At 62.0% G+C, this 42,281-nt stretch carries 40 protein-coding genes, 1 tRNA gene, 1 other RNA gene and 1 pseudogene; 25 read left to right on the forward strand and 18 right to left on the reverse strand.

The annotated features are described in order from the left end of the window. The first annotated feature begins 18 nt into the window (after positions 1-18). From ABUH87_RS16330 to ABUH87_RS16340, 3 genes and pseudogenes are all read left to right on the forward strand, one after another. Positions 19-95 (forward strand) — tRNA-Met (locus ABUH87_RS16330). Positions 96-326: 231 nt separating this feature from the next. After that, positions 327-686: pseudogene (locus ABUH87_RS16335) on the forward strand (integrase core domain-containing protein); the annotation flags it as partial. A gap of 1,051 nt (positions 687-1,737) precedes the next feature. Continuing rightward, positions 1,738-2,988 (forward strand): mechanosensitive ion channel family protein, encoded by a 1,251-nt coding sequence (locus ABUH87_RS16340; protein WP_367775186.1) that lies wholly within the window; start codon positions 1,738-1,740, stop codon positions 2,986-2,988. Between the two features lie 434 nt (positions 2,989-3,422). On the opposite strand, the gene ABUH87_RS16345 is transcribed toward ABUH87_RS16340, so the two are convergent. After that, positions 3,423-3,971, reverse strand: coding sequence for a hypothetical protein (locus ABUH87_RS16345; RefSeq protein WP_367775187.1), 549 nt, complete (start codon positions 3,969-3,971; stop codon positions 3,423-3,425). A 203-nt stretch (positions 3,972-4,174) separates the two neighbouring features. Here ABUH87_RS16345 and ABUH87_RS16350 point away from each other — a divergent pair, with 203 nt between their 5' ends. Together ABUH87_RS16350 and ABUH87_RS16355 are read left to right on the forward strand one after the other, a co-directional pair. Further along, positions 4,175-4,549, forward strand: a complete 375-nt coding sequence (locus ABUH87_RS16350; protein WP_367775188.1) for a hypothetical protein — start codon at positions 4,175-4,177, stop codon at positions 4,547-4,549. Positions 4,550-4,553: 4 nt separating this feature from the next. After that, a complete protein-coding gene (locus ABUH87_RS16355) occupies positions 4,554-5,918 on the forward strand; it encodes a L,D-transpeptidase family protein (RefSeq protein WP_367775189.1) in 1,365 nt (454 codons plus the stop codon). 468 nt (positions 5,919-6,386) lie between these two features. On the opposite strand, the gene ABUH87_RS16365 is transcribed toward ABUH87_RS16355, so the two are convergent. Together ABUH87_RS16365 and ABUH87_RS16370 are read right to left on the reverse strand one after the other, a co-directional pair. After that, positions 6,387-7,169, reverse strand: coding sequence for an enoyl-CoA hydratase-related protein (locus tag ABUH87_RS16365; RefSeq protein WP_367775190.1), 783 nt, complete (start codon positions 7,167-7,169; stop codon positions 6,387-6,389). A gap of 14 nt (positions 7,170-7,183) precedes the next feature. After that, positions 7,184-8,164, reverse strand: coding sequence for an NAD(P)H-dependent flavin oxidoreductase (locus tag ABUH87_RS16370; protein ID WP_367775224.1), 981 nt, complete (start codon positions 8,162-8,164; stop codon positions 7,184-7,186). A 209-nt stretch (positions 8,165-8,373) separates the two neighbouring features. Between ABUH87_RS16370 and ABUH87_RS16375 the strand changes: the two genes are divergently transcribed. Together ABUH87_RS16375 and ABUH87_RS16380 are read left to right on the forward strand one after the other, a co-directional pair. After that, positions 8,374-9,261, forward strand: coding sequence for a M48 family metalloprotease (locus tag ABUH87_RS16375; RefSeq protein WP_367775191.1), 888 nt, complete (start codon positions 8,374-8,376; stop codon positions 9,259-9,261). Positions 9,262-9,393: 132 nt separating this feature from the next. Then, positions 9,394-10,848: an aromatic ring-hydroxylating oxygenase subunit alpha gene (locus ABUH87_RS16380; RefSeq protein ID WP_367775192.1), complete on the forward strand. Its 1,455-nt coding sequence runs from the start codon at positions 9,394-9,396 to the stop codon at positions 10,846-10,848. Positions 10,849-10,961: 113 nt separating this feature from the next. Here ABUH87_RS16380 and ABUH87_RS16385 read toward each other — a convergent pair whose 3' ends face one another. Together ABUH87_RS16385 and ABUH87_RS16390 are read right to left on the reverse strand one after the other, a co-directional pair. Further along, positions 10,962-11,756: a LysR family transcriptional regulator gene (locus tag ABUH87_RS16385; protein ID WP_367775193.1), complete on the reverse strand. Its 795-nt coding sequence runs from the start codon at positions 11,754-11,756 to the stop codon at positions 10,962-10,964. 67 nt (positions 11,757-11,823) lie between these two features. Further along, positions 11,824-13,065, reverse strand: coding sequence for a CaiB/BaiF CoA transferase family protein (locus ABUH87_RS16390; protein WP_367775194.1), 1,242 nt, complete (start codon positions 13,063-13,065; stop codon positions 11,824-11,826). Positions 13,066-13,246: 181 nt separating this feature from the next. Between ABUH87_RS16390 and ABUH87_RS16395 the strand changes: the two genes are divergently transcribed. From ABUH87_RS16395 to ABUH87_RS16415, 5 genes are all read left to right on the forward strand, one after another. Beyond that, the gene (locus ABUH87_RS16395) at positions 13,247-13,633 is read left to right on the forward strand and encodes a VOC family protein (RefSeq protein ID WP_367775195.1); all 387 of its coding nucleotides are present in this window, start codon (positions 13,247-13,249) and stop codon (positions 13,631-13,633) included. A gap of 16 nt (positions 13,634-13,649) precedes the next feature. After that, positions 13,650-14,438, forward strand: a complete 789-nt coding sequence (locus ABUH87_RS16400) for an SDR family NAD(P)-dependent oxidoreductase (protein WP_367775196.1) — start codon at positions 13,650-13,652, stop codon at positions 14,436-14,438. A 253-nt stretch (positions 14,439-14,691) separates the two neighbouring features. Further along, entirely contained in the window at positions 14,692-15,129 is a 438-nt protein-coding gene (locus ABUH87_RS16405) for a hypothetical protein (protein WP_367775197.1), read from the forward strand. A 424-nt stretch (positions 15,130-15,553) separates the two neighbouring features. Further along, positions 15,554-15,991, forward strand: coding sequence for a hypothetical protein (locus ABUH87_RS16410; protein WP_367775198.1), 438 nt, complete (start codon positions 15,554-15,556; stop codon positions 15,989-15,991). Between the two features lie 222 nt (positions 15,992-16,213). Next, positions 16,214-17,431 (forward strand): MFS transporter, encoded by a 1,218-nt coding sequence (locus tag ABUH87_RS16415; protein ID WP_367775199.1) that lies wholly within the window; start codon positions 16,214-16,216, stop codon positions 17,429-17,431. 40 nt (positions 17,432-17,471) lie between these two features. Here the strand turns inward: ABUH87_RS16415 and ABUH87_RS16420 are convergent, their stop codons facing one another. The 4 genes from ABUH87_RS16420 to ABUH87_RS16435 form a co-directional block, all read right to left on the reverse strand. Then, positions 17,472-18,641 (reverse strand): thiolase family protein, encoded by a 1,170-nt coding sequence (locus tag ABUH87_RS16420; RefSeq protein WP_367775200.1) that lies wholly within the window; start codon positions 18,639-18,641, stop codon positions 17,472-17,474. Continuing rightward, complete coding sequence (locus ABUH87_RS16425; RefSeq protein ID WP_367775201.1) at positions 18,641-19,045, reverse strand: Zn-ribbon domain-containing OB-fold protein; 405 nt, start codon at positions 19,043-19,045, stop codon at positions 18,641-18,643. Before ABUH87_RS16425 ends, ABUH87_RS16420 begins: the two co-directional genes overlap by 1 nt. 137 nt (positions 19,046-19,182) lie before the next feature. Then, positions 19,183-19,977, reverse strand: coding sequence for an alpha/beta fold hydrolase (locus ABUH87_RS16430; protein ID WP_367775202.1), 795 nt, complete (start codon positions 19,975-19,977; stop codon positions 19,183-19,185). A 29-nt stretch (positions 19,978-20,006) separates the two neighbouring features. After that, positions 20,007-20,501: a flavin reductase family protein gene (locus tag ABUH87_RS16435; RefSeq protein WP_367775203.1), complete on the reverse strand. Its 495-nt coding sequence runs from the start codon at positions 20,499-20,501 to the stop codon at positions 20,007-20,009. A gap of 327 nt (positions 20,502-20,828) precedes the next feature. Between ABUH87_RS16435 and ABUH87_RS16440 the strand changes: the two genes are divergently transcribed. The 6 genes from ABUH87_RS16440 (at position 20,829) to mmsB (ending at position 26,788) form a co-directional block, all read left to right on the forward strand. After that, positions 20,829-22,253, forward strand: a complete 1,425-nt coding sequence (locus tag ABUH87_RS16440) for an aldehyde dehydrogenase family protein (RefSeq protein ID WP_367775204.1) — start codon at positions 20,829-20,831, stop codon at positions 22,251-22,253. Positions 22,254-22,318: 65 nt separating this feature from the next. Next, positions 22,319-22,840 carry a hypothetical protein gene (locus ABUH87_RS16445; RefSeq protein ID WP_367775205.1) on the forward strand — a complete coding sequence of 174 codons (522 nt, stop codon included), beginning with the start codon at positions 22,319-22,321 and terminating at the stop codon, positions 22,838-22,840. A gap of 23 nt (positions 22,841-22,863) precedes the next feature. Beyond that, on the forward strand, positions 22,864-24,009 hold the full coding sequence (locus ABUH87_RS16450; RefSeq protein WP_367775206.1) for an acyl-CoA dehydrogenase family protein: 1,146 nt from the start codon (positions 22,864-22,866) through the stop codon (positions 24,007-24,009). A 17-nt stretch (positions 24,010-24,026) separates the two neighbouring features. Then, complete coding sequence (locus ABUH87_RS16455) at positions 24,027-25,070, forward strand: enoyl-CoA hydratase/isomerase family protein (RefSeq protein WP_367775207.1); 1,044 nt, start codon at positions 24,027-24,029, stop codon at positions 25,068-25,070. After that, positions 25,067-25,861 (forward strand): enoyl-CoA hydratase-related protein, encoded by a 795-nt coding sequence (locus tag ABUH87_RS16460; protein ID WP_367775208.1) that lies wholly within the window; start codon positions 25,067-25,069, stop codon positions 25,859-25,861. Before ABUH87_RS16455 ends, ABUH87_RS16460 begins: the two co-directional genes overlap by 4 nt. Before the next feature lie 57 nt (positions 25,862-25,918). Continuing rightward, positions 25,919-26,788 carry a 3-hydroxyisobutyrate dehydrogenase gene (gene mmsB, locus ABUH87_RS16465; RefSeq protein ID WP_367775209.1) on the forward strand — a complete coding sequence of 290 codons (870 nt, stop codon included), beginning with the start codon at positions 25,919-25,921 and terminating at the stop codon, positions 26,786-26,788. A gap of 243 nt (positions 26,789-27,031) precedes the next feature. Here the strand turns inward: mmsB and ABUH87_RS16470 are convergent, their stop codons facing one another. Genes ABUH87_RS16470 through ABUH87_RS16485 form a run of 4 tightly spaced genes read right to left on the reverse strand, consistent with a single transcriptional unit; the run spans position 27,032 to position 29,709 of the window. Next, complete coding sequence (locus ABUH87_RS16470; RefSeq protein WP_367775210.1) at positions 27,032-27,574, reverse strand: NUDIX hydrolase; 543 nt, start codon at positions 27,572-27,574, stop codon at positions 27,032-27,034. Further along, entirely contained in the window at positions 27,571-28,254 is a 684-nt protein-coding gene (locus ABUH87_RS16475; protein WP_367775211.1) for a TPM domain-containing protein, read from the reverse strand. The genes ABUH87_RS16470 and ABUH87_RS16475 overlap by 4 nt, the downstream gene beginning before the upstream one ends. Positions 28,255-28,256: 2 nt before the next feature. Next, on the reverse strand, positions 28,257-29,063 hold the full coding sequence (locus ABUH87_RS16480) for a TPM domain-containing protein (RefSeq protein WP_367775212.1): 807 nt from the start codon (positions 29,061-29,063) through the stop codon (positions 28,257-28,259). Positions 29,064-29,088: 25 nt separating this feature from the next. After that, positions 29,089-29,709: a LemA family protein gene (locus tag ABUH87_RS16485; RefSeq protein WP_367775213.1), complete on the reverse strand. Its 621-nt coding sequence runs from the start codon at positions 29,707-29,709 to the stop codon at positions 29,089-29,091. 156 nt (positions 29,710-29,865) lie between these two features. Between ABUH87_RS16485 and mscL the strand changes: the two genes are divergently transcribed. Both mscL and ssrA read left to right on the forward strand, forming a co-directional pair. Next, positions 29,866-30,345 carry a large conductance mechanosensitive channel protein MscL gene (mscL, locus tag ABUH87_RS16490; protein WP_367775214.1) on the forward strand — a complete coding sequence of 160 codons (480 nt, stop codon included), beginning with the start codon at positions 29,866-29,868 and terminating at the stop codon, positions 30,343-30,345. 40 nt (positions 30,346-30,385) lie between these two features. Beyond that, positions 30,386-30,730: a transfer-messenger RNA gene (ssrA, locus tag ABUH87_RS16495) on the forward strand. A gap of 118 nt (positions 30,731-30,848) precedes the next feature. Here the strand turns inward: ssrA and ABUH87_RS16500 are convergent. Beyond that, positions 30,849-31,136 carry a hypothetical protein gene (locus ABUH87_RS16500; RefSeq protein WP_367775215.1) on the reverse strand — a complete coding sequence of 96 codons (288 nt, stop codon included), beginning with the start codon at positions 31,134-31,136 and terminating at the stop codon, positions 30,849-30,851. 256 nt (positions 31,137-31,392) lie between these two features. Here ABUH87_RS16500 and ABUH87_RS16505 point away from each other — a divergent pair, with 256 nt between their 5' ends. Beyond that, positions 31,393-33,507: a malate synthase G gene (locus ABUH87_RS16505; RefSeq protein WP_367775216.1), complete on the forward strand. Its 2,115-nt coding sequence runs from the start codon at positions 31,393-31,395 to the stop codon at positions 33,505-33,507. Positions 33,508-33,543: 36 nt separating this feature from the next. Here the strand turns inward: ABUH87_RS16505 and rsmA are convergent, their stop codons facing one another. The 4 genes from rsmA to ABUH87_RS16525 form a co-directional block, all read right to left on the reverse strand. Then, the gene (rsmA, locus tag ABUH87_RS16510; RefSeq protein ID WP_367775217.1) at positions 33,544-34,368 is read right to left on the reverse strand and encodes a 16S rRNA (adenine(1518)-N(6)/adenine(1519)-N(6))-dimethyltransferase RsmA; all 825 of its coding nucleotides are present in this window, start codon (positions 34,366-34,368) and stop codon (positions 33,544-33,546) included. Beyond that, a complete protein-coding gene (gene pdxA / locus ABUH87_RS16515; protein ID WP_367775218.1) occupies positions 34,365-35,372 on the reverse strand; it encodes a 4-hydroxythreonine-4-phosphate dehydrogenase PdxA in 1,008 nt (335 codons plus the stop codon). The genes rsmA and pdxA overlap by 4 nt, the downstream gene beginning before the upstream one ends. Positions 35,373-35,379: 7 nt before the next feature. Then, a complete protein-coding gene (locus ABUH87_RS16520) occupies positions 35,380-36,714 on the reverse strand; it encodes a peptidylprolyl isomerase (RefSeq protein ID WP_419956717.1) in 1,335 nt (444 codons plus the stop codon). A 196-nt stretch (positions 36,715-36,910) separates the two neighbouring features. After that, positions 36,911-39,208, reverse strand: coding sequence for an LPS-assembly protein LptD (locus tag ABUH87_RS16525; protein WP_367775219.1), 2,298 nt, complete (start codon positions 39,206-39,208; stop codon positions 36,911-36,913). Positions 39,209-39,322: 114 nt separating this feature from the next. Here ABUH87_RS16525 and ABUH87_RS16530 point away from each other — a divergent pair, with 114 nt between their 5' ends. The 4 genes from ABUH87_RS16530 (at position 39,323) to ABUH87_RS16545 (ending at position 42,092) form a co-directional block, all read left to right on the forward strand. Continuing rightward, the gene (locus tag ABUH87_RS16530; RefSeq protein ID WP_367775220.1) at positions 39,323-40,786 is read left to right on the forward strand and encodes a leucyl aminopeptidase; all 1,464 of its coding nucleotides are present in this window, start codon (positions 39,323-39,325) and stop codon (positions 40,784-40,786) included. 15 nt (positions 40,787-40,801) lie between these two features. Beyond that, positions 40,802-41,239 carry a DNA polymerase III subunit chi gene (locus tag ABUH87_RS16535; RefSeq protein WP_367775221.1) on the forward strand — a complete coding sequence of 146 codons (438 nt, stop codon included), beginning with the start codon at positions 40,802-40,804 and terminating at the stop codon, positions 41,237-41,239. 79 nt (positions 41,240-41,318) lie between these two features. After that, positions 41,319-41,741 carry a nucleoside-diphosphate kinase gene (ndk, locus tag ABUH87_RS16540; protein WP_367775222.1) on the forward strand — a complete coding sequence of 141 codons (423 nt, stop codon included), beginning with the start codon at positions 41,319-41,321 and terminating at the stop codon, positions 41,739-41,741. Between the two features lie 105 nt (positions 41,742-41,846). Then, entirely contained in the window at positions 41,847-42,092 is a 246-nt protein-coding gene (locus tag ABUH87_RS16545) for a hypothetical protein (protein WP_367775223.1), read from the forward strand. The last annotated feature ends 189 nt before the right edge of the window (positions 42,093-42,281 follow it).

Raw genomic sequence — 42,281 nt, forward strand, 5'->3', positions numbered from 1 at the left:
CACAACGCCCACAGGTGACGCGGGGTGGAGCAGCCCGGTAGCTCGTCAGGCTCATAACCTGAAGGTCGTAGGTTCAAATCCTACCCCCGCAACCATCACACACAATCCCACAACCGCTCGGGGCAACCCAGAGTGGCTTTTTTGTGCATATTTTCTGCAGCTTAGCCGCGATTTGCGGAGCTCCAGATCGTCTCTAGGCGGCCCGCCAAATGCCAAGACGTCGATTTGCATCAAGGGGTATTTTGTGGGGTGTCGACCTCAAGGCGTAGGGTCGTCCGCGAGCTCACCGATCTGATCGCCAAGCGCGGCAAGCCGAGCATACATCGCCTCCTCGAAAGCCGATGCAGAACGGCTACGTCGAAAGCATTAACGGTCGGATGCGCGATTAGCTGCTCAACGAAACGTTGTTCCTCAACCTGGACCATGCCCGCGTGGTGATCGCCGCCTGAGCCGACGATTACAACGAGGAGCACTCGGCCTTTGGATACCAGACCCCAGCGATCTTCGCCGCTGAACTGGATAAGCAATGGCCTGCTTCGCTAGGGCTTGGGGCCTCCGTTGCGTCAATGATGATCGAAACGCAATCCATCGCGAGCCCAGCAATTCTCGGCCTGATGAAGGGCGAGCCTCCCACCATTTCCCCCCTGGACCTCTCCGGCAGCCTTTCCGCCTCGGCTAGTCGATGATCGCCGCTCTGGCCTACTCAATCGTTCCGACCGTCATTCACGGACGCCTGAAGCAACCGATGACGGAAATGGCGGGCCTTGCAGGTGTTCTGGGAATCGGCTTCGGTCGTTGTTGAGCTGACAGCTTTGCTGCACTGGTGATTCCACGGCAAAAATCCTCTGCGCGCGTTCCCGCCAATGAGGCAGATCCGGTTCCGTGTTCCATGCCTCCCGCCCGCTCTTGCCGCTCTTCGGCCTCCTCACGAGCCTTCTGTACCTACACGGCACCGGCCCGCCGTGACGGACTGCTACTCGGTCCTTGAGGAACCGTACTGCTGGCGTCGACGTGAGATAGACCTTGCCTTATCTCGGGATCCCGTGGGCTTCGGAACTGCGCAGCGTATTAATCTGTTTGTTTCGAGAACTCGCAGCGTAGCCCCGGGGCGGGGGGGGGCACGCAATCGGAAATCGTTCGCTGTTCTGGATGGCTCTCGTCGTCTTGATGACGGCAATACTGCTGATGGGCCTGCTGAAGCGTGAGCGGCAGGGCCCCGGTCGGATAGGGTGGGATTCGTTCCTCGTACTGGTGCTCTGGCTGTCGGCTGCCAGTTTGCAAGTATGGTTGGGCTGAGTTGAAGCGCGGGCCGTCGAGGCAAAGTCTCCTCAGAGCGGGTGCTAGTCTGCCCGGTTTTGTCGCCCCTGAGCACATCGGCCGCCTGCCTTCGCCTCTCCCGCGAACACCGGCGAACATCCCGGGGCGTCCACAGTTCGGCTCTATCTCTTCGCATGACCGGCCCCTCTGGTGCTTTGGGAGCTTGAGGGAACGGAGGCCAGCGTGGTGCCTTATTGAGTTCGTGGAGACAAGCCGATGCTCAACCTGAGGGAGACATAGCCGTGACAGAGCAGCAGAGCGGCTCGTCGGGATGTTTGTTGGCAGGCCAATGATCGCTTCGACTGGCACTCGGAACCGAGTTTGCTGCATTTGCGCGAACACGCACCTTCGCGGCAGAAACGAGCCAAGGGCGCTTGCGGTCCCTGGGTTCGAGCACTTCGCGCAAACCAGGTGAAAGCATTGGGTTCTTTCGTGAAGTGGATGGCGCTTGCTCTGGCACTCGTCGTGGCGCCCGCGGCGGCTCAATCCGATCTGGCAACCGTTCGGATTGACGGCCGCGCTGTGTTTCAGGTCGGACCCGGCGCTGAAGAGGGGGACGCCTCCGCGCGAGCGCGACGAGTGGAAGAACGTCTTTCGCCGCTGCTCGGTAATCTGAATGCGCTCGCGCCAGCTACTCCGAGACGAACGGCGAGCGGATGGAGCGTGACGGTTTCGGGAATACCCGTGGTCAATGTCACACCGCGTGACGCCGAGGATGCGTTCACGACGCAACCGGCCTTGGCCCGGCAGTGGGCATCAGCGCTTGACGGCGCCCTGGCGCGCGCCCGCGAGCACCGGCTCGGCTGGGGCGGGCGATTCATTGCGGAGACGCGCGGCTCTGGCGAGGCGGCGATAGGCCGGCTGGCGGAGTCGGTGGGCCGGATCATCCCCAGAGTTCTTGCAGCATCAATCGTCATTGCTGCCTTCTGGCTGCTCGCCCGCGGGGTTCGGGCTCTTCTAAGGCTCGTGTTTCGTAAGACCGTCGAAGATATCACGGTGGAAAGCCTGGTGAAGCAGTTCACCTACTATGCCATCATCACGCTCGGCTTCTTCGTCGCCGTCGATGCGCTGGGCTTCGATCCGACGACTGTCGCAGCTGGCCTCGGGCTTTCCGGCATTGTCCTGGGCTTCGCACTGAAAGACATACTTTCCAACTTCGTCTCCGGCCTGCTGCTGCTGACCTTGCGTCCGTTCCGCATCGGGGATCAGATCGTGGTGGGTGACCTGGAGGGTAGCGTGGAGAAGATCGAACTCAGGGCTACCCGCCTGCGGGCTTATGACGGGCGGGTGATGTTGGTGCCCAACGCCGAAGTGTTCACCTCCCGGATCGTCAACAATACGGCCGATCCGCTGCGGCGTGGTGCGGTTGAGCTATGGCTTGGGTATGGCACCAACGTGAAGGCGGCGCTGGAGGTGATCCGAACGGCGGCAACGCGAGCGTCTGGTGTACTGGACACGCCCGTTCCGGCGGTGCGCATCGACGATCTGGGGCAGGGTGATATTCGCGTGGAAGTGACGTTCTGGGCGGACAGTCAACGTTCGGACTACAAAAACACGGCAGCTGCCGTTCGCGCGGCCGTTCTGGAAGACCTTGTTTCCGCAGGCATCCCCCTTCCTGACCCTGCGGCACGCACGGTCAAGCTCGCAGAGCAGGATAAGGCAGGAGCTTGAAGCTGTGCGGAAGAAGAGGCGTGCGGGTTAGCCTTACGATCTGTCGAACAGCTCCGCAGCCGATGCTGCGGGCGCAAAATCGAGAGGTGAAACTTGAGCATCCCGGATCTCTCGACCTTCTTCGAGGCGCGCCTCGACAGCGAGCGCGATGTCGCTCGTGTGACTGGGTCTGGCTCAGCGGCGCAGATCGCAGTTCCCGGACTGCGCGATCAGCTTCTTGAGCGAACAACTCGGCGTGTCGGGCCAGTTTATCGCGCAATGCTCGTGAAAGCAGAGGGCTCGTGGAGAACCTCGTGTGAGTTCGGCACAATGGACGCAGACCAACAGGCGCCCAGATCTTCCGCGCCCGCTGCGTGAACAGGTGGGCTAATAGCGTGACCCGGCGGAGAGAGGCGCTGCCTCTCTCCAAGTCACGTCGTTCAGCAGGTGCTGACTTACAGGGTGGTAGTCCTGCTCGCGCTGCGCGACCAATGTCCGCGGTGTTCGTGAAGGATCTTTTCGACTTCCAGCCGATTTGCGCCGCTGTCCTCCAGGTCCACGCCCACCCAGTAGCCGCCACGCTGGATTCTCTCATCGAAATAGCGCGCGTCCTCTTCGTCGACGCCATACTTCATCAGTGCGCCGGTCAACCCACCGATGGCGCCGCCGACTACAGCGCTTGTCGCTGCGGCGCTGCCAAACAGGCCTAGCGCCTCGGCTACAGCACCTGCGGCAATAAACGGTCCTACGCCGGGAATGGCGAGTGCCGCTAACCCAGCGACAGCGCCGGCGCCGGCTCCAATTGCCATACCCTTGCCCGTTGCGCTCGCCTTTGTGTCGGTATGCTCATGCTTGTCGTTCCCATGCGCGTGCTCGAAGTCGCTGTCATGCCGGCTGATCACGGAGATCGACTTTTCTCTCACCCCGCGCGAGCGCAGTGCCTGTATAGCCTGTTCAGCTTCGTTCCTGGTGTCGAATATTGCAGATGCTACATTGCGCGTCATATCTGAACTCCTTCAGTTGGTATTCGGAATATACCGGATAATAGGCCCAATGTTTTGTCTGTCAGTTGAGTTCCCGTAATCGGGGTTATCTTGCATGTTCAGCATCTAACATGATGCATATCTCTGGATGTTCGAAATAATATCCCCGGAACACTGGCTTGGGCAGCCCGTTAACCTTGGGTACAGGAAAAGGAGATGTGACCATGAAACTTCGATTTACCGCTGTGGCAGCTTTGGCCACCCTGGCGGCGTGCGCAGATGATGCGACGCCTACTCAGGAGCAGCGTGCGGAGCAGCTCGAGGAGCGGGCAGACGCCGTGGAGCAAGCTGGCGATCAGCGCGCCGAGAGGATCGACGAGAGAACCGACGCTCGCGCCGAGGCTCTGAACGAACGAGCCGACGCGCTGGAAGAAGGTGAGGTTCCCGTCGGTCAAGCTGCAGGTGCGGTGTCGAACATGAACGCCCGCACAACTCCGGCTGGGGTTCAGTCGGGGCGTGACAACCCTGCCGGCGCGCTTCCTCCTGCGGCTACCGGCACGCCTCCTGCTAATGCCGCGGGTGCTGGCGAAAACGGCTGACGCCATGCCATCACAGGGGCGCTACAAGAAGGTGACAATGCGCCTTGGCGCCACCGTGATGCTTGCCGCTCTCTCGGGGCTGGCGGTCATCCCTGTGCGGCTGCTCCCGAGCGAAACCAGGGCCGCCGTGGGAACCGGCGGAGATGATGCGCAGGTCGCAGGCCCCGCACAAGTTGCGATCGCCAGATCCGAGCCCGGAAGCCCGCAGGCCGTGGTTGCCCCCGCGATCCAATATCTGGACCCCAGCCTGGCTCCAGATGGGGCTATCGGGCGCGCAACTGGCCGCTCGGACGCACAATCCGTGTTAAGTCACGAGGAGACGTCTGTTCACAACCCGATCTATGCGTCCATGCTCGCGGGCTTACGCGTCTACCGGGAGGTTTGGAGCCGTTTGCCTCAGCTTCAGGTACCCGCCACCGCAGCGCTGCATGCCGGGAGCAGTGGCCCTGCTGTAAATGTCCTGCGCCGCCGCCTCGGAGTGCAAGCTGCGGACAACACGCCCTTCAGCGTGGCGCTGGAAGAGAAGGTGCGCGCTTTCCAGCGCGTGCATGCTCTCCCACCCACCGGAGTGGCGGACGGAGCGACCATCGCTGCCCTCAACCGCGGAAGCGCGCACTACGAAGCTATCATCCTCGCCAATCTGGAGCGCGCGCGTTGGCTGCCGAGGGAAATGGGAGACAAGTTCGTGCTCGTGAACACCGCCGCCGCGCGGCTGATCGGCTACGAGCATGACGCTCCGGCGCTGGAGATGAAAGTGGCGCTGGGCAGCTCCAAGAGGCCAACGCCAGCTCTCGCGGATAAGATCGAAACGATCGTCCTTGATCCTAGCTGGTACGTCCCACCGCACCTCGTACAATCGATCATCGCCCCCAAAGTGCTTGAGAAAGGACTCGCCTACCTGAACGAGAACGGGTTCGTTGTCCTTTCCGACTGGTCAGACACTGCTGTGGAGGCCGACCCAAGCTCCGTAGACTGGCGAGCCGTCCGCGACGGCCGCGCCTATGCACGCGTTCGCCAGAAACCAGGTCCTGCCAACCCGATGGGAGACACAAAGTTCATGTTCCCCAACCGGCTCGGCATCTATCTGCACGACACCCCCAATCACGCCGTGTTTGCTAAAGAGGATCGCTACGTCAGCAACGGATGCGTGAGAGTAGAGAAAGCCGCCGAACTGGCGAGGTTCCTCGTTGGCGAGCCCATGCCAGCTGACGGTAGCGAGATGTCCCGTGAAATCGTGCTGAAAGGTCCTGTTCCCGTCATCACGGCACACTTCACCTTTTGGTGGGACGGCCACAACCCGACCTTTCACAAAGACGTTTACGGCAGAGATCACCCTCTGATCGCGAAGCTGGAGTTGTCTCGTCCATAACACGCGGGCGCCAGCATGAGCGAGCTGCCGTGAAGCGCAAAGCCATCGGCATGAAACGGGTGCTCACCGGCGGTGACCGTATTAGGGCCGCCTTGCGTGAGTAGAGTAGGATTCCCTGATCGCGGGTCGAACCCACGTTCTACCGCCTCAAGGACTTCCGGCGCATACTCAGCCGCTATGAGAGGCGCTCGCGGAAATTCCTTTCAGCCGTGAGCGGTCGCGGTCGCCTTCTGGCTCTTAAGGAGTCTGGGCCCCGAAGATCGTCTCGTTTGGAATCCAAGGCCATCTATTTGCCGAGGAGAAATCCACTTCACAGACAACCTTTTGACATACTCATTATCGGCTTTGTTGCCGCAGACGACTCTCGAAACAAATGCAGAGCGATGACAGCAACGAGCTCCTGCAGCCTAGAGGCTTCATAGCCGTCCAAGACCCTAATTTCCGCCGTTCTGGCTTGGAGCTGGCCGATCAGCGACCCTGGAAGCGCGGCTTTCGCTTTTCGACGAATGCGTTGACGCCTTCGAGGAAGTCCTCGGTGCGACCGGCATCGCGCTGACCTCGCCGCTCGGCGTTCAGAGCCGTTTCGTAGTCACAGTCCAGTGCATCCCAGGCCATGCGCTTGATCATTCCAATCGAACGCGGCCCGTTTGCCAATTGCTTGGCGAGCGTCATGGCTTCTTCGTCAAGCCGCTCGTCTGGTACGACTTTGGTGGCAAGACCCCACTCCAGCGCCGTCTGTGCGCCAATCTTCTCGCCAAGCAGCATCATGCGCATGGCGCGCACTCGGCCTACAGCCTTGGCGAGGAGCCATGTTGCCCCGCCATCGGGCACCAATCCGACGTGGGCGAACGCGCAGAAGAAAAAAGCATTTTCGCTCATCAGAACGATGTCGCCCGCCGCCGCAAGGCCTGCCCCGTAACCCGCTGCCGCGCCCCTGATGGCGGTAACGACGGGCTGCTCCATGCGCTTTATGGCCAACTGCACGGGATTGAATGCGCGGTCGAGTTGTCCGCCGACATCCCGGCGCGGATCGGCCAACATATCCTGGGCGGCAGCCAGGTTGGCTCCCGAACAGAACCCCTTGCCCTCGCCGGTGATGAGCACTGCGCGAGCCTCGTATGCGGCGCGGTCCAGTGCATCGACCAGTTCGTGGCCCATGGCCTCGGTAACGCCATTCATCGTCTTGGGGTCGTTGAGCGAGACCCGCGCGACACCGCCCTGAAGCGAGTAGAGGATGTGCTGGTAAGTCATGACAGCCACTCCTCTCAGACCAGCATGGTGCCGAGGCGCCCGCGCACGATGTCTTCGGCTTCACTGATGATGCGGTCGATCAGTTCCTGACAGGTCGGGATATCGTGGATCAATCCCTGGATCATGCCGGCCCAGAAGATACCCTTGTCCAGATCACCCGTCTGCAACAGCTCGCGCCCAACGGCTCCGGCTACGTAGGGGCGGATATCATCAAAGGTCGCGTCAGGACGCGACGATATCTCGACCACTTTGTCGGACACCGAATTCTTGCCAACCCGCGCTGTGTTCTTGAACTTGCGGAAGATCAGGTTCGTGCCACGCTCATCGTTCTCGATATACTTGAGCTTCACGTTCTCGTGAATTGGAGCTTCCTGGGTTGCGCAGAAGCGAGTGCCCATGTTGACGCCTTCTGCGCCCAACGCCAGCGCTGCGACGAAGCCTCGCGCATCGCCGATCCCGCCAGACGCCAGCATCGGGATCTTCACCTTGTCGGCTGCGGAGGGGATCAGGATCAGGCCGGGAATGTCGTCCTCGCCCGGATGGCCAGCACACTCGAAGCCGTCAATCGAGATGATATCGCAACCATTCCGCTCAGCCGAGAGCGCATGGCGGACTGCAGTGCACTTGTGGAGGATCTTGATGCCGCGGGGCTTCGCCATTTCCCAGATCTCACGAACCTGCTGTGTGCCAGCGGTCTCGATGATCTTCACTCCGCCATCGATCGCGGCCTGAGCATAGCCTTTGTAGTCTGGTGGCAGAATGGTCGGCAGCACGGTGATGTTTACCGCGAAGGGTTTGCTGGTCATTGAACGGCAGCGCTCGATCTCCTCGCGCAGTGCCTCTGGGCTCGGTTGAGTCAGCGCCGTCAAAGTGCCGAGGCCGCCGGCGTTGGAGACCGCACTGGCCAGTTCGGCGTAACCTACGCCCTGCATGCCGCCCTGGACGATCGGATGCTCGATCTCGAGCATCTCGGTGATGCGGGTCTTGAACGCCATCTTTGCCTCTTCCTCCCTCGCGACGCGGCTGGTGTAGTGCCGCGTCTGCAGCCTTTGTCGCCAGCGTGCTCCGGCTGCAAGTCCCAAGTCGCAGCCATGCTCATGGAATACGGTGCGCGGGGAGCGCGAGACAAGTCGCCTTGCACGTTGATATCAGGCGCCACACCCCCCAATTCAGCCTGGCGAAGAAAGAAGGAGTTTTCGGAAAGGTGAATGGACTCAAGACCACCATGCTACTTGCGGCGCTCACTGCGCTGTTCATGGGGCTTGGCTACCTGCTGGGTGGAACCGGTGGCGCGCTGATCGCGCTTGTCGTGGCCGGTGGCATGAACCTGTTCACTTACTGGAACGCCGACAGCATCGTGCTGAAGCTTCATGACGCGCATGAGTTGGATGCCCGCAGTGGTTCAGACCTCTACGCAATCGTTGCTGAGCTGGTCCGCCGCGCGGATATGCCCATGCCTCGCGTTTATCTGGTCAACAGCGACAATCCCAATGCTTTTGCCACCGGGCGCAACCCCGAAAACGCTGCCGTTGCCGCCACCACCGGCCTTCTGCGGATGTGGAACCGCGAAGAAGTGTCTGCCGTCATGGCGCACGAGCTTGGGCACGTGCGTAATCGGGACACGCTCGTGATGACCATGGTTGCAACGATCGCGGGTGCGATCTCGATGCTGGCCAACTTCGGCCTCTTCTTCGGAGGCTCGGGAGGCGAAGGTCGCCCGAACCCCGTGGCGGCAATTGCAGCGGTTTTCATGGCGCCTTTCGCGGCGATGATCGTGCAGATGGCAATTAGCCGCACCCGCGAGTTTGGTGCTGATCGAGCGGGGGCGGAGATTTGCGGCAATCCGCAAGCGCTCGCTTCCGCTCTGGCCAAGATTGCGGGGCCGGCGCAGCATGTTCCCAGCAATGCCGTCATCCGCAACCCGGCAGCCGCGCAGTTGTATATCGTGCCGACGAGCGTATCGGAGCTGTTTTCCACACATCCTGCGACAGAACGCCGGATTGCGGCGCTGCAGGCGATGACACCAGGAGGTCCTCCGGCGCGCCCCCTGACGCAAGGTGCTCGGCGCTCAGCGTTAGATCCCAATCGATGATGACGTTTGCGCTGCAATCAGGGCAGGGCGAACGTCGGGGCGATGATCCGCGCGTCCGGCCATTGCCTCACGCGGTCTGTGGTATACAGTCCGCAACCAGAACCATGACTCGCTAACAAAAGAGGTCCGGGAGTGCTCAAGACACCTGAAGGCGGCGTTCGGTCCGTACCGTTTCCTATTGAAGATCCCGAGCGGATTCCGGCGCAGCGCTATTACGATCAGGCGTTTTACGACGCTGAGGTTGAGCATCTGTGGCCGCATGTATGGCAGATGGCGTGCCGTGAAGAGCAGTTGCCCGAGGTGGGTGACTGGATCGAGTACGAGAACGTCGGCAAGTCTGTGATCGTGGTCCGCACGACCAGCGGGATCAAGGCGTTTCACAACGCGTGCCGCCACCGCGGCGTGCCGATCGCGGGCGGAACGACCGTCGGCTCCTCGCACGCGACTGCCCATGGCAACTGTGCCAAGAGCGGGTTTGTGTGTCCGTTCCACGGCTGGCGCTGGAACATGGATGGCGAGAACACGCTGGTCTACGGCAAGCACCTGTTCTCTGAGAAGCAGCTCAAGGCAGAGGACATCAACCTGATCCCCTGCCGCACCGAAGTGTGGGGCGGCTGCGTGTGGATCAACCACGATGACGATGCGCCGTCGGTGAAGGAGAGCCTGGGCCCCGTCGCCGACCGGCTCGAGGCGCACAACGTCCAGCACCTGAAGGCGGAATGGTGCTACGGCACGGTTCTGCCCGCCAACTGGAAGATCGCCATGGAAGCCTTCATGGAAGGCTACCATGTCATGCAGACGCACCCGCAGCTGCAGCATGCGGCGCCCATGATGTACGATTCCATGTACAAGATTGCGCGACCCGAGGGCGTAAGCGCTTCGGCTGGCGGACCGATGCTCGCGGATGCTGACAAGACTCTGGAAGAGAACATCGACATCCAGATCAAGTCGATGGAACTGTTGAGCGATGGCATGGCGGGCATGATCCACCAGAAGGAAGTGGACATCGCCAAGTCGCTACGAAATGCGACAGAGGGTCTCCCCGAAGACAAGAACATGGCCATCATGATGTGGTTGGGCATGGTCATGCACCAGGTAACAGAACAGCTGAAGGCGAAGGGTGAGCCGATCCCTGACCTGTGCAGCGTGGCGCAGACCGACCCCATCCATGCAGTTGAATTCCTGTTCCCGCACTACTTCCTGCTGCCTTACTTCAGCAGCATGTCGGCCTATCGTATCCGTCCTCTTGGTCCGGAGAGCTGTTTCTTCGAGATCTGGTCTCTGACCTTCTTCCCGGAAGGGCAGGAGCCTGAGCCAGTGATGGAGCCGATCGTGCTGCCATTCGACAGCGCGGACTTCCCGCCTATCCCGCGGCAGGACTATTCTAACATCCCGCTTCAGCAGAAGGGCCTGCATGCCAAGGGATTCGAGTTCATGCGCCTGTCGAAGAGTGTTGAGGGTCTGATCAGCAACTACCAGCGGATCATCGACGGCTACCTGGCCGGCGTCCCGCAGGAGAACCTGGCCAAGGCCAACCATCTGCTTGGCGGAAATTTCGACGGAAACATCGAGGAACTCGGTTTCTGACCGAGGTTCAGGGCGGCAAGCGCTTAGCCATCAGGCGGCGCTTGCTTAGCCTTTGCAGATGTAGTGGATTGAGCAGGGAGCAGCAGCTAGGCAAACTTGCCGCTGCATGACTGCTACGCGATGTCGTCCGTCAAAGCGGCGACGAGCGCACGCACCTTCTTCTGTCTCCATTGCGGTGTCGGGGCGACCAGCCAGTAACCGCGCCGGCACGGTTCTGGTGGTCCGAACTCGCGAGCAACACCGGCACGCTGCATCTCCTGTGCAAGAAGGAGAGGGACGCGCGCCTTTCCAAGCCCGGCCATCGCCGCCGACATGGCTTGACCCGCATCGCTCACCACGAGAGCCGGCGCTTGCTCTCCTTCTCCGCCCGGCGAGGGGTCGCCCGGCCATCCGATCCAGTCCCCCGTTCCGATCTGCACCCGCTCGGCCGTGCCAAGCGGCAAACCTTCGAGATCACCGGGGCCGTCCGTCCAGCGCACGGCAAGGTCAAGGTTAGCCTCGGTGAAATCGGTCATTTCACCATCCACAAGCGCAAACCGCACCTGTGGATTGTCTGCCCGAAATGCCGCCAGGCGCGGCGCAAGCCAAGCAGCGAAGAACTCGCGCGGTGCGGCGATCGTGTAGACGTGGCTGGATTGGCCCGCCTGCATCGCTTGCACGGCATCTTCGAAGTGCAGGAACCCGGTCCGAAGCGCTTCCAGTCCTGCACTCGCCTCGTCGGTAAGTTCCAGGCCCTTGCTGGTCCGGCGGAAGAGAACGACGCCGAGGACGTCTTCAAGCGCGCGGATCTGCTGCCCCACTGCTGCGGGCGTGACGGCCAGCTCGTCTGCCGCGCGGGTGAAGGACAGGTGGCGTGCGGCCGCGTCAAACACGCGCAAGGCGTTGAGGGGCAAGTGCGTGCGCTTCATGGCACCTCACTAGGGTTGCGCGACGACGTCGGCAATGGGGCGAGAACCTCGCCCCATTACGACGCGATCAGATAACCTTGGCTTCACGCAGCGCCTCGACGGCCGCTTCGTCATACCCCAGCTCGCCGAGGACTTCATGCGTATGCTCACCCAGCATCGGCGGGGCGCAGCGGATGGTGGCGGGGCTCTTCGACATCTGGGCCAGAGGGCTCTGGATCAGGTCCACGGTTCCGCTTTCCGCATGGGCGTGGGGGGTGGTGGCGCGAAGGTTGCGGTGCTGAACCTGGGGCTCGTTCCAGACGTCGGGCAACTCATTGTAGCGCGCAGCAGGAATGCCGGCGCCGTCGAGCTTCCCTTGCACATCGGAAACAGTGAACTGTCGGCTCCAGGCGTTGATGATCTCCATCAGTTCCGCGCGATTGGTCTTGCCGCGTTTCAGGTTCGTGTCGAACCGGGGATCGTCGTTGAGTTCGGGCTGCTCCATCAACACCGTCAGCCGGCGCCAGTGCTCGTCTGTGCCTGCCGTCAGATAGATGATGCCATCCGAGCAGTAGATGAGGTCGGCTGGGCCACCGCCGTTGCCACCGTTGCCGAGGCGTGGCGGCGCATTGCCGCTGATCAGGTAGTCCTGCATGATGTGGCTGACCATGGCGACCGAGCTGTCGAGCAGGGCAATGTCGATGTACTGCCCCTCGCCAGTGCGGTTGCGATACATCAGCGCGCCCAGGATCGCGAGCGCGGTATTGTGGCCGGTGACGAAGTCCACGAGGCTGGGTCCCGTCTTGAGCGGCCCGGCGCCCGGCTGCCCGTCCGGAATGCCAGTCACCGCCATCATGCCGCCGGTTGCCTGGAAGAGCCCATCATAACCCGGCAGAGCCGCCATCGGGCCGGTCTGACCGAATCCCGTCACGGAGCAGTAGATCAGCCGGGGGTTGATGGCCTTGAGCGTTTCGTAATCGAGGCCGAACCGCTTCAGATCGCCAACCTTGTAGTTCTCGATCAGAACGTCGGCGGTTTCGACCAGCTTGCGGATGATCTCCTGCCCCTCGGGCTTCGAATGGTTCAGCGTGATGGAGCGCTTGTTGCGATTGGAAACGGTGAAAAAGCTGGAGTGCCGGGTCTCGATGCCATCTTTTCCCGGTACCCATGAGAAGCCGTAACCGCGACCGTCGTCTCCCACGCCGGGGCGCTCGATCTTGATGACGTCGGCTCCCAGGTCTCCCAGGATCTGTGCGCCGACAGGGGCTGCAAACACGCGGCTCATGTCGATCACGCGGATGCCCGCCAGTGCGCTTTTGTCGGTGTTCATCGAATACCCCTCGCAGATGGTTCTGTCGTCTGACTCGGGCGCCTTCCTACTCGCCGCAAGGGAGTGGGTGAAGGGGGTAGCTACCCAACGCTGTTGTTCACTGCCTGCTCGACTGGGCACGGGTGCGCGTCTATCAGGCGCTCACGTCACAGGGCGCCGAGCCCGCAACCAGGAGAGAGACATGATCGGATACGTTCTTGTAGGCAGCAACGACCTGCCCAAGGCGCTCGAATTCTATGACAAGCTCTTGCCGACCATTGGCGCGGCTAAGGTCTTCGATCACCCCAGCGGCGGACGGGTTTATGGCGTATCGGCCGACAAGCCGATGTTCGGCGTGGTTGCGCCCGCGAACGGCGACGCAGCAACCTTCGGCAATGGCACCATGATCTCGTTCATCTGCGATACGCACGAGCAGATCCAGGCCCTGTACGACAAGGCTCTTGAACTGGGCGGCAGCAGCGAGGGCGAACCGGGCTGGCGCGGGCCCGAAGGAGGGTTTTACGGCTGCTACTTCCGCGACCTCGACGGAAACAAGCTGTGTGCATTTCGCACTGGCCCGGCTGTCTGATCAGGGAGGCAGAATTATGGATATGAAGGTTGCCATCATTACTGGCGCGGGCAGCGGAATCGGCCTGGCAACGGCCAAGCTCCTGCACGCAGACGGTTTCGCAATCGTCGGGGTCGGACGCAGCAAGGACAAGCTGGCCACTTTGGAAGCGGAAATCGGGAACCCGGATCATGTGCTGTCGATCAGCGCGGACGTGACGGATCCGGCTGCTCCCAAGAGGATCGTGCAGCAGGCGCTGGATCGTTTTGGCCGTATTGACGCGCTCGTCAACAACGCCGGTGTAGGCAGTCCGAAGCCACTCGACGAAACCGACGATGAGACGCTGGACTACTTCCTCGAGATCATGCTCACGGCGCCGTTCCGCCTTTGCCGTGATGTGATCCCACACCTCGGGCAGGGAGCGAGCGTGGTCAACGTGACTTCCACTTTCGCTCATATCGGAGGACGGCGTGGTGGCGCCTATTCCGCCGCAAAGGGTGGGCTGAAGTCGCTCACTGAGCACATGGCCTGTGAATACGGTCCGCGCGGCATCCGCTCGAACTGCGTAGCTCCCGGCGTGACGATGACGGACATGGTGGCACACCGCTTCGAGGACGAGACGTTCAAGCGCAGCAACGTCGAGACTACGCCGTATCCAAGATTGGCCCAGCCGGACGACATCGCGAATGTGATCGCGTTCCTCTGCCTGCCTGGCAGCGAGATGATCAACGGGCAATCGATTGTCGTCGATGGCGGCTGGACAGCGACAAAGTACCTCTCCCCGCGCGTCACCCGCACAAAATGGGTCGAGCCCGACGAGCAGTGAGGCAGCAGGAGCGGCGCATGCGCGGCTCGGCACCGGCTATGCAGGCGCCGCTCCTGGTCGTTACAGGGAAAGTCTCCGTTTTCTGAATACTTGGCTGTGTTTTCGTTCATCTTCCAGAAAGATGAGGTTGAGCCGTTTTGGGTGAGCGACGAGACTAAGAACCATAAGTACCTCCCGACACTTTACTCTTCGCAGCTGCCAAGGTGAGGCGGCGCAGACCGCGAGAAGATCGCGGACATTTTGGAGAGTATTTATGCGCAAGCTTTTGTTTGGTTCGATTGCTGCCCTTGGTCTCGTTGCCGCTCCGGCGATAGCGCAAGACGCGACGGGCACAGTGGGCGGCGGTGCTGCCGCTTCGACACCGGGAGGCTCGGTCGCAGGCGGCGCCACGGCTGGTGCACAGATGCGAGACCAAGATCGCAAGGATCGTGGCAAGCGTGATCGTCGTATGGACCGGACTGATCGACGTGCTGACACTACCAATTCGGCGAGTACACACGGTTCAGGCACGATCTACACAGACCGGAATCGCGCGACTGGCGGTGTGACGGCTGGCGGTAGCGCCACCGGAACTGGGGACCAGAGCACCTCGACCACAATCGACGCTTACGGTGCCACCGACTCGATGGGTTCGACCGGCGAAGTCTACGGCGACGCGACGGCGAACTCGACCACCCCGGCTCCAAACTGATTGGCGACGGTGACGGAAGCGGAGTTCAACCGCCTCCGTCTCGTCGATAGAGGCTCTGATGACAGCGCTACTTTTCGCTTTGGCAGTAGCGGCAAGCCCTCAAGGGGAGTGCCGCGAAATTCACTATCACGCGGACGGCACGCGCGAGGAGCGGTGGGTGTCCGCAGATGAGGCAGATGCGGTGAGTGCAAGCAGCGTCAGCAGCCGAGCTCATGAACAGGGCGGAGGAAGCGTCGGCGCACATAGCTCAGTCAGTGCGTCCTCAAGCGCCACCAGTAGTCGTTCTTCCGCAACCAGCAGCACCGAGCGCTCGGGTGAGAGCCGCTCGGTCAGCGTCGTTCGGGACGAGGAGGGCTGCAGGATAACGATTGATGAACGTCCTGCTCGATGATCCGACACTTGGGAGATAAAAATGAAGCCTTTGATGATCACTGCCTCGGCGGCTGCGCTGTGCTTTCCTGCACTGGCTCTCGCACAGAACGCGCCGGTGACGGGCACGGCCGCAGGTACTCCGGCCACCGGCGACGTGTCTGCCTCGACGACAGGCGCTGCGCAGGGCACGGATGACAGCGTTGGTGTATCGGGAACCGCTGACGCGCAAGCCGCGGATGGCGGCACGGCGCGCACTACCGGGAGTGCCCGATTCAACCAGAACATGGCGATGCAGCGGTCCACTGCTACGGCAAACGATGACGATGAGCGGGCGCGTTCCTCCAGTCGCAGCAAGGCAAGCCGGAATGGCGCGGACATGTCGCATTCCATGTCGATCTATAAAGAGCGTGGCGAGAAGCCGATGGTCTCACGTGAGCACGAGGTGACCACTCCCAAGGAGAAAGCCCTGGCTGCAGACCAGCAAAACTGATCGACCGTCTTTCAGCTCCATTGTGAATCCGGGGGCTTATCCGCAAGAGTGCAGGGCGCTCCCGCGGATGAGCCCCCGCCTCATTAAATTTGGCACTCGCTCAGTTTCGATATAGAGGCCTGCCGGCGCGCCACGGTCCGATGGCGTTAGATGGGGAGGAACGCTTTGGCAGTTTGGAGTGACGCGGCGCGAGCAGAGTTCGCCCAGCATTGGCGGATGATCATGGCCGCAGCGATCGGGTTTTCGTTCACCTCCGTCATCACAGCTGCCACTGGACTGTTCATCGAGCCTATCAGCCGCGAATTCGGCTGGAGCCGCGCCCTGGTGTCTTCGGGGGTGTCGATCACGGCAATTCTCACGTTCCTGGGCTCCCCGCTGTTCGGCACATTTATTGACAAGTGGGGCACGCGCCGGATGGCCATACCGGGGCTCGCCCTGATGGCCTTGGTGATCGCCTCCCTGAGTTTGCTGACTGGTTCTACCTGGCAGTGGTTCGCGGTCTGGACGGTGTATGGCCTTGCCGCCTTGGCGACGAAATCAACGGTCTGGACGGCTGCCGTAAACAGCACTTTTACTGCAGGTCGCGGGCTCGGTCTGGGTCTTGTCCTGTCGGGCAGCGCGTTGGCTCAGGCGGTTACGCCGCCGCTTGCGGATTTTCTGATCAAGAGCTTCGGCTGGCGTAACGCTTTCGTATGGCTTGGGCTCGGCTGGGGTACCATTGCAATCCTGCTGTGCCTGGCGTGGCTCCGCGACGGATACGACATAATTCGACGTGCGCGAGAGGCTGCGGGGGCGAACGGATCGGCAGCGCCGCTCATGGACGTTCCCGGCCTAACGGTCGCGCAGGCGTGGCGCGATCCTGACTTGTGGCGGATAGCCATCTCCACCTTCATCATCATGACTGCCACGATCGCCCTTGTGGTGCACCAGATACCGATCCTTGTCGAAGTGGGCGTCGATCGCACGACTGCCGCAGCGTACGCGGGACTTGCGGGTCTCGTCGGCATCGTCGGAAAGCTGGTAACGGGCGCATTGCTGGACCGCTACTCGGCTCGCTGGGTTGGCGGTCTGACTATCCTGGCGACGTCGACGACGTACGTGCTGCTGCTGTGGCCCGGGGCACCGACGCTTGCCATCGTGGCGGCCATGATGATCAACGGCTACGCGGGTGGCACGAAGCTGCAACTCGTCGGCTATCTTACCGCCGCCTACACCGGGATGCGAAAGTTCGGCACGATCTTCGGCGCGATGGCGAGCCTTATTGCGGCTGGTTCAGGTCTGGGACCCGTACTCGGCGGCTGGATACACGATAGATGGGGTACCTATGAGCCGCTCCTGTGGGGCGCTTTTGGCCTGACCCTGGTCAGTTCGCTGCTGCTGTTCGGACTGCGGGCCTACCCGGTCTGGAGCAAACCGGAAGGCGCTGCCGCACCGGCGTGACCGGCGCCGCTTCGGCGGCGCGCGGTCTCACCTGAGTTCGCTAGTCGCGCGCCAGAAGCAGCGCAGCGGCGAGGGGGCCCCCGCCTGAGGTTGCTACGGCAACCTTGGGGTCTCCGGGGATCTGGCGCTCTCCGCCTTGTTTGCGGAGTTGAGTCACAGCCTCATGCGCGAAACCGAAGCCGTGAAGGCGTCCGGCACCGAGCTGCCCGCCAGCCGTGTTCATCGGTAGCTCACCGTCCCGCGCGATGCGCGTGCCACCTTCGATGAATTTGTGGCCTTCGCCTTTTCCGACAAAGCCCAGTCCCTCAAGCCAGGTGATAGGCAGGAATGCGAAGCCGTCGTAGAACTGCACTGTGTCGACGTCATCGACCGTGTAGTCGGTGCGCTTCCACAGATCGGCGCCCGTCTCGTACGCGGCGGGCCATTCCACCTGGTCCCAGGAGTAGCGGTCTACCGATCCAGAGGTGGCCGCGATGCGGATGGGCGTCGCCTTCACTTCGTCCAGCGCGTCACCCGCCGAGACGATGACGACAGTGGAGGCATCGGAAAACCGGTCGCAATCGTACAGGCAGAGTGGCGACGAGATCATGCGAGCGTTCATGTACTTGTCGAGCGTCAGCTCTTCCTTGGTGATCGCCCGCGCCCGCGGATTGAGCATCGCGTTCTTCGATCCGTTGATCGCGATCTGGCCCAGTTGCTCTCGCGTCATGCCGTAGCGATGTACGTGGCGCGCTGCGTACTGCGCCGTCCAGCATGCTGCCGACGTGGCCCAAAAGGGGCTGGTCCATTGCGAAGGCCCCGTCACGGTATCTTGCTTCATGCCGGCCATGTACGTGCCGGGATCCGCCATTCCGCCAGCCTCGTAAACGGTGCGGAAGCACAGGACGTGACGGCAGATACCTTCCTTGACCGCCCAGGCTGCCATGGCGATTGCTGCGAGCTGCGCAGGCAATTCCATGCCTCCCAGCTGCCACTTGGACTTGATGCCAAGTGCCTCGATCACATCGTCGGTTCCTACCGGCGAGAACGCGAGATAGCCGTTGGCTTTGCCGGGATAGGAGAACACCGCGTCGATCTGATCGAACGTGAGGCCCGCGTCGGCGACCGCCTCCTTGGCAGCATCAACCGTCAATAACAGAGGGTGGCGCGGCAACCGCACGCCCACTTCGGACTGTCCGATACCGGTGATGTAGGCTTCGCGCTTCGCCATTATGCTACCTTCTCGAACAGGGGATAGAAGACGCCGTCCTGCTCTTCGAAGACGACACGGACCTTATCGTCGAACTGTACCTCATCGACAGGCGAACCGACGATGTTCGTGGTCAGGTAGACGCCCGGCACGCCATCCAGACGCACGCGCGCGATGACGTACGGCACTTCAAGGTCCTTGGCCCATGGCTGGTAGTTGATCGTCATCGTGTCGATCGCGCCCGTGCCGCCGACAGGCTCTGGGACCACATTCTCAGACTGGCAGTGGCGGCATAGAAGCTTTGGCGGATGCGTGTACTGACCGCAGTCGTGACAATGGACGATCAGCAGCTTTCCTTCCGCGCCGCCGGTCCAGAATGCGCGATTTTCCTGGTCAAGCTTGGGCTTGGGCCGTGGTGGATTCATGGCGATGTCTCTCCCTGACTTGGCGCGGACAGTCAGAGCAGGGCGGACCTCTCGTCAAGGCCTCTGCCACCGGTGCGGCAGATTGATCGTGCCAGCGGAGCTTGCCTCGGCCTGTTTCGGCCGCTGGATGCGAAGTCCTACCCGGAAGACGCGAGGAACGATGTGAGGTCGCGAGCGACCTGGCCGGGCTTCTCCAACGGCAGCATGTGCCCCGCATCCTGATAGTCAATCCTGCGCAGGTGAGCCACGGAGCCGGTAATCAGATCCGCCATCAGCTGGAAGTCCGGCAGGTCATGCGCGCCTGTCAGCAGGAGCGTGGGATGCGCAATCTCGTGCAGGTGTTCGACCATCGGAAGTTCATCGCGCTGATCATCGCGGATCCATTGCTCTCCCGGGAATGCTTCGATGGCGCGTCGTAGCTCGTCGCCATGACCTGTCAGGCGCGCGCTTTCGAAAAGGGGGTGTGCCCACCAGAGTCGGCGCGCGCCGTCCATATCCCCAGCGCGTGCCTTGCGGCCAATGGCTTTCCACAACTCGATCCATTCCGCGCTCCACGACCAGGCTGCGAGCATGGGGCTGACGAGTGCAACTCGCCTAACCCGGTCCGGAGCGCGGAGCGCCGCGCCCAACACCGTCGCTCCACCCAGCGAGACCCCGCACAGGTCTGCCCTCTCGACTATGAGCGCACGGAGCACCGCCAGGAGATCCTCGGCATGGGAGAAGGGCGCCCCTGCCTCTGCCGTAGACTCTCCGAATCCGCGCTGGTCATAGATGATGATCGGCCATTCGGGCGGCAGTGCCTCGATGACTGGCCGCCAGTCCTGGCGTGAGCCGCCGAACCCGTGAACGAGGACCAGCGGGTCCCGCATCGCGCCATGCCGCCGCTGCCCGACGATCCGGGCGTCCTGCGTTTCAATCGCGAAGGGTTCCAAGCTTAGTTCCAACAGGGAATATGCCTGGCTTACATCAGTTCGGCGAAGCCGCCGTAGCGGCCGCGATGGAACAGCATGGGATCCTCTTCGCGGGTGGTCTCGAGCCGCAGGACTTCACCCATCACGAACCAGTGATCGCCGGCCTCCGTTACAGAGTAGAGCCGGCACTCTATGCTGGCGATCGCGTTGGCGATGATCGGCAGCTTGTGTTCGGACAATGCATATTCCACGCCAACGAACTTCTGGTCTCCCTTCGCTCCCACAGCACGGCAGACATCTTGCTGATCGCTGCCCAGAACATTCACGCAGAAGTGCCCTGCTGCCTCGATCAAGGGCCAGGATGTCGATTTTCTGTCGGGAAAGAAGCCGACCAGGGGCGGATCGAGCGATACGGAGGTGAAGGTGCCAACGACCATCCCGGCAGGCCGGTCTTCCTCACCCATAGCGGTGATGACGCATACGCCGGTCGGATAGCTGCCAAGCACCTTGCGGAAATCTGCCGGATCGATCGTAGTCTGCGTCACTTATGGTTCCTCTTACGTGGGCTTGGTGTTCGATATTGCAGCATCTCATTCGCCATATCGACAGCGATGTTGCCCGGTAAGATGGCAGGAGCGGGCTCCATTGCCAATCCATTCGGTGTCTTGCGCATGAATGAAGCAGTCCGTCCCGCAACGCTGCGCGGTTGCGGGGCGGGCCATGTGTGTTCCAGCCGTGGCTTTAACTGCGCGGTTAAAAAGGGAGTTGCGAGCGGCGGCGGGAACGTGCAGTGAGCGGTAGACCATTGGACTGCGAGGGCTCCGCGCGACCGGTTTGCGCCGCCCCACACCAGCCTGGAAGGGATGACAAGCATGGCCACCGTAGAAAAGACCGCCGATACTTCTGTCGCCGACGAGGTCGCCGAGCTGATTGCACGCTCGCGCAAGGCGCAGGCGCAGATCGAGAACGCTACGCAGGAGCAGGTTGATCGCTGGATCCGCGGGATGGTCTATGCAGTGGCCAAGCCCGGCATGGACGAAGAGATCGCGCGTGAGACTGTGGAGGAAACGCAGCTCGGCAACTACGAAGGCAAGTTCAAGAAGATCTCTGTCAAGACGCGTGCCGCTCTCATGGACATCATCGATGACAAGTCGGTGGGCGTGATCGAGGAGATCCCGGAGCGCAACATCGTCAAGATCGCAAAGCCGGTCGGCGTCATCGGTGCGCTCTCGCCGTCGACAAACCCTGAGGCGACGCCGGTGATCAAGGCGATCTGCGCCATCAAGGGCCGCAACTCGATCATCATCTGCCCGCACCCGCGCGCCAAGTTCGTGAATGCGAAGATCTGCAACCTCATGCGCGACGCGCTTGAGAAGCTGGGCGCTCCCGCCGATCTCGTGATCCCGATTGAGCAACCCTCGGTCGAGCGTACCAACGAGGTCATGAAGCAGTGTGACCGCGTGCTCGCCACCGGCGGAACGCCGATGGTGAAGGCTGCCTACAGCTCGGGCACCCCCGCACTCGGCGTTGGCGTGGGCAATGCCGTGATCACGGTCGACGAGACGGCCGATCTGGACGACGCGGCCGAGAAGATCCTGCTCTCCAAGACGCTCGACTATGCGGCTTCGTGCTCGTCGGACAACTCGGTGATCCTGCTCGACGCGATCTACGACAGCATGCTCGAGAAGCTGAAGGCCAAGGGCGGCTTTATCATAGAGGGTGAGAACAAGACCAAGCTGCAGAACGCAATCTGGGAAGATGGCGAGCACATCAACGCCAAGGTCGTGGCGCAGTCACCGCAGTTCATCGCCGACTATGCCGGTTTCCAGATCCCGGAGGGCACCGCGTTCTTCATTGTGCCCGAGATCGGCCACGGCAAGGAGCACCCCTTCTCCGGTGAGAAGATGACCGTCACCATGGCGCTCTACCGGGCCAAGGATCTCGATGAGGCTATCGACCTCACCAACGCGATCCAGGCGTATCAGGGGCAGGGCCACTCTTGCGGCATCTACTCGACCAGCGATGAGAACATCATGAAGCTGGCCGCGCACACCAAGACCAGTCGCGTCATGGTCAATCAGCCGCAGTCTGCTTCCAACTCGGGCAATCTGTGGAACGGCATGCGCCAGACCTTCTCGCTGGGCTGTGGCTCATGGGGCGGTAACGCCACCAACAACAACGTTTCCTGGCGGGACCTCATCAACGAGACCTGGGTCTCCAAGCCTCTCCCGACGCCCAAGGCGCTGCCGACCGACGAGGAGCTGTTTGGCAGCGATATCATCAAGGCTGTAGGCTGAGGCTTTCGTGGCAGCGGGAAGGCGGGCGCGTTCCTGTCCTTCCCGGACCGCGGAGGAGAGAACTGATGAACCGAACGATCACACTCGCATCCATGGGTGTGGCGCTTGTCTTGAGCGCATGCTCCGGTAACTCGGACGGACCCGAGCCTGACAACAGCAGTGCTGCCGTCGAGGCGCCGGTTGAGACGGTCTCGCGAGTGGGCGAAGGTGCGCCACCACCTGCTCCCGATGGAGCGGCAGAGGCGCCTGTTTCCGAAGAAACCGCTCCGGCGGCTGAGATTCCGGAGCAGATTCGTGGGCGGTGGGGGTTGGTGCCCAAGGACTGCACCAGCAACTTGGGCGATGCCAAGGGCCTGCTCACCATCTCGGCCAAGCAGCTCAAGTTCTATGAGTCTGTCGCGAAGCTCGGCCCGATCAAGGAGGCGGACGAAACCCGCATTCGCGCCACTTTCGACTACTCGGGCGAGGGGCAGAGCTGGACTCAGGACGTCGTTCTGGAGGTGCAGGATGACGGCAAGACGCTCATCCGACGCGATTACGGCCAGGACGCCTTGCCCGGCCCGCTTAAGTACACCCGCTGCACCTGATTGCGGCACAGGGGGATAGATTCATGACTGATCAGTTTGCTCTCACGGACGACCAACTCGCGATCCAGGAGACCGCGCGCAAATTCACAGCCGACATGATCACGCCGTTTGCGGCGGAGTGGGACGAAAAGCACCACTATCCGGTCGATGTCTGGAAAGCGGCAGGCGAGCTGGGCTTCGGCGCGATCTATGTGTCCGAGGAGAGCGGCGGCATCGGCCTTGGCCGGCTTGAGGCTGCCTTGATTATGGAAGCGATGAGCTACGGCTGTCCCGCTACCAGCGCTTATATCTCGATCCACAACATGGCTGCGTGGATGATTGATACCTTTGCAGGGCAGGAACTGAAGGAACGCTATCTTCCGCAGCTTGTCACCATGGAGAAGATTGCCAGCTATTGCCTTACTGAGCCGGGCTCGGGTTCGGACGCGGCTGCGCTCAAGACGACAGCCCGCCTGGATGGCGATCATTATGTCCTGAACGGGACCAAGCAGTTCATCTCGGGCGGCGGCTATAACGATGTCTACGTCGTGATGGTCCGCACGGGCGAGCATAAATCGAAGGGCATCACTTGCCTCGTCCTGGACAAGGACACGCCGGGCGTCAGCTTCGGAGCGCCGGAGAAGAAGCTCGGCTGGAACGCTTCGCCAACGGCTCAGGTCATTTTCGAGGATGCTCGTGTGCCGGTTGCCAACCGCATCGGAGCGGAAGGCGAGGGCTTTCGCTTTGCCATGGCGGGTCTCGATGGCGGGCGCATCAACATCGGTGCATGCTCGCTTGGCGGAGCGCAGCGTTGCCTCGATGAAGCGATACAGTACGTCAAGGATCGCAAGCAGTTCGATCAGCCCATCGCTGACTTCCAGAACACCCAGTTCATGCTGGCTGATATGGCGACCGATCTCGAAGCGGCACGCGCACTTCTCTACATGGCGGCCGCGAAGATAACGTCGGGCTCGCCGGACAAATCGCGGTTCTCCGCGATGGCCAAGCGGCTGGCGACGGATAGCGGCTCCAAGATCGTCAACGATGCGTTGCAGCTGTTCGGCGGCTACGGTTACCTGAGGGACTATCCCATCGAACGCTTCTGGCGCGACCTGCGCGTCCACTCCATTCTGGAGGGTACCAATCAAGTTATGCGTATGATCGTCGGCCGCGATCTGCTGCGCCAGTGACAGCCGGAGTCCATGCGATGACCGATGAATTGCTCACGCGGCGCGAAGGGGTAGCCGGTTACCTTACGCTCAATCGTCCCAAGGCGATCCATGCTCTGACGCATGGGATGTGCACGGCGATGATCGATGCGCTCACCAGCTGGCGCGATGACGCCAATGTCAAGGCCGTCATCCTTGAGCATACTGAGGGCAGGGGCTTCTGTTCCGGCGGCGACATCAATCTGCTGCGCGATTCTGCACTCAACGACGAGGGGCAGGCCGGGCGGGCCTTCTTTTATGACGAGTACCGCCTCAATCACCTGCTCTTCACCTACGAAAAGCCGGTGGCCGCGTTCATGGACGGGATCACCATGGGCGGGGGCGTCGGAATCTCGCAGCCGGCACAGTACCGCGTCGCTACGGAGAACACGCGCTTCGCCATGCCCGAGACGGGAATAGGGCTGTTTCCCGATGTCGGAGGGGGCTGGTATCTGTCGCGGCTTGAGGGTCGGCTGGGGCAGTATCTGGCGCTGACCGGCGCGCGCCTGGACGGAGCGGAGTGTCTCTGGGCAGGTCTCGCGACGCACTACTTGCCGTCTGAAGCGCTTCCGGAAGCGAAGCAGCGTATTGCGGCGGGGCACGAGATCGGCGGCGTGCTTTCGGCTCTCGCAATCAAGCCGCCCGAGCCCAAGATTGCACCCCGCGCTGCGGCGATCCGCAAGCATTTTGCATCCGACGCCCTGGAAGACATACTCGCTTCTCTGGCGGCGGAGGACAGCGAGTGGGCAGCAAAGGAACTTGCGACCCTGCGGCTTAAGAGCCCGCAAGCCTGCAAGGTATCGCTCCGTCAGCTCGCGGAATCTGCGACGATGCAGAGCTTTGCTCAAAACATGGCCATGGAGTACCGCATCGGTGCGCGTGTGCTGGTTCTTCCCGACTTTGCTGAGGGCGTGCGTGCCGTCATCGTCGACAAAGATCACGCGCCCAAATGGAATCCGCCGACGCCCGAAGGCGTCACTCCCGATCAGCTGGACGCGATTTTCGCGCCGCTCCCCGCGAACGAGGAATGGAAACCACTATGAGTTCCCAAGCATCTTACGAAACCATCCTGGTCGAACAGAAGGGCGCGGTCACTTTGATCACGCTCAACCGTCCCAAGGCGCTGAATGCACTGAACTCGACGGTTTTGGCTGAACTGATCGATGCCTTCGCCAGGTTCGAGGCGGACAAGTCGCAGGGTTGTGCAGTCCTGATCGGTTCGGGCGACAAGGCATTCGCCGCTGGGGCAGACATCAAGGAGATGGTCGAGAAGCCCGGAGCAGACTTCTACTCGGAAGATTTCTTTGCCGGCTGGACGACGCAACTCGTCAAGTCCACCCGCAAGCCCTGGATCGCGGCCGTCAATGGGTTCGCTCTTGGCGGCGGGTGCGAACTCGCGATGATGGCCGACTTTATCATTGCATCGGACACCGCGAAGTTCGGTCAGCCAGAAATCAAGCTGGCGGTTGCTCCCGGCATGGGCGGCACGCAACGGCTGACCCGTGCGATCGGCAAGGCGAAGGCAATGGACATGTGCCTCACCGGCCGCAACATGGACGCTGCCGAGGCAGAGCGGTCTGGGCTCGTTAGCCGGATCGTTCCAGCCGACAAGCTGCTCGAAGAGGCTATGAAGGCTGCGGAGCAGATCGCGGCAATGCCGCCGCTTGCCGCGATGATGAACAAGGAGATGGTAAACATCGCCTTCGAGACGACCCTCGACACCGGCCTGCTGATGGAGCGTCGGATGTTCCAGATCCTCACTGCGACTGAGGACAAGACCGAGGGAATGACCGCGTTCGTCGAAAAGCGCCCGGGCGTCTGGAAGGGTCGCTGAAAACAGCGCAAGAATAGCTCTGGCGAGCCCTGGCCTCTGCCTTCTGGAGAGTGAGCAATGAAGATCGCGTTCATCGGCCTTGGAAACATGGGCGGCGGAATGGCAGCCAACCTCGTGAAGGCGGGCCATCAGGTAAACGCTTTCGACCTTTCTGAGGAGGCGCTCGGGCGGGCTCGCGAGAACGGTTGCGAGACTTTCAATGCCATCCCCGACGCTGTGCGCGATGCGGATGCCGTGGTCACGATGCTGCCGAACGGTGGCATCGTGAAATCGGTCTACACCGATGACGTGATCGGAAAGGCACCCCAGGGAGCTCTGTTTCTCGACTGTTCGACCATCGACCTGTCTACGGCTCGGGAGGTCGCTGCATCGGCGGAGGGCGCCGGCTACCAGATGGTAGATGCACCGGTCTCCGGGGGTATCGCCGCTGCCAACGGAGGAACGCTCACCTTCATGGTAGGCGGGAGCGAGGGGGCTTTCGAAAGAGCGAAGACGGTGCTTGAGCCGATGGCCAAGGCCGTCATCCATGCCGGCGCGATCGGCAGCGGACAAGTTGCGAAGATGTGCAATAACATGCTCCTCGCAATTCACATGATCGGTACGTGCGAGGCGCTTGCACTGGCCGGGAAAGCGGGGCTCGATCCGCAGAAATTCTTCGAGATCAGTTCCAAGTCGACCGGGTACAATTGGTCTCTGAATGATTACACGCCTGCTCCCGGCGTCGGCGCTGCAAGCCCGGCCGACAACGACTATCAAGGCGGCTTTGCATCGGCGCTGATGCTGAAGGATCTGCGCCTTGCGATGGAGGGGGCGCAAACTGCGGGCGCGACCGTCCCTATGGGCGAACACGCGATGAAGATTTACGAGGCCTTCGTCCAATCCGGTAACGGAAACAAGGACTTCGGAGCGATTTTCACGACACTTTAGTCAGAGTGCAACTCGCCTGCCGTGCTGCGTTCGCGGCTGGACGAGCTGCTCTCGCGGCGAGCAATCTCGAACTGCGGCAGTCGCATCCCCTTCGTGCGGCTGGTCAGGTGATAACGTCGGCACAGACTGCAGCGATACGCGCGAAGGGAAATTTGTGCCTTCGCCGCGTGGGCGAGCGCTTCGTTTTCGCTCTCGTACCGGCGCTTTTTGCTGCAGATGCCCAGCCTCGTGCGCATGCGCTGCTCAGCAGAGGAGGGCTGGGCCAAGCAGCGTTAGTATCTTCACGTCGATCGCGTAACCCTCTTCACGCCAGCGTTCGACGGCATCGGTGATCTCGCGCAGTGGCACTCGGTGCACGACGATGTCTTCACTTTCTACGCCGCCCCCGTCGCTGACCTTGACGAGGTCGTGAGCGCGCAGGAGCGTGAAGCTCTCACTGACCATGCCGGGTGAAGAAAAGAACTCACCGAGCACCTCCATGCGCCCCGGCCGGTATCCGGTTTCCTCTTCGAGCTCTCTCGCGCCAGCGAGTGCGGCGTCTTCGCCTTGGTTGTGGTCGTGATCACCCACCAGTCCCGCCGGCAGTTCCACACAGCGGCGGCCCAAGGGGACGCGGTATTGATCGACGAGAATGACGTGATCCTCATCATCAACCGCAAGGATGACCGCGGCGTGGATGCCCCGTGCCCGCCCAACGTACTCCCACCTGCCCCGGCGTCGGGTAGTGATGAACTTGCCCTGCCAGACGACTTCTTCGGGCGCATCGGCATCAGCAATATCGTTCATACTTCTATCAACCTGTCGGGTAGTTCGTTCACGTCGTCCTTCTGGCGAGGCAAGTGCTCTGCAAGGACGTTGCCTATGCGTTCGACCGCAGCGCACATGCCAGCGGCAACGTCGCCCTTTCGGACGTGTCCGAGAAGCGCCTCGAGCGCCTCGGCCCAGACACCCGCGTCAACCTTGCTAGCGATGGCGGCGTCGGCGAGAACCTCGGCACGGTGCTCTCGCATGGAGAGGTATATCAAAACTCCCGTGCGGCCCGTTGTCCGCTGCTCTGCCCCGATGCGAAATGCGCGCAAGGCTCGCTCATGCACACGGGCGGCCTTGATGGATCTGGGAATGAGCGCGAAGCGCAAGGCCGGTATCATCTGCAGTGCCAGCGTTGCACCGAAGGTGGTTGCCGCCAGCACGGCGGAGATCGTGAACAGTTCGCCCGGCGCCCACTCGTGGACCCATCCTCCAGCCAGCCACTCGATCCCCTGGAGATAGAAGTCGGGCGCGACTGCCAAGGTGGTAAGGATCAGGAGCGAGAGAACCGAAGCCCAAGCCAGAACGACGTCAGTGTAATCATCAGAGCGTTCGGCCAAGATCGTGACGATCTCACCAGAAGTGCCGGCCTCCGCTCGCGCGACGGCCTGGCTGACGCGAATGTGCTCGTCAGGCGAAAGGAACATAGGGGCACGCATGCTCACCAACTCCCACTTGCGCCGCCGCCGCCAAAGCTGCCGCCTCCGCCGCCAAAGCCGCCTCCGCCACCAAAGCCGCCTCCGCCGAAGCCTCCTCCGCCAAAACCGCCTCCGCCGCTGCCAAATCCACCCGGCATGAAGATGATCGGGGCTCCCCATCCGCGGCCTCGCCTGCGCCCGCCCATACCCGACGCGGCGCGCATGATCGGCAGGACAACAAAGAGCAGAATGAAGAGCAGCGGGATGAGGGCGCCCACAGAGATGTCGTCACTGGTGTGCCGACTTTGCTGTTCAGCACGCGCGGCGATCTGCTGCGCTTGCTCAGGGGGAAGCGTCAGCTGCTGGATGATGGCATCCGCTCCAGCTTCGATACCACCGGCCATATCGCCGGCCTTGAACCGCGGCAGGATCTGCTGGTTGATGATGAGAAATCCCATTCCGTCAGGCAGCACACCTTCAAGCCCGTACCCGGTTTCTATCCTGAGCTTCCGCTCATTGGGAGCCACGATCAGCAGAACCCCGTCGTTGCGCTCCTTGTCGCCGATGCCCCAGGCCCGGCCCAGCTGGTAGCCGTAATCGGCAATGTCGTAGCCTTGCAGATCCGGAATTGTGGTTATCACGAACTGGCGTTGCGATTGCTGCTCGAGCGTCTCGAGTTTTTGAGTCAGCCGGGCCTCGATATCATCAGGGATGATGTTCGCAGCATCTGTCACACGACCGGTCAGCTCTGGAAACTGTGGCTCAGCCAGAGCCGGCGAAGCCGCAGCCAGAGCCAAGTAACCCAGCAACCCACCCAGTAGAGCTTTCATAAGCACCGTCAGACGCGCCGCCGGTTCACATCTTTCCCTCAAGGCTTGGGGCGACCTCTGCACCCGGCGTCACCGCCTGGTAAGGCACCATCGCTTCCGCACCTCGCAGCCGCGCACCGATCATCGAGGGAAATGTGCGAACCTCGGTATTATAGTCCTGCACGGCGGCGTTGTAATCGCGAATGGCAACACGGATGCGGTTCTCCTGCCCTTCAAGCTGGGTCTGGAGCATCTGATAGTTCAGAATGGACTTGAGGTCGGGATAGCGCTCGACGCTCACCAGCAGGCGTCCGAGGCTTTGCCCGAACTGCTCCTGCGCCGCTTGAAACTGCTGCATCTTTGCAGGATCGGTCAGGTCCTCACCACTCACTTGCACAGAGGTGGCCCGCGCCCTTGCGTCGGCCACTCCGGTGAGGATCTCCTTCTCCTGCTCGGCCGCTCCCTTAGCTACCGCAGCGAGGTTCGGCACCAGATTTGCGCGCTCCTGGAACGCGGCTTGCACGTCTGCCCATTTTGCCTTCGCGGCTTCCTGCTTCGTCGGCACCGAGTTGAATCCGCAAGCAGCCACGCTCAGGGCAGCCACAACGACGAACAACGCCTTGACGGTCTGTGGCAGGCGCGCACGCGACGTGAACAATGGCGACATCAAGCAAATCCTCCGCTTCGGGCGCCGCACCGGACGCCCTACCTCTGGGCCATAGATAGCGAGCGGCGCAGTACACGCAAGCCGACTGCTCAGCTTGCCTGCCGTTTGACGCTGGGGCAGGAGGCCACCAGTGTTCCGTAATGGCGGAGAGCGGATGTGACGCTACTGGACGAGTTCAAGAAATTTATCGCCCGCGGCAATGTGCTGGATCTGGCTGTCGGTGTCATGATCGGAGGCGCGTTCGGTCGGATCGTCACCTCCTTGACCGAAAATGTCATTATGCCTGTTCTCGGATGGGCCTTTGGCGACATAGACTTCTCAAATTATTTCATAAGGCTAAGTCCGATTCCTGACGGCTACTCTGGGAGTCTCACGGACTTTGCGGCACTCAAGGCCGCAGGTGTCGCGATGATCGGCTACGGCGAATTCGTCACTCAGATCATCAACTTCCTGATCATAGCTGCGGTGCTCTTCATGCTGTTGCGCTCCGTCAATCGTTTGATCGACCGGCTTGAGCTTGAAAAGAAAAGGGCCGCAGAGACGGAGAAGGCGCCGGAGGTCACGACCGATCCTCAGCTCGATATCCTGAAGGAAATCCTCGCCGAGCTTAGAAAGTCCGAGAAGCCGGGGGCATGAAGAGGGTGGGTAAATAATTGGTGGTGCGCGCCGGATAGAGAGGCTTCACATTGCGGCTTGGTCGCCTATATAGGGGTCTGCCGGTCTTGGCCGGCTATGGCGATAAACTGCAGCGTGCAATTAGGCGCAGCGGACCCGGGGGCAGTACCCGGCGGCTCCACCACCTTCCTCGTTGTCGCGAGGGAAATGACGGGGCCGAACCAGGATCGACGTGTGTTGAAAGACGTTGTTTTCGCCCGGGCTGAGTAACCCGTTCAAGGCTCAAAACTCATAAGTGCCAACGACAACGAAGCACTTGCTCTCGCGGCGTAATTCTAGGGGCTAACGCCCTGAAGTTACAAAGTTAGAACGCGGTTGGGCCCACCGGGCAACAGAAGCGGACTCCAGGGGTTCGGGGTGTACCTGGCAACAGAAACACCCCACTTTCTTGACGTATCAGCGCCTACGGGTTTCGACCCGCATGAGAGTGCAGGGGCATTTGGCCTTGGCGCTCACATCGCAGGCTACGCGCCCGCGCGGCGCGCGTCTTGGCTATCTGTCCCTGTCTTTTCGCGCCCTGCCTTTTCGCGCGCGGCAGCCGCCTGCTCGTACCGCAGGCAGTCCAGGATTTTCGCTCCGGCAAGGAAGACCGCACCGGTACACGCCAGGAACAGCAGCTTTCCACCGACGCCTGGGAAGCGCGTCAGATAAACGCTGCCGCGTTCAACCGCACCTACGGCAAGCGCGTAGATGATGAGGAATGCCTCCCAGCGGGTTTTGATGACAAAGAGGCGTGCAATCTTCTTCCGCATCACGATCCTTCCGTGTCGCTGATGAAGCAACAGCCGTGCCAAGGACGGGTTCCCGCCCTTTCGATCGGTTAAGAGCAGGTTGCCTGTAAAGGTTTCCGACTGGTTATCACGAACCGTCGCCCTTCCAAGCCTCTCGCCAGAGTTGCCAAGTGCGCGCCCTTCAGTCATAGCCCGCACGTTCCTTCCCCAGGGTATCATCGGTGTTCCACTCAAGCTGCGCCCTCCGGCGCGCAGCGAAAATGGTTGCGAGGACGTAATGGCGAGCAGAGTTGATCGGTGTGGACTTCAAGTCGATACTGCCTTGGCGGATTTCATCGAAACGGCGGTTCTCCCTCCTATTCAGCAAGATCCGGATGCGTTCTGGTCCGGATTTGCAACGCTGCTTCAAAGCTTTGCGCCCCGTAATCGTGCGTTGCTGGAGCGACGTGACGAGCTTCAGGCACAGATCGATGCGTGGCATGTGAGCCGCGCCGGCAAGCCGCTCGATCAGCTTGAATATCAGGCCTTCCTGAAGGAAATCGGCTACCTAGTTCCCGAGCCGGATGCGTTCACGGTGGCAACCCAGGGCGTCGATCCCGAGATTGCCACGATGGCGGGACCGCAGCTCGTCGTGCCGGTGCTGAATGCGCGCTTTCTGCTCAACGCCGCCAACGCGCGCTGGGGCAGCCTTTATGACGCATACTACGGTACGGACGCGCTCGACGCAGAGCCTGCTCAGGGCAAGGGCTACGATCCCGTACGCGGTGAGGCGGTCATCAAAGCGGGGCGTGCTTTCCTCGATAAGGCGGTGCCGCTCGCCGGTGCGTCGTGGGCTGATGTCGATGACGTGTCAGCCGTGTCGCTTGCAGATCCGGCGCAGTTCTGCGGAACTACAGAGAAAGGCCGCCTCTTCCGCAGCAATGGCCTCGCGATTGAGGTGGTGATCGACGCCTCCCATCCGATTGGGAGCACCGATCGCGCGGGCGTCGCCGATATCGTTCTGGAGGCGGCGCTCACCACCATCGTCGATCTCGAGGACTCGGTGGCGGCCGTGGACGCTCAGGACAAGATCCAGGCTTATTCCAACTGGCTCGGTGTGATCCGTGGCGATCTGACGGACACGTTCGAGAAGGGCGGTCAGACGATGACCCGCGCCCTCGCTGCCGACAAGACGCTGACCACTGTTGAGGGCACCCGTGTCACTCTGCCGGGGCGCAGCCTGCTCTTCGTTCGAAACGTCGGCCACCTCATGACGAACCCCGCTATCCTGCTTGCTGACGGGTCCGAAATCCCTGAGGGCATCATGGACGCCGTGATCACAAGCGCGATCTCGGCGCAGGACGTTCGCGGTCTCGCCAAGTTCGGCAATAGCCGCGAAGGCAGCATCTATATCGTCAAGCCGAAGATGCATGGTCCTGAAGAGTGCTCGTTTACCAACGACTTGTTTGACGCTGTTGAGGATCTGCTTCAGCTTTCCCGTCACACCCTGAAGGTCGGCGTCATGGATGAGGAGCGTCGCACCAGCGCGAACCTTGCCGCCTGCATTCACGCGGTGAAGGATCGCATCGTCTTCATCAACACCGGCTTTCTCGATCGGACGGGTGATGAGATCCACACGTCCATGCGCGCAGGCCCGATGATCCGGAAAGGTGCGATCAAGAACAGCACCTGGATCCAGGCCTACGAGAAACGCAACGTCGCCATCGGCCTGAAGCATGGTCTCTCCGGCAAGGCCCAGATCGGCAAGGGAATGTGGGCTGCGCCTGACCGCATGGGTGCGATGATGGTGGAGAAGGTCGGCCACCCGAAGACCGGCGCCAACACGGCATGGGTGCCATCGCCCACGGCGGCGACGCTCCATGCCATGCATTACCACGACGTGGATGTTTTTGCGGTACGTCAGGACAAGGCTAGCGAGGCGATCCCCGGCCTGGATGAGTTACTTGCGATCCCGCTGGCGGAAGGCGTCAACTGGTCCGAGGACGAAGTGCGCGAAGAGTTGGACAACAACGCCCAAGGCTTGCTCGGATACGTAGTGCGCTGGATCGATCAGGGCGTCGGCTGCTCGAAGGTGCCGGACATCAACGATATCGGTCTCATGGAAGATCGCGCCACCCTGCGGATCTCTAGTCAGCACATGGCCAACTGGCTGTTGCATGGCGTTTGCAGCCAGGAGCAGGTGATGGACTCGCTCAAGCGCATGGCCGCCAAGGTCGATGCGCAGAATGCCGGCGACCCGTTGTATGAGCCTATGGCCGGGAACTGGGACACGTCGCTGGCCTTCCAGGCTGCTTGCGATCTCGTGTTCAAGGGCGTGGAACAGCCCAACGGCTATACCGAGCCGCTGCTACATGCCTGGCGTCTCAAGAAAAAGGCTGCTGTTGCCGCCTGACCCTCTTCGCGCCTGACCTTTGGGAAGTTGCCCGGTTCAGCTCAGGAGCTGGGCAATCGCCACGAACTCGGCTACGCGCAATGTCTCTGCGCGGCGCTGGGGATCGATAGCGAGCTCCTCGAGAGCGTGGAGGGCGCCGGGCAGGCCTTTCAGGCTCTGGCGCAGCATCTTGCGCCGTTGTCCGAACGCCGCCTCGGTAACGCGCTCCAGCACACGCATGGACACGCCGGCCGGTGCCGCGGCGGGTTCAACGTGGACAATTGCTGACATGACTTTCGGCGGGGGAGTAAACGCGCTGCGATGCACCTTCATCGCGAGTTTTGCGTTTGAGCGCCATTGCGAGAGCACGGAAAGGCGGCCGTAGGCGCTGGTATCGGGAGCCGCGACGATCCGTCGAGCGACTTCCTCCTGGAACATCAGCGTGAGCGAGGTCCATTGTGGAGGCCATGCTTCTCCCGAGAGCCATCCGGTGAAAAGGGCGGTGCCCACGTTGTAAGGAAGATTGGCCACCACCGCATAGGGACCCGCGAAGAGCGTCGCCGGGTCAATCTTGAGGGCGTCGCCCTGAATTACGCGCAGACGGCCACTGAAGGCCTCTTCCACCTCTGCCAGTGCGGGCATGCAGCGGCGGTCCATCTCAATCGCGGTGACATGCGCCCCGGCTCGCAGCAGAGCGCGGGTCAGGCCGCCCGGTCCAGGCCCGATCTCCAGAACATGGCGACCCTCCAGAGAGCCGGGGACGCCGGCAATCCGGTCAAGCAGCTGCTCGTCGAACAGGAAATTCTGGCCAAGTGCCTTGCTTGCCGAAAGTCCGTGGCGGGCGATTACTTCCCGTAGAGGGGGGAGGGCGGACGTTGTCATCTTTTCGCGCGGTGCTCGGAACATTGCCCTGCCATGCGCAATGCCGCAATCGTCGCGCCGGCGCTCGCCTTACCAGAGCCAGCTATGCCGAAAGCGGTTCCATGGTCGGGAGACGTGCGGACGATCGGCAGCCCCAATGTCACGTTCACCCCCTGATCGAAGTCCAACGTCTTGATCGGGATCAGAGCCTGATCGTGGTACATGCATACGGCCACGTCGTACCCGCCCCGCTCATGGGCAGCGAACAAGGCATCAGCGGGGTGAGGGCCCGTGACTGCGAGCCCCTCGTCGCGAAGCAGGGCTAGGGCAGGACCGATCACATCGCGCTCTTCCCAGCCCATTCGTCCATCTTCTCCGGCGTGCGGATTTAGTCCAGTCACAGCGATGCGTGGCTGCACCAGGCCGAAATCGCGCATGAGCGACGCAGCTACGATCCGCACCCTGCGCACTATGAGCGCGATCGAGAGTAATCCTGGAACATCCGCAAGCGCAGCGTGTACCGTCAGAGGAACCGTACGCAGCGACGGGCCGGCGAGCATCATTACCGCATCCTCGCGCGGAGTGCCGCTGGCGTCGGCCACGAACTCGGTCTGACCAGGCTGTGTGAATCCATAGCGCGCCAGGTGCGACTTCGCGATGGGGCCAGTCACGACCGCGCTCGCAGCGCCTTCCACCGTCAGCGCAGCCGCACGTGTCAGCGATGCTATCGCCAAGCGTGCACCCGACTCATCAGGCTCGCCAGGGCGGTACTCGGCGTCATCGTGGCCCAACACCGGCAAGCCGCTTGAGAATGCCTCGTGCGCCTCGGCTTCGTGTTCGATCCTGATCACCGGGACTGCAATCGCACGCCGAGCCGCAGCGGCGGTGAGGACGCTCGCCCCACCGGTGACGAAGAAGGGAGGCAAGCGCTCGCTCTCCAGCCGAAGCCAGGCTTCGGCTATGAGTTCGGGCCCCACTCCGGCCGGATCGCCGAGCGATACCGCTATCGGCTTTGGCCGGGTCATCGGGCGGTCAGTTGTACTCGATCACCGCGTCGCGGCGAAGATCGCGCAGGTACATCTGAGCCCGCTTGTTGATGCGGTCATCCTCGATCTGAGACATGACCTGATCGAAGTTCGGACCGGACGCGCTAGCGGGATCGTCCCGGCCGCACAGCATCAGCACGCGAACGCCGTCGTCGATGGAGCCAAACGGTGGTGACGTTTCACCCACGTTGAGCGAGAGAACCGCATTCTGCAGCGGCCCCGGAAGGTCTCGGGCACGAACCTGATCGTTGGCCACCACTTGCGCGCCAAGCTTTGCAGCGACTTCGTCCACCGCGCCACAGCCCTTGGCGGTTGCCATGGCCTGCGCAAAGTTGCGAGCCTTTGCCGTGGCTTGTGCCTCGCTCGTGCTGGATGGGAAGCTGATCGAGATCTGCTTCAACGCCAGCACCGCGTCACGCGGATCGGCGGTCAGAACCTTGCGCCGGTCGATCATGTAAATGATGGATAGGCCGCCCGGGACAGGCACCGGTCCCACAAGCTGTCCCGTATTCAGGTCTCGCGCGGCTTCGGCGAGTTCGCTGGGGAGCTGCGCCAATCGAATCCACCCAAGGTCACCGCCGACTGCTGCAGTCGATGCCTGGGAATATTGACGAGCGTAGGCGACAAAGCTGCCGCCCTTGCGCAGCTGATCGACAATGCGGCGTGCGTTCTCAAGAACCTGCTGCTGGTCCTCTTGCGTCGCGGCCAGATAGATCTCCCCGATCCGGTATTCATCCGTACCCTTGGCAGCCTCCAGCCGGTTCATCACTTCGCGCACTTCATCTTCGGAGACGTTGATGAACGGCGCGACGTTGCGGCTGAGCAGGCGCTGCCACGAGAGCTCTCCGCGGATTTGCCGCTTGAGAGAAGCAGGCGAGGAGCCAACCCGCTCCAGGTATGCGTCCATGGCGCCTGGGTTCTGGCCGAAATTCTGCGCCGCCACGCGGGCATAGGTCTGGTCGACTTCTTCCTGCTTCACCTGGATATCGGCCGCCTGAGCTGCCTGGATCTGCAGTGTCTCGTCGATCAGGTTGCGAAGGACCTGAAGGCGCAGCCGGGCGCGTTCTTCCTCGCTGACCTTGTTCTCGTTCGCAGCGAGAATAAGGGCCAGGCGGTGATCGACGTCCGTGCCGGTCACGACGGAGCCGTTCACCACTGCCGTCGCGCGCCGGACATTGGGGTTGTTCTCTGCGAAGAGCCTGATGTTCTCCGGGATGGAGATCTCCCCCTGCGCGTCGTTCTGTGCCACGGCAGCCGGCACGACAAGCATGGTCGCAAGACCGGCGATCGTGAGCGAGCCAGTCTTCAAGCCATTCCACATGCTGGTTTTCACCTTGTCTTCAATCCCGTTCTGGGCCGCGATGCCGCGGCCTTGTTCGCAGCTGTGCTCGTGCTGCGATGCCCCGCACATCTGTTCTGCACCTATGCGGCAGGGCGGCTTAACCGAAAATGAGCATGGCGGATAGCGCCATTCCAAGCCATCCACTGCCCCCTTCCTGGAATGACAGGCCGGGATGTCAGCGGAAGCCCAGGTTCTTCAGCGCGAAGTGGATCTGGAACGAGTTCCCTCTCCGGGCGTCGCCGGTTGCCTGATAGTCGCGCCGCCAGGTGACGGACAATTCGATGCAGTCGTCCTCGTAGGCGGCGCCGATCCGGGTGCGCAGAGGCTGGAAGCCGTCGGATCCGTAGATCGGATCGTCCTCGAGATTGGTCAGATTGACCACAGCCGAGCCGAAGATCGACCAATAGTTGGCGAACCCGGCGCGGCCTGCCAGCCGCACCTCCTCACGGTCGCGCAAGTCGCTGAGCGTGGGAGAAATGTCTCGGTTCAGTTTAGTGTACCCGGCTTCCACGTAGGTCCGGGTGCTGCCCACCGTGGCGTCGATTTCGTTGCGGCGCACAGCGAAGCTGTCCTTGTCGACGCGGTAGCGGTGGATCAGGCTGACGAAGTCACGGTATCGGACTTCGGTGCGGCCGACGATATCGGACACCTTGTTCGCAAGCCCTGTCCCATCGGGAAGGATCGAGGCGCGGTTGCTCAGCCTGATAGACTGTCCGACATTCGCCTTAACCCGCCAACGTGGCCGTTCGAACTGCCAGTCCACGCCATAGGTGAAGCGCACGCCGTCTTCGATCCGGTCATATCCGGGGAAGCGGTTGAGCGCGAACAGGTTGCTGTCCTCCAGGTCGACGGCACGCGCATCCTCGTTGGGTATGTCGAGGTTCGGCGTATCCGGCGTCGCTACCAACTGGACGCGCGGCGTAAGCACCTGCGTACCGCCGAACACGTTACCAACCAGCGGCCATCGAACATCGACCGCCGCCGTCGCGACACCGCGTCCCTGCCAGCCTTCTTCGCCGCGATAAAGGTCAACGGCAGTGAGCTCGTTATCGCTCGAGTGATAGACGTCCCCGCGCACAAGCCCGGTGACGGTCACCTCCTGGCCCCATTCGGTAAGGCGGCGTAGCGACCACTGAGTGCGGGCGAATGCGCGCTGTGTGTCCTGTCCATCGGCCCGAGTCAGTGCGAGAGTGTTCAACTGGGTTTCCACCGTGCCGCCCAGCACGGGATCGGAAAAGCGGTGGCGAAAGTCTACCAGCGGTAGAGCAACCGGGATCTGGCCTTGCTGCACCCCGACTCGCATGGTCTGAGTGCTCCATCCGGAAATCGAGAGATACGTGTTGCGATCGATCCGCTCCAATTCGACCATTGAGCGCAGCCGGTCATCGCGACTGATGTCGTAACGGCGAAGGAATGTCCGGTCGGTCGCACGGCGGATGGACGCGGTCAGGCTCCACTTGGGGTCGAACTGCAGCTTGCCGTTCGCGAAGATGTAGCCGCGAAAGTCGCGCTCTGTCCTTCGCTCGTCACCCGCGATGGGTATGCGACTGCTGGCGGTCGCATAGCCGGTGACCTGGTAGGCGCCTTTCTCCGTAAGGGCGCGATACTGCCCGGAAAGCATCGGCGCTGCTTCCGTGAAGACGTGAGCGGTGGCAGTCAGATCGCGGTTCTTGGCGATCTGCCAATAGTACGAGCCGGCGACCTCGATACCGTTGGAAGGCGAGGAGCGCAGGTCGGGCACGAGAAGGCCCGAAACGGAGCCGCCTTCCGTCGAGATGCGCAAGCCGGGCAGAGGAAGCTGGATGAGGTCGAACACTTCGAGCCTGGCACCCCGGAACGTGATCCGGCCAGCCGTATCGTCGTAGACCACTTCGCGTGCAGTCACGCGCCAGCTGGGCTCCTTTGGGCACCCGTCTGCATCCACCACAGCACAGCCGGTGTAAGCTGCCGAGTTGAGGATGACGTTGCCGTTCTCAATCCGCCGGCCTTTCAGCGCCGCAAGACGGCCGCCCTGCCGCAGAGCGATGAGCAGGTTCTCCATCGCACCGGTCTTGAGCTCGTCCGTCAGTTCCACCCGGTCCGTGAACAGCTGGTTGCCGTTCTCGTCGACCAGGCGGACGTTGCCGCTAGCAACGATCTGCCCGGTCTCCTGATTCCAGTTGACTGTGTCAGCTCGCACGGACTGGTCATCGCGGCGCAGCACGACATTGCCTGTCGCCGTCACATCTTCCGAGTCCTGCGCGTACTCCACCTTGTCGGCGGCGAAGGCGATCGGGATCTCTTCGCCGTCGGCAGGCGGAGGCGCGGGCGGCACCGGTGTGATCGGGTCGCCCGGCAAGGGGCGGCCAAGGTCCTGCGCTTCCGCCTGGGCAGGCAGGATCAATGCCGCCAGACCGGCTGCAAAGGCGCTCAACGGAAGGGGGCGCAAGCGGCGAGACGGAGCTTGCGGCGATGGCGGCAGAGCGGGGGGCATGGCTTGCCTATCGCATCGCCCGTGCCTAACTGCAATCCGCCGCTGAGCTAAACTGCAGCTTTGCGACGGCCTGCAGAATACCGCCCAGCTTTATACTATTTTCTAGGAGAGCGCATGAAGATCCAGTTCCTTGACGCGAGCGAGACGCCCAGCACTGGCATTCTCGTGCGCCCGGTCAATCAGGACGCCATGCCTGCGGAGCTGGAGTCGGTACTCGTCGAGGCGGCGCGGCAATCGCGCTTCACGGGCAAATCCGGCCAATTGTTAGAGGGTTTTGTCGAGCGTGATGGCAAGGTTCGGCGTGTTGCGCTTGTCGGGCTGGGCAAAGCCGAGGCTGATGACCGGACTGCATCGGTGGAGAAGGCCGGCGCTTCCATCGTAGCGAAATACCTGACGAGCGGAGAGCAGGCTCTCACGATCGATCTGGGCGGATCCGGCCTCGGGCTCGATGAAGCCATGGCGCTCTTGTTGGGAGCACGCCTGCGCGCATGGCGTTGGGACAGCTATCGCACGACACTGGGCGAAGACAAGAAGCCGAGCCTCAAGCAGGTGCAGGTGGCGAGTGCGCCTGAGGGAGCCGCTGAGCGCTGGCAGGTGGAGGAAGCGGTCGCCGCAGGAGCAGAGTTCACGCGCGAACTCGTGACCGAGCCTGCCAATGTGATTTACCCGGAGAGCTTCGTAGAGCGGTGCCGGGCGCGCATGGAAGGCACGGGCCTGAACGTACGCGCGCTGGACGAGAGCGAGATGCGCGCACTCGGCATGGGCTCGCTACTGGGAGTGGCGCAGGGCTCCGAGCGGGCGCCGCGGCTTCTGGTAATTGAGTGGAAGGGCGGAGAGCCCGGTGCAAAGCCGGTCGCGTTCGTCGGCAAGGGCGTCACCTTCGATACTGGCGGCATCAGTCTCAAGCCACCGGCTGGCATGGAGGACATGAAGTGGGACATGGGCGGCGCGGGTGCCGTTGCGGGAACCATGCTCACGCTGGGACTTCGGAAGGCCAAGGCGAACGTCATCGGCGTCTGCGGTCTGGTTGAGAACATGCCCGATGGCCGCGCGCAGCGGCCCGGCGACGTTGTCACCTCCATGTCCGGTCAGACCATCGAAGTCATCAACACGGACGCGGAAGGCCGGCTGGTGCTTTGCGACGCGCTGACCTGGGTACAGCGCGAGTACGCACCCGCGCGCATCATCGATCTTGCGACTCTGACCGGCGCCATCATTGCCTCGCTGGCGCACGAGTATGCCGGCCTGTTTTCGAACAACGATGCGCTTGCCGCCGATCTCGCCGCCGCGGGCGAGGCCACGGGCGAGAAGCTGTGGCGCTTCCCGATGGGGTCGGCGTACGACAAGCAACTGGAGAGCGCGATTGCCGATATGAAGAATATCGGCAGCCGCTTCGGCGGATCGATCACAGCGGCGCAATTCCTCAAGCGCTTCATTGAGAACGACACCCCTTGGGCGCATCTCGATATCGCGGGCACGGTCTGGGCCGACAAGCCGGGCGCGACCTGGGATAAGGGCGCGACCGGTTTCGGCGTACGCCTTCTCGATCGTTTCGTGCGCGACACGCTCGAGAGCTGAACCCCTCAGCGCGCCGTGAACCGCGTCGACTTCTACCAGCTATCGCGCGATCCGGTGGAACTCGCGCTGCCTTTGCTTGCACGCGCAACGCTCAAGGCCGGGGAGCGGATGCTGGTCGTCTCGAGCGACGAGGCGCAACTCGGTCGCGTGGGGCAGGGCCTGTGGGCCTTGCCTGACACGTTCCTTGCCAATGGCCGGGCGGGGCAGCCGCACGAGGACCGTCAACCCATACTGCTGTCGGACAGGTTGGAGCCGGCGAATGGAGCGCGTTTTCTCGCGTTGGCGGACGGCGTCTGGCGCGAGAGTGAGCAGCCCTTCGTTCGCACGTTCCTGATGTTCGATGACAGCACAGTCGCCGCCGCCCGCGATGTCTGGCGCATGCTGCGGGCCAGGGAAGGTACCGAGCGGCACTTCTGGAAGCAGGAGGGCGGGCGCTGGATTGAGGCGGGGTAGGGCCGCTTGCGGGGGCTCGCGTTCCCGGCTAGGGGCGCGCGCAACCAGAACAACAGATCTGCGCAAGGAATCTTAGAATATGGCGATTACCCGCACGTTCTCGATCATCAAGCCCGACGCCACCCGCCGCAACCTGACCGGTGCGGTCACCAAGATGCTGGAGGAAGCAGGCCTTCGCGTTGTCGCCTCCAAGCGCATCCAGATGAGCCGGGAGCAGGCAGAGGGCTTCTACGGCGTCCACAAGGAGCGCCCCTTCTTCAATGATCTCGTCACTTTCATGACGTCCGGCCCCGTGGTCGTGCAGGTTCTTGAGGGCGAAGACGCTGTGAAGCGTAACCGCGACATCATGGGCGCGACCAATCCCGAGAACGCAGAGCCGGGCACGATCCGCAAGGAACTGGCCGAGAGCATCGAAGCAAACTCGGTGCATGGCTCGGACTCGGAAGAGAACGCCAAGATCGAGATCGACTTTTTCTTCAAGCCCGAAGAGATCGTCGGCTGATCCTTTTCAGTCTCGATTTTCATGCAAGGCCGTCCCATCGGGGCGGCCTTTTGCATTTGATCCAGTGCGGATCACTAGGGTAAACTGCGAGGAAAGGAGACAGCGATGCAAGGCATGGGAGAGGCGGGCGAGACCTGCCCGTTCGAGTTCAATTTCGACCCCGCGACGTTCAAGGTGGGTGACACCGTAAGCTATCGTGTCACCGGCAGCTTGGATGGCTTTCCTTTCGCAGGCACATTGCTCGAGGTTCACGAGGACCATGTGATCATTGCAGGCGATCCCAACGATCCGAGCGTCCGCTACACAGGTACGCGTGAGAGCAGGCCGGTCGTCGATCACGCCCAGATTTGACGATTCGGGAGCGAGGCAGGAGCCTCTCCCTTGACAGGATGAACCATTTAGGTTAAGTGCCCCGGTCATCCGGCATGGCGATGTACAGCGCACATGCCGGTGTTTCGGGCCGGCGCCGAGGGCGAAGAGCAATGCGATGAAATCGCGGCTGCGTCCCCACAGCGCTTGCACCGGAGCGGTGCTTTACAA

Source organism: Novosphingobium rhizovicinum, from assembly GCF_040813635.1.
Lineage (GTDB): Bacteria > Pseudomonadota > Alphaproteobacteria > Sphingomonadales > Sphingomonadaceae > Novosphingobium > Novosphingobium rhizovicinum.

What these genes read in the sequence shown, in the direction of transcription:
- ABUH87_RS16480 (WP_367775212.1), bottom strand. Translation starts at nt 29,063, where the DNA reads ATGAAAGCTCTACTGGGTGGGTTGCTGGGTTACTTGGCTCTGGCTGCG.
- ABUH87_RS16410 (WP_367775198.1), top strand. Translation starts at nt 15,554, where the DNA reads ATGATCACTGCCTCGGCGGCTGCGCTGTGCTTTCCTGCACTGGCTCTC.
- ABUH87_RS16500 (WP_367775215.1), bottom strand. Translation starts at nt 31,136, where the DNA reads ATGCGGAAGAAGATTGCACGCCTCTTTGTCATCAAAACCCGCTGGGAG.
- ABUH87_RS16450 (WP_367775206.1), top strand. Translation starts at nt 22,864, where the DNA reads ATGACTGATCAGTTTGCTCTCACGGACGACCAACTCGCGATCCAGGAG.
- ABUH87_RS16440 (WP_367775204.1), top strand. Translation starts at nt 20,829, where the DNA reads ATGGCCACCGTAGAAAAGACCGCCGATACTTCTGTCGCCGACGAGGTC.
- ABUH87_RS16485 (WP_367775213.1), bottom strand. Translation starts at nt 29,709, where the DNA reads ATGTCGCCATTGTTCACGTCGCGTGCGCGCCTGCCACAGACCGTCAAG.
- ABUH87_RS16505 (WP_367775216.1), top strand. Translation starts at nt 31,393, where the DNA reads ATGGCGAGCAGAGTTGATCGGTGTGGACTTCAAGTCGATACTGCCTTG.
- ABUH87_RS16455 (WP_367775207.1), top strand. Translation starts at nt 24,027, where the DNA reads ATGACCGATGAATTGCTCACGCGGCGCGAAGGGGTAGCCGGTTACCTT.
- ABUH87_RS16530 (WP_367775220.1), top strand. Translation starts at nt 39,323, where the DNA reads ATGAAGATCCAGTTCCTTGACGCGAGCGAGACGCCCAGCACTGGCATT.
- ABUH87_RS16525 (WP_367775219.1), bottom strand. Translation starts at nt 39,208, where the DNA reads ATGCCCCCCGCTCTGCCGCCATCGCCGCAAGCTCCGTCTCGCCGCTTG.
- rsmA (WP_367775217.1), bottom strand. Translation starts at nt 34,368, where the DNA reads ATGACAACGTCCGCCCTCCCCCCTCTACGGGAAGTAATCGCCCGCCAC.
- ABUH87_RS16385 (WP_367775193.1), bottom strand. Translation starts at nt 11,756, where the DNA reads ATGAAGCGCACGCACTTGCCCCTCAACGCCTTGCGCGTGTTTGACGCG.
- ABUH87_RS16425 (WP_367775201.1), bottom strand. Translation starts at nt 19,045, where the DNA reads ATGAATCCACCACGGCCCAAGCCCAAGCTTGACCAGGAAAATCGCGCA.
- ndk (WP_367775222.1), top strand. Translation starts at nt 41,319, where the DNA reads ATGGCGATTACCCGCACGTTCTCGATCATCAAGCCCGACGCCACCCGC.
- ABUH87_RS16365 (WP_367775190.1), bottom strand. Translation starts at nt 7,169, where the DNA reads ATGACTTACCAGCACATCCTCTACTCGCTTCAGGGCGGTGTCGCGCGG.
- ABUH87_RS16390 (WP_367775194.1), bottom strand. Translation starts at nt 13,065, where the DNA reads ATGAACACCGACAAAAGCGCACTGGCGGGCATCCGCGTGATCGACATG.
- ABUH87_RS16345 (WP_367775187.1), bottom strand. Translation starts at nt 3,971, where the DNA reads ATGACGCGCAATGTAGCATCTGCAATATTCGACACCAGGAACGAAGCT.
- ABUH87_RS16400 (WP_367775196.1), top strand. Translation starts at nt 13,650, where the DNA reads ATGGATATGAAGGTTGCCATCATTACTGGCGCGGGCAGCGGAATCGGC.
- ABUH87_RS16350 (WP_367775188.1), top strand. Translation starts at nt 4,175, where the DNA reads ATGAAACTTCGATTTACCGCTGTGGCAGCTTTGGCCACCCTGGCGGCG.
- ABUH87_RS16370 (WP_367775224.1), bottom strand. Translation starts at nt 8,164, where the DNA reads ATGGCGTTCAAGACCCGCATCACCGAGATGCTCGAGATCGAGCATCCG.
- ABUH87_RS16470 (WP_367775210.1), bottom strand. Translation starts at nt 27,574, where the DNA reads ATGAACGATATTGCTGATGCCGATGCGCCCGAAGAAGTCGTCTGGCAG.
- ABUH87_RS16445 (WP_367775205.1), top strand. Translation starts at nt 22,319, where the DNA reads ATGAACCGAACGATCACACTCGCATCCATGGGTGTGGCGCTTGTCTTG.
- ABUH87_RS16415 (WP_367775199.1), top strand. Translation starts at nt 16,214, where the DNA reads ATGGCCGCAGCGATCGGGTTTTCGTTCACCTCCGTCATCACAGCTGCC.
- ABUH87_RS16520 (WP_419956717.1), bottom strand. Translation starts at nt 36,714, where the DNA reads ATGTGGAATGGCTTGAAGACTGGCTCGCTCACGATCGCCGGTCTTGCG.
- ABUH87_RS16475 (WP_367775211.1), bottom strand. Translation starts at nt 28,254, where the DNA reads ATGCGTGCCCCTATGTTCCTTTCGCCTGACGAGCACATTCGCGTCAGC.
- ABUH87_RS16355 (WP_367775189.1), top strand. Translation starts at nt 4,554, where the DNA reads ATGCCATCACAGGGGCGCTACAAGAAGGTGACAATGCGCCTTGGCGCC.
- ABUH87_RS16545 (WP_367775223.1), top strand. Translation starts at nt 41,847, where the DNA reads ATGCAAGGCATGGGAGAGGCGGGCGAGACCTGCCCGTTCGAGTTCAAT.
- ABUH87_RS16460 (WP_367775208.1), top strand. Translation starts at nt 25,067, where the DNA reads ATGAGTTCCCAAGCATCTTACGAAACCATCCTGGTCGAACAGAAGGGC.
- ABUH87_RS16405 (WP_367775197.1), top strand. Translation starts at nt 14,692, where the DNA reads ATGCGCAAGCTTTTGTTTGGTTCGATTGCTGCCCTTGGTCTCGTTGCC.
- ABUH87_RS16395 (WP_367775195.1), top strand. Translation starts at nt 13,247, where the DNA reads ATGATCGGATACGTTCTTGTAGGCAGCAACGACCTGCCCAAGGCGCTC.
- mmsB (WP_367775209.1), top strand. Translation starts at nt 25,919, where the DNA reads ATGAAGATCGCGTTCATCGGCCTTGGAAACATGGGCGGCGGAATGGCA.
- ABUH87_RS16420 (WP_367775200.1), bottom strand. Translation starts at nt 18,641, where the DNA reads ATGGCGAAGCGCGAAGCCTACATCACCGGTATCGGACAGTCCGAAGTG.
- pdxA (WP_367775218.1), bottom strand. Translation starts at nt 35,372, where the DNA reads ATGACCCGGCCAAAGCCGATAGCGGTATCGCTCGGCGATCCGGCCGGA.